The sequence below is a fragment of the Xanthomonas melonis genome (assembly GCF_020783655.1).
Lineage (GTDB): Bacteria > Pseudomonadota > Gammaproteobacteria > Xanthomonadales > Xanthomonadaceae > Xanthomonas > Xanthomonas melonis.
The window spans coordinates 57672-114821 of the sequence record NZ_JAJGQH010000013.1 but is presented as its reverse complement, the minus strand read 5'-3'; the positions used below and the strand labels follow the sequence as shown (position 1 = coordinate 114821).

49 protein-coding genes, 1 tRNA gene and 1 pseudogene (1 of these 51 cut by a window edge) are annotated in these 57150 nt (G+C 67.3%); 23 read left to right on the top strand and 28 right to left on the bottom strand.

Going from position 1 to position 57150, the window contains the following annotated elements; all coding sequences use genetic code 11:
* Window positions 1–139: 139 nt before the first annotated feature.
* Together LL964_RS14150 and LL964_RS14145 are read left to right on the top strand one after the other, a co-directional pair.
* Window positions 140–349, top strand: coding sequence for a hypothetical protein (locus tag LL964_RS14150; RefSeq protein ID WP_104585340.1), 210 nt, complete (start codon window positions 140–142; stop codon window positions 347–349).
* Window positions 346–645, top strand: coding sequence for a hypothetical protein (locus LL964_RS14145; protein ID WP_167395187.1), 300 nt, complete (start codon window positions 346–348; stop codon window positions 643–645). Before LL964_RS14150 ends, LL964_RS14145 begins: the two co-directional genes overlap by 4 nt.
* 262 nt (window positions 646–907) lie before the next feature.
* Here LL964_RS14145 and LL964_RS14140 read toward each other — a convergent pair whose 3' ends face one another.
* The 6 genes from LL964_RS14140 to dtd form a co-directional block, all read right to left on the bottom strand.
* Window positions 908–2200 (bottom strand): McrC family protein, encoded by a 1293-nt coding sequence (locus LL964_RS14140; protein WP_104585342.1) that lies wholly within the window; start codon window positions 2198–2200, stop codon window positions 908–910.
* Window positions 2197–4431, bottom strand: a complete 2235-nt coding sequence (locus LL964_RS14135; protein WP_104585344.1) for an AAA family ATPase — start codon at window positions 4429–4431, stop codon at window positions 2197–2199. Before LL964_RS14135 ends, LL964_RS14140 begins: the two co-directional genes overlap by 4 nt.
* Window positions 4432–4619: 188 nt before the next feature.
* Window positions 4620–4695 (bottom strand) — tRNA-Ile (locus tag LL964_RS14130).
* Window positions 4696–4824: 129 nt separating this feature from the next.
* The gene (locus tag LL964_RS14125) at window positions 4825–5148 is read right to left on the bottom strand and encodes a DUF6566 family protein (RefSeq protein WP_104585345.1); all 324 of its coding nucleotides are present in this window, start codon (window positions 5146–5148) and stop codon (window positions 4825–4827) included.
* Window positions 5149–5321: 173 nt separating this feature from the next.
* On the bottom strand, window positions 5322–7199 hold the full coding sequence (gene rpoD, locus LL964_RS14120) for an RNA polymerase sigma factor RpoD (protein ID WP_104585346.1): 1878 nt from the start codon (window positions 7197–7199) through the stop codon (window positions 5322–5324).
* A gap of 107 nt (window positions 7200–7306) precedes the next feature.
* The gene (dtd, locus tag LL964_RS14115) at window positions 7307–7747 is read right to left on the bottom strand and encodes a D-aminoacyl-tRNA deacylase (RefSeq protein ID WP_104585348.1); all 441 of its coding nucleotides are present in this window, start codon (window positions 7745–7747) and stop codon (window positions 7307–7309) included.
* Window positions 7748–7849: 102 nt separating this feature from the next.
* Between dtd and LL964_RS14110 the strand changes: the two genes are divergently transcribed.
* On the top strand, window positions 7850–8764 hold the full coding sequence (locus tag LL964_RS14110; RefSeq protein WP_104585349.1) for a lauroyl acyltransferase: 915 nt from the start codon (window positions 7850–7852) through the stop codon (window positions 8762–8764).
* Between the two features lie 54 nt (window positions 8765–8818).
* Here LL964_RS14110 and LL964_RS14105 read toward each other — a convergent pair whose 3' ends face one another.
* Window positions 8819–9340: a GNAT family N-acetyltransferase gene (locus tag LL964_RS14105; RefSeq protein WP_104585350.1), complete on the bottom strand. Its 522-nt coding sequence runs from the start codon at window positions 9338–9340 to the stop codon at window positions 8819–8821.
* 379 nt (window positions 9341–9719) lie between these two features.
* Here LL964_RS14105 and ribA point away from each other — a divergent pair, with 379 nt between their 5' ends.
* The 3 genes from ribA (at window position 9720) to LL964_RS14090 (ending at window position 13156) form a co-directional block, all read left to right on the top strand.
* A complete protein-coding gene (gene ribA, locus LL964_RS14100) occupies window positions 9720–10853 on the top strand; it encodes a GTP cyclohydrolase II RibA (protein ID WP_104585351.1) in 1134 nt (377 codons plus the stop codon).
* Window positions 10854–11063: 210 nt separating this feature from the next.
* Entirely contained in the window at window positions 11064–11663 is a 600-nt protein-coding gene (locus tag LL964_RS14095; RefSeq protein ID WP_104585353.1) for a PH domain-containing protein, read from the top strand.
* Complete coding sequence (locus LL964_RS14090) at window positions 11660–13156, top strand: PH domain-containing protein (protein ID WP_104585355.1); 1497 nt, start codon at window positions 11660–11662, stop codon at window positions 13154–13156. Before LL964_RS14095 ends, LL964_RS14090 begins: the two co-directional genes overlap by 4 nt.
* 88 nt (window positions 13157–13244) lie before the next feature.
* Here the strand turns inward: LL964_RS14090 and LL964_RS14085 are convergent, their stop codons facing one another.
* On the bottom strand, window positions 13245–14303 hold the full coding sequence (locus LL964_RS14085) for a CDP-glycerol glycerophosphotransferase family protein (RefSeq protein WP_104585357.1): 1059 nt from the start codon (window positions 14301–14303) through the stop codon (window positions 13245–13247).
* Between LL964_RS14085 and LL964_RS14080 the strand changes: the two genes are divergently transcribed.
* On the top strand, window positions 14304–15128 hold the full coding sequence (locus LL964_RS14080; RefSeq protein ID WP_104585359.1) for a glycosyltransferase family 2 protein: 825 nt from the start codon (window positions 14304–14306) through the stop codon (window positions 15126–15128). It begins immediately after the preceding gene.
* Between the two features lie 81 nt (window positions 15129–15209).
* On the opposite strand, the gene LL964_RS14075 is transcribed toward LL964_RS14080, so the two are convergent.
* The 5 genes from LL964_RS14075 to def all read right to left on the bottom strand — a co-directional run bounded on the left by LL964_RS14075 (window position 15210) and on the right by def (window position 21546).
* Window positions 15210–16496 carry an O-antigen ligase family protein gene (locus LL964_RS14075; RefSeq protein WP_104585628.1) on the bottom strand — a complete coding sequence of 429 codons (1287 nt, stop codon included), beginning with the start codon at window positions 16494–16496 and terminating at the stop codon, window positions 15210–15212.
* 153 nt (window positions 16497–16649) lie between these two features.
* Complete coding sequence (locus LL964_RS14070; protein ID WP_104585361.1) at window positions 16650–18371, bottom strand: ArnT family glycosyltransferase; 1722 nt, start codon at window positions 18369–18371, stop codon at window positions 16650–16652.
* Window positions 18372–18419: 48 nt separating this feature from the next.
* Complete coding sequence (gene rsmB / locus LL964_RS14065) at window positions 18420–19730, bottom strand: 16S rRNA (cytosine(967)-C(5))-methyltransferase RsmB (RefSeq protein ID WP_104585363.1); 1311 nt, start codon at window positions 19728–19730, stop codon at window positions 18420–18422.
* Window positions 19730–20653, bottom strand: coding sequence for a methionyl-tRNA formyltransferase (gene fmt / locus LL964_RS14060; RefSeq protein ID WP_104585365.1), 924 nt, complete (start codon window positions 20651–20653; stop codon window positions 19730–19732). The genes rsmB and fmt overlap by 1 nt, the downstream gene beginning before the upstream one ends.
* 380 nt (window positions 20654–21033) lie before the next feature.
* Complete coding sequence (gene def / locus LL964_RS14055; protein WP_104585367.1) at window positions 21034–21546, bottom strand: peptide deformylase; 513 nt, start codon at window positions 21544–21546, stop codon at window positions 21034–21036.
* Between the two features lie 131 nt (window positions 21547–21677).
* Between def and LL964_RS14050 the strand changes: the two genes are divergently transcribed.
* From LL964_RS14050 to LL964_RS14010, 9 genes are all read left to right on the top strand, one after another.
* A complete protein-coding gene (locus tag LL964_RS14050) occupies window positions 21678–22814 on the top strand; it encodes a LysM peptidoglycan-binding domain-containing protein (protein WP_104585369.1) in 1137 nt (378 codons plus the stop codon).
* Between the two features lie 71 nt (window positions 22815–22885).
* Complete coding sequence (dprA, locus tag LL964_RS14045; RefSeq protein ID WP_104585371.1) at window positions 22886–24022, top strand: DNA-processing protein DprA; 1137 nt, start codon at window positions 22886–22888, stop codon at window positions 24020–24022.
* Window positions 24023–24064: 42 nt separating this feature from the next.
* Window positions 24065–24538 carry a DUF494 family protein gene (locus tag LL964_RS14040; protein ID WP_003484452.1) on the top strand — a complete coding sequence of 158 codons (474 nt, stop codon included), beginning with the start codon at window positions 24065–24067 and terminating at the stop codon, window positions 24536–24538.
* Between the two features lie 38 nt (window positions 24539–24576).
* The gene (locus LL964_RS14035; RefSeq protein WP_104585373.1) at window positions 24577–25299 is read left to right on the top strand and encodes a pilin; all 723 of its coding nucleotides are present in this window, start codon (window positions 24577–24579) and stop codon (window positions 25297–25299) included.
* A gap of 54 nt (window positions 25300–25353) precedes the next feature.
* On the top strand, window positions 25354–26676 hold the full coding sequence (locus LL964_RS14030) for an RDD family protein (protein WP_104585375.1): 1323 nt from the start codon (window positions 25354–25356) through the stop codon (window positions 26674–26676).
* A 181-nt stretch (window positions 26677–26857) separates the two neighbouring features.
* Window positions 26858–29350, top strand: coding sequence for a DNA topoisomerase I (locus tag LL964_RS14025; protein ID WP_104585377.1), 2493 nt, complete (start codon window positions 26858–26860; stop codon window positions 29348–29350).
* A gap of 8 nt (window positions 29351–29358) precedes the next feature.
* A complete protein-coding gene (gene tsaC / locus LL964_RS14020) occupies window positions 29359–29922 on the top strand; it encodes an L-threonylcarbamoyladenylate synthase type 1 TsaC (RefSeq protein WP_104585379.1) in 564 nt (187 codons plus the stop codon).
* 426 nt (window positions 29923–30348) lie between these two features.
* A complete protein-coding gene (locus LL964_RS14015) occupies window positions 30349–31119 on the top strand; it encodes a hypothetical protein (RefSeq protein WP_104585381.1) in 771 nt (256 codons plus the stop codon).
* Window positions 31116–31763: a hypothetical protein gene (locus LL964_RS14010; RefSeq protein ID WP_104585383.1), complete on the top strand. Its 648-nt coding sequence runs from the start codon at window positions 31116–31118 to the stop codon at window positions 31761–31763. The genes LL964_RS14015 and LL964_RS14010 overlap by 4 nt, the downstream gene beginning before the upstream one ends.
* A gap of 262 nt (window positions 31764–32025) precedes the next feature.
* On the opposite strand, the gene LL964_RS14005 is transcribed toward LL964_RS14010, so the two are convergent.
* Entirely contained in the window at window positions 32026–32802 is a 777-nt protein-coding gene (locus tag LL964_RS14005) for an SDR family oxidoreductase (protein ID WP_104585385.1), read from the bottom strand.
* Between the two features lie 103 nt (window positions 32803–32905).
* On the opposite strand from LL964_RS14005, the gene LL964_RS14000 reads away from it, so the two are divergent.
* Window positions 32906–33121, top strand: a complete 216-nt coding sequence (locus LL964_RS14000) for a hypothetical protein (protein WP_104585387.1) — start codon at window positions 32906–32908, stop codon at window positions 33119–33121.
* Window positions 33122–33349: 228 nt separating this feature from the next.
* On the opposite strand, the gene sppA is transcribed toward LL964_RS14000, so the two are convergent.
* Both sppA and LL964_RS13990 read right to left on the bottom strand, forming a co-directional pair.
* Window positions 33350–35251 (bottom strand): signal peptide peptidase SppA, encoded by a 1902-nt coding sequence (gene sppA / locus LL964_RS13995; RefSeq protein WP_104585389.1) that lies wholly within the window; start codon window positions 35249–35251, stop codon window positions 33350–33352.
* A gap of 84 nt (window positions 35252–35335) precedes the next feature.
* Window positions 35336–36712, bottom strand: a complete 1377-nt coding sequence (locus LL964_RS13990; protein WP_104585391.1) for an MATE family efflux transporter — start codon at window positions 36710–36712, stop codon at window positions 35336–35338.
* 220 nt (window positions 36713–36932) lie between these two features.
* Between LL964_RS13990 and LL964_RS13985 the strand changes: the two genes are divergently transcribed.
* The gene (locus LL964_RS13985) at window positions 36933–38144 is read left to right on the top strand and encodes a DUF3667 domain-containing protein (RefSeq protein ID WP_425478131.1); all 1212 of its coding nucleotides are present in this window, start codon (window positions 36933–36935) and stop codon (window positions 38142–38144) included.
* A 182-nt stretch (window positions 38145–38326) separates the two neighbouring features.
* On the opposite strand, the gene LL964_RS13980 is transcribed toward LL964_RS13985, so the two are convergent.
* Together LL964_RS13980 and LL964_RS13975 are read right to left on the bottom strand one after the other, a co-directional pair.
* A complete protein-coding gene (locus LL964_RS13980) occupies window positions 38327–38914 on the bottom strand; it encodes a DUF3106 domain-containing protein (protein ID WP_104585395.1) in 588 nt (195 codons plus the stop codon).
* Window positions 38901–39926 carry a hypothetical protein gene (locus LL964_RS13975; RefSeq protein ID WP_104585397.1) on the bottom strand — a complete coding sequence of 342 codons (1026 nt, stop codon included), beginning with the start codon at window positions 39924–39926 and terminating at the stop codon, window positions 38901–38903. The genes LL964_RS13980 and LL964_RS13975 overlap by 14 nt, the downstream gene beginning before the upstream one ends.
* A 459-nt stretch (window positions 39927–40385) precedes the next feature.
* Between LL964_RS13975 and LL964_RS13970 the strand changes: the two genes are divergently transcribed.
* Window positions 40386–42608: a primosomal protein N' gene (locus LL964_RS13970; protein WP_104585399.1), complete on the top strand. Its 2223-nt coding sequence runs from the start codon at window positions 40386–40388 to the stop codon at window positions 42606–42608.
* 227 nt (window positions 42609–42835) lie between these two features.
* Here the strand turns inward: LL964_RS13970 and LL964_RS13965 are convergent, their stop codons facing one another.
* Together LL964_RS13965 and LL964_RS13960 are read right to left on the bottom strand one after the other, a co-directional pair.
* The gene (locus tag LL964_RS13965; protein ID WP_146092311.1) at window positions 42836–43663 is read right to left on the bottom strand and encodes an NYN domain-containing protein; all 828 of its coding nucleotides are present in this window, start codon (window positions 43661–43663) and stop codon (window positions 42836–42838) included.
* A complete protein-coding gene (locus LL964_RS13960) occupies window positions 43660–44232 on the bottom strand; it encodes a hypothetical protein (RefSeq protein ID WP_104585403.1) in 573 nt (190 codons plus the stop codon). Before LL964_RS13960 ends, LL964_RS13965 begins: the two co-directional genes overlap by 4 nt.
* A 117-nt stretch (window positions 44233–44349) precedes the next feature.
* Here LL964_RS13960 and LL964_RS13955 point away from each other — a divergent pair, with 117 nt between their 5' ends.
* Together LL964_RS13955 and LL964_RS13950 are read left to right on the top strand one after the other, a co-directional pair.
* Window positions 44350–45642 (top strand): NAD(P)/FAD-dependent oxidoreductase, encoded by a 1293-nt coding sequence (locus LL964_RS13955; protein WP_104585630.1) that lies wholly within the window; start codon window positions 44350–44352, stop codon window positions 45640–45642.
* Between the two features lie 52 nt (window positions 45643–45694).
* Entirely contained in the window at window positions 45695–46309 is a 615-nt protein-coding gene (locus LL964_RS13950; RefSeq protein WP_104585405.1) for a trimeric intracellular cation channel family protein, read from the top strand.
* 112 nt (window positions 46310–46421) lie between these two features.
* Here LL964_RS13950 and rpoH read toward each other — a convergent pair whose 3' ends face one another.
* The 6 genes from rpoH to rhlB form a co-directional block, all read right to left on the bottom strand.
* The gene (gene rpoH, locus LL964_RS13945) at window positions 46422–47297 is read right to left on the bottom strand and encodes an RNA polymerase sigma factor RpoH (RefSeq protein WP_104585407.1); all 876 of its coding nucleotides are present in this window, start codon (window positions 47295–47297) and stop codon (window positions 46422–46424) included.
* Window positions 47298–47493: 196 nt separating this feature from the next.
* A complete protein-coding gene (gene ung, locus LL964_RS13940) occupies window positions 47494–48219 on the bottom strand; it encodes a uracil-DNA glycosylase (RefSeq protein ID WP_104585409.1) in 726 nt (241 codons plus the stop codon).
* Window positions 48216–49058 (bottom strand): response regulator, encoded by an 843-nt coding sequence (locus LL964_RS13935; protein WP_167395189.1) that lies wholly within the window; start codon window positions 49056–49058, stop codon window positions 48216–48218. The genes ung and LL964_RS13935 overlap by 4 nt, the downstream gene beginning before the upstream one ends.
* Before the next feature lie 8 nt (window positions 49059–49066).
* Window positions 49067–50017 (bottom strand): permease-like cell division protein FtsX, encoded by a 951-nt coding sequence (gene ftsX, locus LL964_RS13930; protein ID WP_104585411.1) that lies wholly within the window; start codon window positions 50015–50017, stop codon window positions 49067–49069.
* Window positions 50014–50700: a cell division ATP-binding protein FtsE gene (gene ftsE / locus LL964_RS13925; protein ID WP_016903688.1), complete on the bottom strand. Its 687-nt coding sequence runs from the start codon at window positions 50698–50700 to the stop codon at window positions 50014–50016. The genes ftsX and ftsE overlap by 4 nt, the downstream gene beginning before the upstream one ends.
* A 75-nt stretch (window positions 50701–50775) precedes the next feature.
* Entirely contained in the window at window positions 50776–52482 is a 1707-nt protein-coding gene (rhlB, locus tag LL964_RS13920) for an ATP-dependent RNA helicase RhlB (protein ID WP_104585413.1), read from the bottom strand.
* A 197-nt stretch (window positions 52483–52679) separates the two neighbouring features.
* Here rhlB and trxA point away from each other — a divergent pair, with 197 nt between their 5' ends.
* Both trxA and rho read left to right on the top strand, forming a co-directional pair.
* Window positions 52680–53021, top strand: coding sequence for a thioredoxin TrxA (gene trxA, locus LL964_RS13915; protein ID WP_104585415.1), 342 nt, complete (start codon window positions 52680–52682; stop codon window positions 53019–53021).
* Window positions 53022–53237: 216 nt separating this feature from the next.
* Window positions 53238–55070: a transcription termination factor Rho gene (gene rho, locus LL964_RS13910; RefSeq protein WP_146092312.1), complete on the top strand. Its 1833-nt coding sequence runs from the start codon at window positions 53238–53240 to the stop codon at window positions 55068–55070.
* A gap of 217 nt (window positions 55071–55287) precedes the next feature.
* Here the strand turns inward: rho and aceK are convergent, their stop codons facing one another.
* Together aceK and LL964_RS13900 are read right to left on the bottom strand one after the other, a co-directional pair.
* Window positions 55288–57027, bottom strand: coding sequence for a bifunctional isocitrate dehydrogenase kinase/phosphatase (gene aceK, locus LL964_RS13905; protein ID WP_104585419.1), 1740 nt, complete (start codon window positions 57025–57027; stop codon window positions 55288–55290).
* Window positions 57024–57150: pseudogene (locus LL964_RS13900) on the bottom strand (LysR substrate-binding domain-containing protein) (it continues 864 nt past the right edge of the window). The gene aceK and the pseudogene LL964_RS13900 overlap by 4 nt, the downstream one beginning before the upstream one ends.

Below are 57150 nucleotides of genomic sequence, written 5' to 3'. Positions count from 1 at the left end.
TGCCGGCCAGCTTTATGGCGGGCGGTGCGCGGGGGCCGCAAGGCCCACCGGTTCCTTTTGGCCGGCACGCCAACCGCGTACCGTCCGTCACCTCGATTGGCGTCTGGGTGACGGATTCCAAATACAAAAGGAGTCCAGCATGTCCTTCGACACCCAGGAACTACTCGCGCCTGAGGCGCGTCAGATCGCCCAGTACGTCGACCTGACCCTCGAATGCAGCCAAGTCACGTGGCTGAGCCTGATTGCGCGCTTCGCAACTACAGACAAAGCCATGCGCGCCCTTGCGTTTGCCAACGGTGATGCAGCAGTCGCCGCCGTAGATGCCTTGTCTACGCAGGTGCGGCGATGAGCACGAGCAAACAGTTCCGCGTCTGCGCAGGCGTTACCCTCAGCTTCGAAATGATGCATGGCTATGTGCTTGCCATGCTGCATTCCGACGCGCAGCCCAACTTTTCGCCGGTCCTGATCGCCTGCGAAGCCACCGGCTTCGATGAAGTCTTGCCGGGCAGCGATGCACAGAGCGTCGTGTTGGGCCGGCTGCATGTCTGCATGCATGAGGATCCGGCCGCTGAAGTCCTCACTTGGCTGCGCAAGCAGGCTGCGCAAGCAAGCAAGCAAGCGCACCGTAACGGAGCGGCGCGATGATTAGCGCACATGCAATGGCTTATTCAAAAAAATGCTAACTGCGCGATCATCGAGGAGAAGACGTTTGCCGATGTTTTGCCGAAGCAACAAAAAGGCACTTGGACACGAGTGTTCCCGTAGGCATAAGTTTTCCGGGATCTAGCAGCACAATCTGTCCGCCAAGAGCGATCCATGCTCCCGCACCATGCTCCCCTGACTATCCGGCAACTGGCGGGATGCGGACATTCGGACCCTTCGGATCCGCTCGGCCCAACGATGGCGGCTATCGCAGTTCAAAACCAGATGAAGTGCTCGCCAGAAAGCCAACGATGGGGCGCTCTCGTTCCAAATCGAACGGCACGACCAGCAATTTCAGTTGTTCAGTGAAGTGGAACGGGGGCAGCAACGCACTGAAGCGTGAGGTCTTGGGATAGAACAGGTACAGAGTGCCTGTGCCAGCCAGGTATTTCTGGCCGTAGGCATACAACTGGTAGAAGTCGGCTTGTGATAAGCCGTACTTCTGTTCGCCATTGTCCAGAGCGCCGTCAAGCAGCTTCCACTTTGCATCTACGACAACACGCTGGCCATCGTACTCAATCAGGAAGTCTGGACGTAGCTGAAACCAGTGTTGACCGCGATGTTGGGCAAGATAGTGACGGGCTGCCTGCGGCGTGAGTTCTGCCCCGGCCGGTAGCCATTGGCGCAGCCCCTGTCCGACGTACTGCTCATATACCTTCTCCATCGGGAACAGTAAACTCAGACCGTTTAGGGTGCCGACCACCGCTAAGGGCATTTGCTCATGCAGAATCAGCGAGCACCAGCTCCGTACAGGCTTGTAGTGCACCATCAGGCGATCATGGTGCCATCGCTGGAAGTCGACAGCCACGTTGCTGCTTTGGGGGATCTCATGTAGATGGTGGGCAAGCTCGTGCGCTAGACGCCAGTTACTGGGCTCACGGGTATTCTTGCGCACCACCTCCAGCGCCGAGCGAATCAGTCGGTTCTCGGCGCGATCAGCGTCGAAAACGTCATGCTCTACTTGGAAAACGTGGGCCCGACCCGCAGGCTGGCGAAGTTGCCGAGCCACCAACAGGCGACCACGCAGATAGCGCAGCTCCTCCTGCACCGGGTGGTAATCGAAGCGCAAGCCACGCTTGACGAGATGATCAACGCCCAGCAGGAACTGCCGCGCCACCCATTCGGTCAGTGGGGCATCGAAGGTGCGTAGGAGCGTAGGACTGGACTGGCGTGGCGTAAGGCTCAAACAGCGCGCCAGCATCTTTTGCAGCAGACTACGTCCGAGTTCGATGCTCTCACCATTCTCCATGGCCTTCGGCAGGATCTCGACACGGGTGCCACATGGTGACTCCAGCACGCCCACATAGCTGTCCAAGCGCAGTTCGCGCCGACTTTCCAGCTCAACCAGCCGCGCTCCGCTGCCGGGGCCCTGCAGACGTGAGCTTTCTGCCAGCAACCAGTCGAACGCAGTCTGTGAAACCTGCGCCAGCATTTCCGACGAGGCTACATCGGCGGTCGTCAGGCGCGCATGCTCCCGGACGGTGATCAGCGGGGTCATTGGATCGCTTCGGTCGCCGTATAGATGCCCAAGTAGCTTTCGGGTTCTTCGAAAGCCTCAGCATTGATCTGCCAACGACTGCCGTCACCAAACCCGACTTTGCCGAACAAAGCGCGCTCGTCATGGGCCAGCTTGCTGAGGAACTGGCGCGCTTTGGCCTTGCGCGGGTCGTTCAGCACCAGCGCGATCTTCTCCCAGTCCTCGAAAAAGTACTCCTGCAACAAAGGCAAGACTTGTCTTCGAAACACAGACTTCAGCTCATCCAGCGACTGAATATCTATGAAATAGGCATGGCCAAGTAGATGATCACGGCCAAGTAGCACCTCAATGCGACTATTTATGACGGTCAGCAGTTGCCGCAGATCGATACCGGACACGGTGCCGAGCAAATCCGGCCTGGGTGGCATCTCCTCGAACACGAACCGACGACGCAATGCCACGTCCAGGCCAGCCAACGAGCGGTCGGCGGTGTTCATCGTACCCAACAGATATACATTGTCCGGCACGCTGAACTTTTCCTGTGAATACGGCAAGGTTGCTTCCAGTGCCTCTGACTTGCCGGCGCGCTTAGATTCCTCGATCAGGCTGATGAGTTCGCCGAAGACACGGGAAATGTTGCCGCGATTGATCTCGTCAATGATCAACACCCGCGGTGCGTGGTCATGCGCCTCTTCAGCGGGTGCCAGTAGCTTGGCCAGCTTGTCCAGGTTGATCGAGCCGGGACGCAACTCGTAAATAGTCATCTGGCTGAAGCGGTTCTCCATCAACTCGGCGTAAGGCAAGCCAGCGTCGTAGACCCGCAGCCAATTGACCTTGCGACCTTGCGAGTAGCTGTCGTTTTCGCGTGGGACGTGCAGATACTCGCTGGTGATCTCGCCAATAGCACGGAAGCGCAGATTGCCCTGGGTGACAACGAACAGATCGCCAATCTTGACCTGGCGGATGAATATGTTGAGCGCTGTGACCGGGTAATCGGAAGCATTCCGCTCTGGGATGGACTGCCGGTATCTTTGTGCGATGTCATCGCGAGTCCGCACACCGCTGTAATCGACATCGGCGCCGAAGCCGATCAGGGCCAGCCCCTGCCTGACGCAATCCTCATAGACGACTTCCTCGATGCCGGCCTCGCCTAGGGATATCTTCCAGATCCGACGGCCCTCCAGATCGATTGGCTTGCTGGTCGATTGCACCACGCGGCGGCGGGCGGCGTTACATAGCTGCTTGAATACGCCATCCTCGACCGCGTACTCGATTTCGTGGGTCGCTTCGTTGGTTCTGGCACGAATTCCTTCCACGAAGTCTTCGTAGCTGAAGCTTTGATGGAAGGTGACGAACTTGATCTGCTCGGCGGCAACATAGGCGTCAAATTTCCGCTTTCTCTCCTCGCGGCTACCCGTGAATCCCGGCTCAATGATGGTCAATGCTTTGTCAACGGTGGCATAGGTCTTACCAGTACCCGGCGGGCCGTAGAGGATCTGATTCAAGGGCTCGGTCATGGCGGCAACTATAGAAGGTGAGATTCGAGAAGTTTCGACGGAGTCGACACCGTCATAAGCATCGCAAGCCGCAACCATCTCGCTCGCGGAAAGGAATCGGATATTGCATGCGGGGCGCCCCGCCCATAACCGCGGCGCATTAGCCTTCAGGTTGCTATTGCGTGATCGGCCAGGGGAATAAAGCTCAATACGCTCGTTGGGAATATTTGCCGGCGGTGATTCCAACCAGAGGCGGACAGACTTGACCGCTAAATCCAACGCCAGCTGTTTGCCTAAAACGTTCTGAAAGGCGACGATCTTGTCAGTGCGCTTGATGCCCTGGGGGTAGCGTTGCTCTAGGTAGTCCAACGCGGATTGCACGGTGAATTCTTCACTTTGCAACGGACGTATCTGCGTGCCGTGCGTGCTGGTTGCTCCCTCACTAGCAAGGATTTCCCATACGCCATGTTTGACCGGGTCGTAGAACATGAAGGTGGCGTTCGCACCACTTCCCTCCATATACAGCCGGTCGTAGCGATTTCCAGAATCGGTTCGGCGCGGCTCACGACCGGCGATGTGTGAGGTGCGGGAGGGCGAATTGACCGCCAGCATCCGCAAGTTGTCATTGATGGAACCGGCGGGCAGGTCCGCGCGGAACTGCTTCAAGTATTCCCAGACCTGCTGCGATGTGGCCTTTCCGCCTAGCGCCCGTATCGCATCAAGGCACTGCTCCCATTGCGCTCTGTCCATGCTCATGCTGCCGCCGCCTTCCGCCCACGCCTTGCTACTAGATTAGCCTCACTTTGAGCGGCTTGTAGGCGACTGAGCAGCTTGTCCAGTGATTCGTTCCTACCCTACGTCTGCCTATCCCGAAACCTCAGGGTAAGGTTACTTCTGCAAGTTGCTCATCCTCAAGCGTGCACAACATCATCCATGGATGCGCGTGGTGGGCCCACCAGGATTCGAACCTGGAACCAAAGGATTATGAGTCCTCTGCTCTAACCGTTGAGCTATAGGCCCTGCTGCACAGCGCTCGCTGGTGCCGCATGCATGCATCTGGCCCATCGGAGTGGGGCAAGTTTACCTGTCTGTCTGCGGGCTTGTCTGCTGCATGCTTGTCTGCTGCATGTCAGGCACACAGACCACGCCTTACGCATCAGCAGTCTGTCGTTGCCTGTCGATCAGTTGGCGCCCTGCGCGGAAGCCGTGTGCGATGGCGTCCTGATACGTGTCCCAGGTCTGCCCCTTGCCGTCGATGCGTGGCAGGCGCGTGCTGCCGTTGTCGGCGTAGACATCGACCCACTGCGTCCACCGAGCCGTCGGTGAGGCCTGTGCGGCACGTACGCGGATCTCGTGGTCGCGGTAAGTGGTGGTCTCGAAGCGGCTTTGCCTACTCATGGGGCGGTCTCGTTTCCATTCGCCTGCCAACCTAGAAGGGATGGTTGAAACAGCGCGTGAGGTTGAAGGAAACATCCACTTAATAGTGCGTTGCGGTGCGGTTTCGTCGCCAGAACGTGAAACCGTACCGCCGAGCTGCGCTGTTCCCGGCAGCGCATACGGCAAGCATCACCGCACCGGCCCCATAACACAACAGCCCCGCGTCGGCGGGGCTGTTGTGTGACCACTGTACGTTTAGAACCGGGCGATCAATCGATATCCAGGAACGAACGCAGCTGTTCCGAACGGCTGGGGTGACGCAGTTTGCGCAACGCCTTGGCCTCTATCTGGCGGATCCGCTCGCGGGTGACGTCGAACTGCTTGCCCACTTCTTCCAGCGTGTGATCGGTGTTCATGTCGATACCGAAGCGCATCCGCAACACCTTGGCCTCCCTTGGGGTGAGGCCGGCCAACACGTCGCGCACGGTCTCGGAGAGATTGATGTTGGTGGTGTTGTCGATCGGGGACTCCACATTGGTGTCCTCGATGAAGTCGCCCAGATGCGAATCCTCGTCGTCGCCGATCGGGGTTTCCATCGAGATCGGCTCCTTGGCGATCTTCATCACCTTGCGGATCTTGTCTTCCGGCATGTCCATTTCCTTGGCCAGCTCCTCCGGCGTGGCCTCGCGGCCGAACTGCTGGAGCATCTGGCGGGAAATGCGGTTCAACTTGTTGATCGTTTCGATCATGTGCACCGGGATACGGATGGTGCGCGCCTGGTCGGCGATCGAACGGGTGATGGCCTGACGGATCCACCACGTTGCATAGGTCGAGAACTTGTAACCGCGACGGTATTCGAACTTGTCCACGGCCTTCATCAGGCCGATGTTGCCTTCCTGGATCAGGTCCAGGAACTGCAGGCCGCGGTTGGTGTACTTCTTGGCGATGGAGATCACCAGACGCAGGTTGGCCTCCACCATTTCCTTCTTGGCCTTGCGGGCTTTGGCTTCGCCATAGGCCATTGCGCGGCTGATTTCCTTGATCTCGCCCAGGGTCAGGTAATTGGCCTTCTCCATCTCGATCGAGCCCTGCTGCTCGGAGACGATCTGGTCCTTGACGTCGCGCAGTGCGGACGACCACTTCTGCTTGCGCTTGAGCGCGTCTTCCACCCACTCCAGATTGGTCTGGTTGCCTTCCCAGGAGCGGATGAAGTCCTTGCGCGGCATGCGCGCCACCGTGGTTGCCAGGTGCAGCACCTTGCGCTCATGGTCCTTGATGCCATTGACCACGCCGCGCAGCTGGGTGACCAGCGCATCGGTCAACGGCAGCGGTAGCTTGAAGGTGGTGAAAATGGCGGCGACATCTTCGCGCGCCTTGACCACCAGCTTGTGTTCGGCGCCGTTCTTGGCATACGCCTTCTTGAACTTGGCGTATTCGTTGGCCAGGTTCTCCATGCGCGTGGCCACTTCCGCCGGATCCGGACCGGTGGGGCCGGCCTCTTCCTCGGAGGCGTCTTCGTCGCCGTCGTCGTCTTCGTCGCCGTCCACGGCATCGTCGTCAGCGGCGGCGATCGGGCCGGCGGCAGCCAGCGCGGCGGCAGCGGCGTCGGCCTCTTCGATCAGGTCGTTGAAGCCGACCACGATCTCGGCCAGACGCTTCTTGCCTTCCTTGTGCGCTTCGTAATCGGCCAGCAGCATTTCGGTGGACAGCGGGAACACGCCCAGCGCCGCCTGGACCTGGCTCAGGCCTTCTTCGATGCGCTTGGCGATGGCGATTTCGCCTTCGCGGGTCAGCAGCTCCACCGTGCCCATTTCGCGCATGTACATGCGCACCGGATCGGTGGTGCGGCCGCCTTCGGTGTCGAGTGCGGTCAGCGCTGCGGCCGCTTCTTCGGCGGCGGTATCGTCAACTTCGCGGTTGCCGGTGTTGCCGTCGTTGAGCAACAGGGTTTCGGCATCGGGCGCAATTTCATGGACATCGATGCCCATGCCATTGATCATGCTGATGATGTCTTCGATCTGCTCCGGGTCGACCAGGTCGTCGGGCAGATGGTCATTGACTTCGGCGTAGGTCAGATAGCCCTGTTCCAGGCCCTTGCTGATCAGTAGCTTGATGTCGGATTGCTGGGCAGGACGTTCGTTGGCCATGAGTGCTCGCGCCACCGGCTTTGAGATTGGAAAGAGAACCTAGCATTATACCAGCGTGAATCCCGGTCTGCCGGATTCAAGACAGGACCGCTGGTGGACGTGGGTTTCTAGGGTCTGAGAAGGAAGGTCACCGGGCCGTCATTGACCAGGTCGACAACCATATGGGCGCCGAATTGCCCGGTTTCCACCCCGCCACGGTGTTTTTCGCGGCAGATCCCGACCAATTGATTGAACGCCCGTTCAGCCTCCTCAGGGGGGGCGGCGGTGCTGAAGCCCGGCCGGTTGCCCGAACGGGTGTCTGCCGCCAGGGTGAACTGGCTGACCAGCAGCAGACCGCCACCGGTATCGGCGAGCGAACGGTTCATCTTTCCGTCCTGGTCCGAGAAGACCCGGTAGCCGAGCAGGCGCTCGGCCAGCCGCCGGATCTGCGCATCGCCGTCCCCGGGCTCGACGCCGACCAGCGCCAGCAGACCGGGGCCGATCCGGCCGATGACCTGCCCATCGACGGTGACGGCGGCGCGGGAGACGCGCTGGATCAATGCGAGCATGGGCGTCTTTCAGTCATCGATACGGTGCCGGCCAGCATGCAGAGCCGCGCGCCCACTGTCACGTGCGGGCCTTCGCCGGCTGCGCTGTTTAGAATCGTGCCGATGACACCCAATGTTCGTGCCCGCCTGCTCTACGCCACCGCCGCTGCCGTGGGTCGTCTGCCATGGCCACTGCTCAAACACATGGCCGACCTGCTGGCCTGGAGCTGGCGCAAGCTCGATGCCCGCGAGAGCCGGGTGGCCCGGCGCAACCTGGAACTTGCGTATCCGGAGCTTGGCGCCGCACAACGTGCGCAGCTGCATGCGCAGATCCTGCGATCGACCGCGCGGCAGACGCTGGAAGTGCTGCGCACCTGGACCCGCCCGCCGCAGGAGAATCTGGCGCGCCTGCAGCGCAACGGCCAGGAGCTCTACGACGCCGCGCTGGCGTCCGGGCGCGGGGTGATCGTGGCGGCGCCGCATTTCGGCAACTGGGAGCTGCTCAACCAGTGGCTGTCCGAACGCGGCCCGATCGCCATCGTCTACCGCCCGCCGGAATCGGAGGCGATGGACGGCTTCCTGCAACTGGCCCGCGGCGGCGACAACGTCCGCCAGGTTCGCGCCGAGGGGCCGGCGGTACGGCAGTTGTTCAAGGTCCTCAAGGACGGCGGTGCGGTCGGCATCCTGCCCGACCAGCAACCCAAGATGGGCGACGGCGTGTTTGCGCCGTTCTTCGGCATGCAGGCGCTGACCATGACCCTGGTCAACCGGTTGGCCGAACGCACCGGCGCCGTCGTGCTGTATGGGTGGTGCGAGCGCGCAGGCGAGGACCTGCAATTCGCGCTGCACGTACGACCGACCGACCCGGCCGTCGCCGATCCGGACCCGGTGCGCGCGGCCAGCGCACTCAATGCCGGTATCGAACAGATCGCCCGCCGCGATCCTGCCCAGTATCAGTGGACCTACAAGCGCTACACGCTGCGCCCGCCGGGCAGCGGCGAGGCCAACCCGTACGCGACCGAGCGGCACCCGCACTAGACCGATCGGCCGGGCCGTGGCGCGCTCCGGACGCGCCGTGCAACCGGGCGGGCCTCAGTCGTCGTGCGGGTCGGCGGGCGTGGCCAGGATGCGCTGGTAGAACGCCAGATCCAGCCAGCGGCCGAACTTGAAGCCCGCCTCGCGCACGGTACCGGCATGGGTGAAGCCGAACTGTTCGTGCAAGGCGATGCTGGCCTGGTTGCTGGCGTCGATGCCGCCGACCAGCACATGCACGCCGCGTTGCTGCGCGACCTCGATCAAGGCCTGCAACAGCGTGCGCCCCAGCCCCTTGCCGCGATGGTCGCGATGGACGTAGATCGAATGCTCGACGCTGTACTTGAACGCCGGCCAGGCCCGAAAGGTGCCATAGCTGGCAAAACCCATCAGGGTGCCGTCGGCGTCCTCCACCCCGATGACCGGGAAACCGCCGGCCTGCTTGGTGGCGAACCAGCCGACCATGCTTTCCGGCGGGCGCGGCCGATAGTCGTACAACGCGGTCGAATGCGCGATGGCTTCGTTGAAGATGTCCAGGATGGCCGTGGCATGACGCGCCTGGCTGCAGTCGACGATACGCATGGGGTCCGCGGCGGTGGAAGGTCGTGGAATTAGAAAGCATTGCCGGGCGCTGAACAACGCGAGCGGCACGCAACCAATCGGCGCTGGCGGTGCCACTCAGACGGCAACGGCTGGATGCAGCGTTCCACCCGTCCGTACCACTGCCGGCGGCGAACCGCGCCACAATGGCGCCGCACGATCGCCTGGCGCCGGGTGATCGGCCGCGGCGCACGGTCGCCGGCTGGACAGAGCGGTTGCCGCGCCGTCGCGCTGGCTGGTCGGTGCCGGCGCTGCGCTCGGCGGCCACCGCCACCGGCACGCAACTGCGACATGGCTGCACCGGGCGCTGCTCGAATGGGCGTCTTGAAGCGGCCGTGGCAATCCCCATCTGGAGTCGTGCATGAGCAGCCCCGTTCCCACCCCCAGCGCACAGGCCTTCGGCGATCCGGCAGCGATCCGCTGCGAGCGCGCCGCCTCCGAACTGCGGGCCGGCCGGCCGGTGCTGCTGACCGCTGCCGATGGGCAGGCGCGCGCGGTGCTGGCGCTGGACAGCAGCACCGCGTCGTCGTATGCGGCATTCGCGCGCGCCGCACAGGAGCGCCACTACCTGTTCGTGACACCCACCCGCGCGCAGGTGCTGGGGCTGAGCGCGCCGCAGGGCGCACGCGTGGCGCTGCGCAGCCTCGACTACGATCAGCTGGCCGCGCTGGCCTACCTGCGCGACACCCCGGTGCCGACACAGTGGACCGCCGGCGATGCGCTGGATGCCGGCGGGGTGGATATCGTGCGGCTGGGATTGCTGCTGCCGGCCCTGCTGGCGGTGGAGCTGCGCGACGTGCACGCCCACGCCGCCTTCGCCGGCTGTCAGTCGCTGGCGCTGGAAGATCTGGACAGCGGCTGCGCCAAATCCGCGGCCGCCGGCTACGAACTGGTCACCCGCACGCCGGTGCCGCTGCGCGGCCTGGGCATGAGCGAGTTCGTGGTGTTCCGCGGCGGGGTGGCCCAGCGCGATCAGGTCGCCATCGTGGTCGGCGCGCCCGATCTGTCGAAGGCGGTGCCGGTGCGCGTGCATTCCTCCTGCCTGACCGGGGACCTGTTCGGTTCGCTCAAGTGCGATTGTGGCGACCAGCTGCGGCATGGGCTGGCCAAGCTGAAGGAGCTTGGCGGCGGCGTGCTGCTGTATCTGGATCAGGAAGGCCGCGGTACCGGCATCGCCGCCAAGATGCGCGCCTATGGCTATCAGCATGCCGGTCTGGACACCATCGATGCCGATGCGCAGCTGGGCTTCGGTCCGGACGAACGCCGATATGGCGGCGCAGTGGCGATGCTGCGCGGCCTGGGCATCGGCCGCATCCGGCTGCTCACCAACAACCCGGCCAAGGCCGAGCGGTTGCGCGCGGCCGGCATCGCGGTGGAAGACCGGATTCCGGTCACCGGCGACATCACCCCGGAAAACGAACAGTACCTGCGGACCAAGGCCACGCGGGCCGGCCATGCGCTGGACGTGGATGCTCTGATCCTGGCTGCACAGTAGCGCGCTCGGCAACACCGATCCGGCGCAGCGCTTGCGGCCGCCCTGTCGCGCAGATGCGCTGCCTTGGACGGGTGCTGCGGCCATCCCTGCCGCTCCCGGAGCGCCGCGCCCGGGGCCCCCACCCGGTTCGGGCCCGGCAGCGCCCGTTCACGGCGGCCGAGATCGCCGCCCGACCCGATCGTTTGCGATCGCAAGCCAGCACCGCGCCGGATGCAGATCGGCCGGGTGCCCGGCTATGCTGGCGAACCGCTTTCGCAGACCCGCCTCGTGCACGACGCCCCGCCACCGCATCCCGACATCCTGGTTCGCGCAGACCCGGTGCAGCCGCCGGCCCTGGACCACGCACGGTGGCAGCAGCTGCCGCGGCGCGGCGCGTATGTGGCGGCGGTCAATGGCGCACTGGGAGGCGGCTGCGCGGCGCTGATCGCCGCAGCAGTCATCGCGACCATGATGCATATCTGGCGATATTGGCCCGTCGTCCTGGGCGTCATGCTGGCAGCGGCGCTGCTGGGTGCCTGGCTGGCGGTCAAGCGTCACCGACTCACGCTCTGGAAGCTCGACCAGCATGGCTTGGCGCTACAGCGCGGCCATCTGTGGCAGAGCGATACCCGGGTTCCGATCTCGCGCGTGCAGCACGTGGACCTGCGCCGCGGCCCGATCGAACGCGCCACACGCCTGACCACGCTGGTGGTGCACACCGCCGGGAGCCGGCTCAACGCCGTGGCGCTGTCCGGGCTGGATCAGGCCGACGCCGAACGCCTGCGCGACCGGCTCGCGCGTCAGCTCGATCACCACGACGACGCGCTGTGAGTGCGATCGGCCACGCCGGCGACGACGAGCAGCGCCTGCACCCGCTGTCGTGGGTGTTCGTGCTGCTGCAGCAGATCCGCCAGTTCCTGATCCCGCTGGTGGCGCTGATCGTGTTCGGCAGCCGCGACGGCAACCGCGACTCGGCCGACCACATCGCCACCGGGGTGGTGATCGCAGTGCTGGTGGCGATCTCGGTGCTGCGCTATTTCACCTACCGCTACCGCATCGGCCAGGACAGCGTGGCCATTCGCAGCGGGCTGTTCGAGCGCAGCCGGCGCGATATTCCGTTCGCCCGCATCCACAATGTGGTGGTGCATCAATCGCTGCTGCACCGGCTGACCGGCGTGGCCGAGGTACGGCTGGAATCGGCTGGCGGGCATAAGCCGGAAGCGCAGATGCGCGTGCTGCGGCTGGACCAGGCGCTGGCGCTGGAAGACCTGATTCGCCGCCGCGTGCACCACGCCGCGCCGGTTGCCGCGCCCACCGAGGACCACGGCACGCTGCTGCGCCTGCCGATGGCCGAAGTGATCCGCCTGGGCCTGATTTCCAACCGCGGCATGGTGGTGGTGGCTGCCGCGTTCGGCGTGATCTACCAGATGATCCCGCGCCGCGTTGCCTCCAATTTCATCGAGACCAATGGCGAGCTGGCTTACCGCTATGTCAGCCAGGTGCATCCGGGCGCCGCGGTCACCGCCACGCTGGTGACGATCGCCTGCCTGGCTGTCCTGGTGGCGATGCGTGCCTTGTCGGTGGCCCTGGCGGTGACCCAATACCACGGGTTCCGCCTGAGCGAATCGGAACGCCGCCTCACCGTGGAACGCGGCCTGCTGACCCGGATCCGCAGCAGCGTGGCGCTGCGGCGCATCCAGGCATGGACCGTATACGAAAGCTGGCTGCATCGCCTGTTCGGCCGCCGTCAGTTGCGCGTGGACACCGCCGTGGCCGGCGCCGGCGACAACCAGGACAGCGCGTTGAAGGAACTGGCGCCGATCGTCGACCCGCAGCGCTGCGATGCCCTGCTGCAGCGTTTGCTGCCCGGCATCGCCTGGCCGCCGGCGCAGTGGCAGGGCATCGCCACGCACTGCTGGTGGCGCCTGAGTCTGCCGACCCTGGTGTTGCTGATGCCGCTGCTGGCGGCGCTGTGGTGGCAGTTCGGCGAACAGGCGGGGTGGTTGCTGCTGTGGCTGCCGTGGAGCGCGTTCAAGGCGCACCGGCAGGTGCAGCGCATGGGCTACACGGTGGATGCGCGCTACGTCGCGGTGCGCGGCGGCTGGTGGAAGCGCTGGTGGCGGCTGGCCGAACTGGACAAGCTGCAGGCACTGCAGCTGCAGCGCTCGCCGCTGGACCGTCTCACCGGTACCGCCACGCTATGGCTGGACACCGCCGGCGCCACCGGGCCGGCGTTGCGGCTGCGCTTCGTCCCGTTGGCGCAGGCCCAGGCACTGCAGGCGCAGCTCGGTGCGGCATTGGCGCAGCGCAGGCTGCGCTGGTGAGTTGGGATCGGGAATCGGGATTGAGGATTGGCGATCGGATCGACCGCTGATCGACGGCGGCATCGCTTCGATGAGCAACTGGCAGCGATCAGCGCTGCGCCGGCCCCCAGTAGCCGAGCTCGCGGCGGATCTGCAGGCCGCGCCAGAGCGCACCCAGCGGCTTGGGCCGCAAGGTGCCGAGCCGGCCGGCGATGAAGTCCTCGGTAGCGGCGATCACCCGTTCGGACGATTGCCCATCGCGATACGGATGGATCGCATCGGCATACGCGGCCAGTGCGCTGCGTAGCGCCGCATCCGGTGCCAGCGCGCGCGCCAGCTGCTGCGGCAAGTGCTCGGGCTGCTCGAAGTTCAGCATGTGCGGTTGCGGCACCCGGTTGCGGAAGGTCACCACCGGTTTGTGCTGCACCACGAACTCGGACACGATCGACGAGGTGTCCGACACCAGCACATCGGCCGCCCGCTGCGCAGCCATCACGTCTTCCGGCTCGACGAAGCGCGCGTGGGCACCCGCCAGTGCGCGATACCGATCGAACAGCTCCGACGCGCACTTGGGATGCAGGGTGAGCAGCCAGTAATGCGTTCCGCGCGCGATGTCGGCGGCGATTGCGTCGAACAGCACCGGGGCCGCGCTCAGCCGTTCGGTGAAGGTGGAACCGAACAGGAGCACCGGGCGGCCATTGGCCGGCGCGCGCAATGCAGCGCCGTGGCCGCCATCGTCACGGAACACCGGGTCGAGCTTGGGCCAGCCGGTTTCGGCCACCGCGAAATGCCCTTCGCGCGCGGCCAGCGCACGAAACGGCGCGGTGGTGGCCGGGCCCTGCGTGCAATACAGATCGAACAGACCCCGCACGCGGAAATGACCGCGGTTGTCCTCGCGCTTTTGCACGTTGAACCCATGGAACAGCTGGACCTTGGCCCCGGAGAGGAAGGGCGGCACCCAGTTGGCCGCGCTGAACACCGCGCGCGGACGCAGGGCCAGCGCCTCGCGCAGGCCCACTTCGCGCACGCCCGGCAGCAGCAGACCGCGCGCGCCGCCTTCGTACCAGGCGGCCACCGTGTCGCCGCGGGCCTGTAACGCCTGCGCCAATGGCGCCAGAATAGGCAAGGCGTAACGCTCCGTTGCGAACAGCAGGTAATCGGCCATCACATGTCCTCTTCGACCGCACCCGACCCACGGCCGCGCATCAGCGCCTGCATTATCGCGTTCAACGAGGCCGATCGCCTACGCGACTGCCTGACCTCGCTGACGTTCTGCGATGAGATCGTGGTGGTGGACTCCGGCTCCACCGACGCCACCGCGAGCATCGCCGCCGCGCATGGCGCACGCGTGCTGCAGCGCGCCTTCGACGGCTACCGCAGCCAGAAGGCGTACTGTGTCGAACAGGCCAGCCATGACTGGGTGTTGTGCCTGGATGCGGACGAACGCGTCGGCGAGACCCTGCGCGCTGCCATCCTCGCCGCACGCGACGCCGGGTTCTCCGGAGCGGCCGGTTACCGGTTCGCCCGGCTGTCGGATTATTTCGGTCGGTTCCTGCGCCACGGCAATGCCTATCCGGACCGCGTGCTGCGGCTGTTCGATCGACGCCGCGGCGGCTGGCGCGGCAAGCGCGAGATCCACGAAGCGGCCAGCGTCGATGGCGCGGTCCTCACCCTGGCGGGCGATCTGATCCACTACCCGTACCGCTCGCTGGCACAGCAGTTGGCCAAGACCCAGCGCTATGCGCAGATGATGGCCGAACACGATCACGCACGCGGCAAGCGCGCCACCTGGAGCAAACTGGTACTGGCGCCGGCATGGCGGTTCTGGCGCGGCTACCTGTTGCGCGGCGGATTCCGCGACGGCTGGCACGGGCTGATCTACGCCTATGTGCGCGCCAACTACGTGCGCCAGAAGACCATCATGTTGTGGCTGCTGCAGCACGACCTGCCGGTGCAGGATCCGCCGCGCGCACCGGATCGGCATCTCGACTGAACGCACCCATCGAGCCGGCGAACGGCTCGGCCATCAGCACGACAGCGCAGAGTTCCGATCCCTCAGAACGCCGCGCAGCGCCTAGCCGGCGCCGGTCGCCAGCCTGGCCTGCTCTACCTGCTCCACCTGACGCATCGCAAGGCCGGTCAGCACGCCGACCATGGCCGTGTAGAAACTGGCCGAGATCTGATGCGCGAACATCGATTGGGTCAAGCCGCACAGGACGTAGCTGATCACCAGCATCACCCCGGCTGCGGCCGGGCCACGAAACTGCGCCTGCCTGCTGCGCCGATGCAGGCGCACGAACACCAGCAACGGAATGCCGTAGACCGCCATCAGCAGCAACAGGCCCGGCACGCCCTGGGTGGCGCCCCACTCGGCCAGATCGTTGTGCGCATGGCCCAGGTGACACCGCAGCAGCCAGGTGTCGCCGGCGCAGATCGGCAGTTCGCGCATCGCATCGTCGAAACGGCCGACGCCCACACCGGTCAGCGGATGCGCAAGCAGCGTATCCCAGGCCACATGCAGGCGCTCGATGCGCGCTCCGGCCGACGAATCGGCATCGCCCACCTCGTAGCGCTGCAGATCGCTCTGCAATTCGCCCAGGCGCATCTGCTCGGTCAGCGCCGGCACGCTGACGAGTACGCCCACGGCCACCGCCGCACTGCCCACGAAACTCAACAGCCGCAGCCGCCTGTTCTGCCAGGGCGCGCCCCAGATCAGCACGCCCAGCGTCAACAACAACGCCAGCCAGACCCCGCGGCTGCCGCTGAGCACGATCACCGCCACCGCCGCGATGGCGGCGCCGGCCAGCCAGCGCAGGCCGCCGACCGGGCGGCAGAACGCCACCACCACCAGCAGCAGCATGGCGATATCGGCGAACACGATCGCATTGGTCCACCCCTCGGCACGGTCGGCGCCATTGCTCACCTGCACCACCGCGATCAGCATCGCCGCGAACACGCCGGCCAGGGCTCCGCGCCAGAGCCAGACCTGGCGTGGCTGCAAGGCATACGCCCACAGCGCCGCCCAGGGCAGCACCAGAAAGCGCGAGCGGTTGTCGACATCGCGCAGGGCGGGTTCGAACAGCGCGACCGACAGCAGCGACATCGCGATCACCGCCAACGTCAACCAGCCCAACGTCCGCAACGGCCAGCGGCGCGCGGCGATGCCGGCGCGCAGCTGGCGCCACCCGACCAGCGAGCCGAATAACAGGCACAGGCCGAACGGCAGCAGGCCGCTCGGCATGCTGACCACCAACGCGGTCAGACTGAACACACCCAGCTCCGCAATGCCCATCCCCAAGCGCGACGATGTCGTGGCACCGGGCTTCTCGAGCGAAGCGGGCGGGGAACTCAAATAGGTCATCTGTACGTCGGGGGCAAGGAAGAAGGTGAACCGGCGCCGGGCAAGCGCGCGCGCCAAGCTAACGCTGCGCCGCATGAATCGTTGCTAGACGGCGGCAGATAGCGGCGGCGGCATGGCGTCGAGTGGAGAGGCGCAGCCCGCAGCGCAACAGGCTCACTCGGCATCCAGATTGCCCTGCTCCCTGGCTTCCACGGCCTTCTGCGTGGCGCTGGCCACGCACGCGCCCTGGATGGCGTCGGCCGGCACCAGCCACCAGCGGCGCCGGTTCGCCACCCCCACCAGCTGGCTACGACGACGGTCGACGCAGTCCAGCAGCGCGGTCTCCTGCACCATCAGCCAGCGCCGCTTCGGGTCTGCGGCCTGCCACGCCACACCATCCCGCAGCTGGAGGTCCCAGGGCACCTTGAAACCGAAGGTCTGCGCCGGGCGGTCGGCCATCAGCAGGTTCTGCTCCTTCCAGGCCACCAGGCCGAGCTGCGCCTCCGGGCCGATGCGACGCCCGGCCTCGCGCATCACCGCGCCGGCCGAGCTGGAGTCGTTGAAGATGGGATAACAGACCAGGCCGAAGCTCACCCACCACGCGCCCAGCAACGCCGCCACCGCCAGCACGGAGCGTCGAACGCGCAGCACCAGCAGGCAGACCGCTCCCCAACCGCCTACCGCCAGCAGCAGCCAACCCAGCGGATCGGTGGCTTCGCTGCCCACTCCGCGGCTGTCCATGATCTTCTGTTCGAAACCCGGGTGCCCGATCAGCATCGCCGCCCCGCCGGCCACGAAGGCAACGCTCAGCAGCAGCGCGAAGCCGAACAGCAAGCGCTGCACACCGGCCCGGCGCAGCAGGCCTGCGGCCAGCGGCGCCAGGGCCAGGCAGAACATCGGCAGGGCCGGCAGGATGTACACATCGCGCTTGCCGCTGGGGATGGTGAAGAACACCAGCACCAGCAGCCACCACGCCAGCGGCAGCAGATAGCGCGCATCGCGTCGGCGCAGCCGCCGGCGCCAGGCCGGGATCGCCCACGGCAGCAGCAGGATGGGCGGCAGCCACATCGTGGCCATGCTCTGCAGGTGATACCAGACCGGCTGCGCGTGATCCCAGGAGCTGGCATAACGCTTGGCGGTCTGGCGCAACAGGATGTCGTTGAGATACACGCGGTATTCGGGCTGGCCGGCGGTCAGCGCGGTGACCACCATCGGCACGAACCACAGTGCGATCGCCACGAAGAAGAACAGCGGCCCGAGCCAGAAGCGGCGGTCGCGCACATGCACGCGCACACCCGGCCAGCCGCGTACAGCGGCGATCCCGGCCGGGATCAGCATCAGCAACGCGATGATGCCCACGCCCTTGGTGATCACCCCCAACCCGGCGGCGAACCAGCCCAGCGTCCACCATCGCCAGGCCGGCCCCAGCAGCAGGTGACGCAGCAGCCCGTAATTGGCCAGGGTGATCCAGAACACCACCAGCGGGTCGATCTGCGCCTTCTTGGCCTGGAAGGTGAAGTGCAGCGTGAACAACAGCATCCACGCCGCATACGCGCCCACCCGCCGGGTCCACAGCCGCCGGCCCAGGTCGTACACGCAGGCCAGCGTGCCCAGCGCCGCCAGCAGCGACGGCAGCAGGAAGGCCACCCGCCAGTTGCCCAGCAACGTATAGAACAGCGCCTGCAGCCACATCAGCATCGGCGGTTTGTCCGAGTACAACTCGTTGCCGCGATGCGGGAACAGCCAATCTCCGCTCAGCACCATCTGCTTGGCGACCAGGGCGAAGCGTGGCTCGTCCGAGGGCCAGGGGTCGCGCAAGCCCAGCCCGGCACCGATCACCAGTACCGCTGTCACGGCCAACAGCCAGAAATCCTTTGAGGCACGGGTCTTGAGCATGGCAGGCGGCAGCGGGGACGGGGAAAGGGAGTGCCGGAACCGGCGCGATCAGGAGGCTTTTAGCAAAAGCGCGTAGAAGAAACCGTCGCAGTGCTGCTCACCCGGGAAGCGTTGCCGCCCTGGACCGGCCGCATGTCCGAACGGCGTCTCCAGCGGCTGCGCTCGCGCATCGGGCGTGCGCTGCAGGAATGCGGCGATCTGCGCCTGGTTTTCGCGTGCCAGCAGCGAGCAGGTGGTGTAGAGCAGCCGCCCGCCCGGACGCAGGGTGCGCCAGCTCGCATCCAGCAGGCGCGCCTGCAACGCACACAGCGCATCGATATCGTCGGCCCGGCGATGCAGCAGCACGTCCGGTTGCCGGCGCACGACTCCGGTGGCCGAACACGGCGCGTCCAGCAGCACCGCATCGAAGGGTTGGCCATCCCACCATGCGGCCAGGTCGGCGGCATCGGCGGCGTGCAGATGCACCTTCGCAGTCGGCACGGTGCGCTGCAGGGTGTGCTGCACGCGCTCCAGGCGGCGCGCATCCACGTCCAGCGCGGTGAGCTGCAGGCCGGGGTGGCGTTCCAGCAGATGCGCCGCCTTGCCGCCGGGCGCGGCGCAGGCATCGAGCACGCGTGCCGACGGGTCCAGCGCCAGCGCATCGGCTACCTGCTGCGCCGAGCCGTCCTGCACCGAAACCATGCCCTCGGCAAACCCAGGCAACTGGCTCACCGGCATCGCGCTCTCCAGCCGCACCGCGTCCGGGAGCAGCGCATCGACCTGCGCGGCAATGCCGGCTTCCGCCAACTGCGCGACATAGGCGGCCGGGTCGGTGTGCCCGCGGTGCACGCGCAGCCACATCGGCGCCATCTGCGCGCTCGCCACGAAGATGGCTTCGGCGCGCGCGCCCCAGTCGGCCCGCAACTGCTTGCGCAGCCATGACGGCCAGCTGGCGTCGTCGGCCACCGCCGGAAAGCCTTCGCGCTGCGCGCGTCGCAGGAGCGCGTTGACCATGCCGGCCTGGCGCGGCCGGCCCAACGCACGGCAGGCATCCACGCTGGCCGACAAGGCCGCGTGCGCGGGCAACTGCAGCACGTCGAGTTGGGCGAAGCCGGCCATCAGCAAGGCCTTGAGCTCGGCATCGCGCGGGGGCAACGGACGCTCCAGCCATTGCCGCAGCGCGACGTCGTATGCCGGGCGGCGGCGAACGACCGCAAAGCAGATCGCCTCCACCAGCGCGCGGTCGCGCGGGTCGGCCAGGCCGGGCAGCGCCGTGGCCAGTTCGGCCTTCAGCGAGCGCCCCTGATCGAACACGGCCGTCAGTACCCGCGTCGCCACCAGGCGCGAGGCGACGCCTGCAGCCACCGCATCGGCCGCCATCAGCGCAGCGCCGGTAGGTCGCGGCGCGCGTTGAGGTAATCGGCGGCGGTGATCGCCTTGCCGCCCTCGCGCTGCAATACGCGCACCCGCAGCGCGCCTTGCCCGCAGGCGATATCGATGCCCTGCTTGCTGGCCGCCAGCAGGGTGCCCGGCGGCTGCTGGTGGGCCAGTTCCAGCGCGACCGCACCATGCACGCGCACGCGCTCGCCGGCCAATTGCGCTTCGGCCACCGGCCAGGGATTGAACGCGCGTACGCGCCGCGCCAGGTCCGGTGCCGGCTGCGCCCAGTCCAGTCGTGCCTGTGCCTTGTCCAGCTTGTGCGCGTAGGTCACGCCGTGTTCCGGCTGCGGTTGCGCCACCGGGCGGATGCCGGCGCGCAACAGCCCCAGGCCGTCGGACAGAACCTGCGCACCCAGCGCCGCGAGGCGGTCGTGCAACTGGCCGCCGGTCTCCTGCTCGCCGATCTCGATGCGCTGGGACAGCAGCACCGGACCGGTGTCCAGCCCGGCCTCCATCTGCATCAGGCACACCCCGGTCTCGGTATCGCCGGCCTCGATCGCGCGCTGGATCGGCGCGGCGCCGCGCCAGCGCGGCAGCAGCGAGGCATGCACGTTCCAGCAGCCATGGGTTGGCGCAGCCAGCACCGCCTTGGGCAGGATCAGCCCGTAGGCCACCACCACCATCAGGTCGGCCTCGAGCCCGCGCAGCGTGGCCAGCGCCTCGGGCGAGCGCAGGGTCTGCGGCTGGTGCACCGGAATGCCACGCGCGACCGCCTCCAGCTTGACCGGCGACGGGGTCAGCCCGCGGCCACGGCCGGCCGGACGATCGGGCTGGGTATACACCGCCACCACTTCATGCCGCTGCGCGGCGGCGCGCAACGAGGCGACGGCGAACTCCGGCGTACCGGCGAAGACAATTCTCATAAGGCGGGGATTCGGGATTCGGGATTGGGGATTGGCAACAGCGGGGCTGGCCAGGGCGGAAACGACGTGGAGCTGACAGGGGAGAACGGGAGTGCGCGCGCAGATGCGAGTGGCGGCGTTATCGGACACCTACCGAGCGTCGGGAATCGGCATCCGCAACTGGAATGGGCTGCCTGCTACGGGCAACGGGGCCATCCACTGCCACATCCGGGTTTTCAGGGCCATCCGCACGCCGACCGGATGAAACCGCGTCGGCTCACGCACACGACAGATCGCATCACGATGCGCACCGAATGATTGAAACCAGCGGACTCACAGACCTGCAGACATCCGCTCTTGCCAATCCCCAATCCCCAATCCCGACTCCCCAATCCCAGCCCTCAAGCCACATGCTTGCGCATCTTGGCCAGCTTCTTGCGCACCATTTCGCGCTTGAGCGGCGACAGGTAATCCACGAACAGCTTGCCGTCCAGGTGATCCATTTCATGCTGGATGCACACCGCCAGCAGACCATCGGTGCTCAGCTCCTGGGCCTGCCCCTGACGATCGAGATAGCGCACGGTGATCGCATCGGCGCGGGTGACATCGGCAAAGATGCCCGGCACCGACAGACAGCCTTCCTGATACACCTGCTCGCCCTGCTTGCCGACGATCTCGGGATTGACGAACACCTGCGGGGCATTCTTCTCCTCGCTCACGTCGATGACCATGAAACGCTTGTGCACGTCCACCTGGCTGGCGGCCAGGCCGATGCCGGGCGCCTCGTACATGGTCTGAAACATGTCGTCGAGCAGGGTCTGGAACGCCGGGCTGACCACCTCGGCGGCATCGACCGGCACGGCCTTGGTGCGCAGCCGCGGGTCGGGAAATTCGAGAATAGGGAGCAGAGCCATGCGATTACCCGTCTGGGAACACCGGCCCGGCGCCGGCAAGACGGGGGCATTCTAGCGCACTGCTTGCGTGGCGCCCCGGTTTCTGGACTATAGTGCGCGGACCTGTTGGGGAATCAGGCAAGAAGGCACTCATGTTGAACCGACTTCGTACGGTCGTCGCTGCGGCGATGCTGACCGTCGCGACCTACGCTGCCGCGCAAGCGGTGGGCGAGCATCCAGACACCTATGTGGTCCGCAAGGGCGATACCTTGTGGGACATCGCCGGGCGTTTCCTGCAAAAACCATGGCTGTGGCCGGAGATCTGGCAGGCCAACCCGCAGATCCAGAATCCGCATCTGATCTATCCGGGCGACGTGATCAGCCTGGCCTACCTGGACCGCGTCGGCAAGGGCACGGTCCAGCCCGGCCCGCGCCAGGAAGCGCCGATCAATGCCATCCCGCTGTCGGACGTCGAGCCGTTCCTGAAGAACCTGCGCGTGGTCGAGGACTTCGACGAGCTGCCGTATGTGGTCGGCCTGGAAGGCGGCCGCACGCGTGCCACCACCGGGCAGGTCGCCTATGTGGTCGGCCTGGAAGACGCCCAGCCGGGTCAGCGCTACGCCGTGGTACGGCCGACCGTGAAGTTCAGCCTGCCCAAGCACAACGAAGACCTGGATGCGGCCGGCAACACCACGGCCGGCGCCGGCAACATCTGGAAGAACTACATCGCCCCGAGCACGCGCCGCGAATCGCTGGGCTACGAGCTGGCTCAGGTCAACGTCGGCACCATCACCCGCAGCGCGGCAGGCGGCAATTCCAAGGCGGCGACGCTGCTGCTGCAGGACAGCGGCCGCGAAGTGCGCGCCGGCGACCGCATCGTGGCCGTGGAAGCACAGCCGTACGACCTGCAGTTCATCCCGCACCCGCCGTCCGAACAGGCGCTGCAGACCGAACTGCGCGTGCTGGCGATCTCCGATGCCTTCATCGTCGGCGGTACCCGCGATGTGATCGCCATATCCGGCGGCGCCCGCGAAGGCATCAACAACGGCACGGTGTTCTCGATCTGGCGCAAGGGCCGCACGGTCAGCGACCGCGTCAAGCACTCGCGTTTTTCGCGCACCGACGACGACTTCAGCGGCCCGGCCGGCTCCACCGTCGGCCTGCCGGACGAGTACGCCTCGCACGCGATGGTGTTCCGCACCTACGACAAGGTCAGCTATGCGTTGGTGATGGAAAGCGTCAAGCCGACCGGCCTGGGCTACTTCGTCAAACATCCCGACGCGCAGTAAGCGAAACCCCCGATACACCAACGCGACGGCGCCCTAGGGCGCCGTCGTCGTTCGCGCGGCAGGCTGAGCGCATGACCCAGACCGCCGCCAACCTCCGCGACTTGCTGGTAGTGCTGCTGGCCGGCGGCCGCAGCCCACCGCGCCGCGCCTTGCTGGAAAGCTTCTCCACGGCCACCGCGCTGCTGGCGGCCGGGCCGCAGGCCTGGCGCGCCGCCGGCTGCGACGACCTGCAGACCGCCCGGCTGCAGGCCCCCGACGCGCAGCCCCTGGACGACGCCCTGCATTGGTGCACGCAGCCCGGGCATCATCTGATCGGCTGGCAGGATCCGGATTACCCCGCCCTGCTGCGTCACATCGCCAATCCGCCCCTGGCCTTGTTCGTGGATGGCGATCCGACTGCGCTCTGGCATCCCGGCGTGGCCGTGGTCGGCAGCCGCTCGGCCACCGCAGGCGGGCGCGACCACACCCGCGCGTTCGCTTCCAGCCTGGCCGGCGCCGGGCTGGGCATCATCAGCGGCATGGCGGCCGGCGTGGACGCCGTCGCGCACGAAGCCGCGCTGGCCCAGGCCGGCGGCATCACCGTAGCGGTAGTCGGTACCGGGCCCGATCTGAGCTACCCCGCCCATCACCAGGGGCTGCGCGACCGTATCGCAGCACGTGGCGCGGTGGTCAGCGAATACCTGCCCGGCACCCGCGCAGTGGCGGCGCATTTTCCGGCCCGCAACCGGATCATCGCCGGGCTGGCACTGGGCACCCTGGTGGTCGAGGCCGCGATGCGTTCGGGCGCGCTGATCACGGCGCGTCTGGCCGCCGAGGCGGGGCGCGAGGTGTTTGCCCTGCCCGGCTCGCTGCACAACCCGCTCGCGCGCGGCTGCCATCACCTGATCCGGCAGGGCGCCACGCTGACCGAGGAGCCCGCCCAGGTCATCGACGGGCTGCAACTGCTCTCGGGCGAGTTGGCCGCGGCCTTGCGCCAACGCCTGGCCGCCCCCATCACCACCGTTGACACGCCTCCTGGTACCACCACCGCACGCCCGGATCCCGACTACCAGCGCTTGTGGCACGCCCTGGGCCACGACCCAACCCCTATGGATTCACTGATCCAGCGCACCGGATTGACGGCTGCCGCGCTGTCCTCCATGCTGCTCATCATGGAACTGGAGGGAGACGTGGTTGCCGAGCACGGTCGCTATACCCGCAATCCCTAGTTTCTTCACCTCCACAGCGTCGCGCGACGCAGGCCGAGGGCAATGAAAGAGAGCATTCTCGATGTACTGCTGTACCTGTTCGAACATTACTTCAGCGAAGATGCGGACCTCGTCCGCGACCGTGACTCGCTACAGAACGGCCTGATCCAGGCCGGCTTCAGCCCCGCAGAAATCAGCAAGGCCTTCGATTGGCTGGACGCGCTTTCCGAGCAGCGGCCAAGCGTCGCGCGCCCGCATGTCGACGGACCGGTACGCATCTATCACGGCCCGGAGCTGGACAAGCTCGATGTGGATTGCCGTGGATTTCTGCTGTTCCTCGAGCAACACCGCATCCTCGACGCCGACCAGCGCGAGCTGGTGCTGGACCGCGCCATGGCCCTGGACCAGGACGAACTGGACCTGGACGATCTCAAATGGGTGGTCCTGATGGTGCTGTTCAACCAGCCTGGCGCGGAAGCGGCTTACGCCTGGATGGAAACCCAAATGTTCCTGGACGAGCCTGAACCCGTACACTGAGGGTCGACGGCGCCACGGACGCGCGCGAGGGAATGGGGATGAGCAGTTGGTATTACGCCGAGGGCAACCGCCAGCGGCGTGGTCCGGTGGACAGTGGGGTCCTGCTGGGCCTGTATCGCGAACGCCAGATCGCCCTGGACACGCTGATCTGGCGTGAGGGGCTGGACCAGTGGCGGCCGCTCTCCGCCTGCGCCGACATGCTCGGCCCGCCCGTCTCCACCGATCTGCACGCCGTCCCGGCACCACCACCGCTGCCGATGGCGGCACCGGGCGCCTGGCACCCCCATCCTGCTGCCACGCCGCCCTACCCGTCGGCCAGAGGCGCGGGCTGGCCGCTGGTATTGACCCTGATCGCGATCATCGGCGGCTTTTTCCTCATGGCCGTGCTCGGCATGCTTGCCGCCATCGCCGCGCGGTCCTACCAGGACTACCTGGCCCGTGCCAGGGTCACCCAGGCAGTGGCCGACCTGGCGCCGCTGAAACCGCAGATCGCCACCTTTCTCGCCAGCCAAGGCCGTTGCCCGGTCAACGGCGACGCCGGCTTCCCGGCACCGGAACACTATGCCTCCAATGCGTTCGCCAGCGTCCACATCGGCCGTTTCCAGACCACCGAGTGCGGCATCGAAGCGATCCTGCGAGCGCCGGATTCGCCGAGAATCGACGGCAAGACGGTATGGCTGGACCTGGATGCCGACGCCGACGTCTGGACCTGCAGCTCCGATATCGACGACCGCCAGCTTCCACCGAATTGCCGCGGCTGATCGGCCACGGCACGCATACCGCACCACCCACATCGCATCGCCAAGGGGACATCCATGACGCAGTGGTACTACGCCGACGCACAGCGGCAACGCCAGGGTCCGGTCGACACGGACACGCTTCGCACGCGCCTGTCGCAGGGCATCGTCGACCATTCCAGCCTGGTCTGGCGGGAAGGCCTGCCGCAGTGGGTCAGCCTGGGCGAGATCGTTGCCGAACTGCACCTCGACGCGCCGGGAGCGGCAGCGCCCCCACCGCCAGCCGATGCGCCGGTGCCAGCCCACGCAGTGGACGAGCACGCCGTGCACGAGACGGCCGCGGCCGCCGATCCGGCACGGCCGGCTGTCGCGTCGCTGGAGAGCACCCCGGCCGGGGAAGCCAGGCTGCAGACCTGGACGGGATCGGCCGAGCTCGCCGGGGCCGGTCCGCATGGGCCATCCGCCCCCGAGGCCGATGCCCCTGCCACGGCGGCAGATACCTCGCCCGCCGCTGCCCTGGATGCAGCGGACGAGCGACTGCGAACCGCGCCGCAGACGCCAGGCGGGCAGCCGTGGTCTTCCTCCGCAGCGCCCGAGGCGGACGCCCCGGCATGGCCCACCGCGTCGGTGGGTGCAGCCGATGCGGTCCTGCCGACGACGGCGACAGCGACGGGCGCGGCGGTCTCTCAGGCGGCCCCGGCGCCGGCAGGCAGGCCATTGCCCAGCGCCTGGGACAGCCCGACCGTCGCGTCCCCCGTTTCCGCTGCCGCGCACGATGCTCCGGTGGTCTATGCCGGCCTGTGGCGGCGGGTGGCCGCCAGCATCCTGGACAGCCTGGTGACCACCTTCGCGGTGTACCTGATCGTGATCCCGCTGGTGTTCGTGATTGCGATCGGGGCCGGCATGAGCGACGCCAGCTCGGCACTGGAGGATGGCAACGCACTCGGCATCGCACTGCTGGTGCTGTCCTACGGCATCGGCCTGGCCATTCCGACGGTGTACTTCGCCTGGATGCAGTCCAGCCGGCTACAGGCCAGCCTGGGCAAGCTCGCCTGCGGCATCAAGGTGGTCCGCGCCCACAGCGGCGGCGCGCGGGCCGGCTTCTGGCGCAATCTGCTGCGTTACGTGGCCTATATGCTGATCAGCGTACTCACCCTGGGCATCGGCCTGATCGTGACGGCCTTCATGGCCGGGATGAGTCAGCGCAAGCAGGCGCCGCACGACAAGGTCTGCGATACCCTGGTGGTGGACCGCTGGGCCTTCACCGATCACCCGGAGCGTCAGTCCAAGGGCCTGGATACGGTCTCGATCGTGGTGCTGATCATCTACGGGCTGTTGCTGCTGTTCTCGCTCGTGGTGCTGTCGTTCATGCTGGCAGCGATCGGAATGGGCAACAGCTGACAATCGCGGCCCCGGCCGCTTGACACGGCGGCGTCCGCCGTGATCTTTCTAGGAACAGACCTGAACGCCCGGGAGTCCTCCCCGGGCGTCACCATGTGGGAAACGGCCGATCTGCTTCCCTCGACCGGCCAATTAGGCCACGCTACCTGCCCCCCGGGCCTTGCCCCAAGAATTTGCCATCATGCCCAAGCACCTGCTCATCGTCGAATCGCCCGCCAAGGCCAAGACGATCAATAAATACCTCGGCAAGGACTTCACCGTCCTGGCCTCGTATGGGCACGTGCGCGATCTCGTTCCCAAGGAGGGCGCAGTCGATCCGGAGAACGGCTTTGCGATGCGCTACGACCTGATCGAGAAGAACGAGAAGCATGTCGAAGCCATCGCGCGTGCGGCCAAGGGCGCCGAAGACATCTTCCTGGCGACCGACCCGGACCGCGAGGGCGAGGCGATCAGCTGGCACATCGCCGAGATCCTGAAAGAACGCGGCCTGCTCAAGGACAAGCCGATGCAGCGGGTGGTGTTCACCGAAATCACCCCGCGCGCGATCAAGGAAGCCATGGCCAAGCCACGCGCGATCGCCGGCGACCTGGTGGACGCGCAACAGGCGCGCCGCGCGCTGGATTATCTGGTCGGCTTCAACCTGTCGCCGGTGCTGTGGCGCAAGGTGCAGCGCGGATTGTCGGCCGGGCGGGTGCAGTCGCCGGCGCTGCGCATGATCGTCGAGCGCGAGGAAGAGATCGAAGCCTTCATCCCGCGCGAATACTGGTCCATCGATGCGCATTGCCGGCATCCTTCGCAGGCCTTCAACGCGCGCCTGATCAAGCTGGATGGTCAGAAATTCGAGCAGTTCACCGTCACCGACGGCGACACCGCCGAGGCGGCGCGGCTGCGTATCCAGCAGGCCGCGCAGGGCATGCTGCATGTCACCGATGTGGCCAGCAAGGAGCGCAAGCGTCGCCCCGCCCCGCCGTTCACCACCTCCACGCTGCAGCAGGAAGCCTCGCGCAAGCTCGGCTTCACCACCCGCAAGACCATGCAGGTGGCGCAGAAGCTGTACGAAGGCGTGGCGCTGGGCGATGAAGGCTCGGTCGGCCTGATCAGCTACATGCGTACCGACTCGGTGAACCTGTCGCAGGACGCCCTGGCCGAAATCCGCGACGTGATCGCGCGCGATTACGGCACGGCCTCGTTGCCCGACCAGCCCAACGTCTACACCACCAAATCCAAGAACGCGCAGGAAGCCCACGAAGCGGTGCGTCCGACCTCCGCGCTGCGTACGCCGGCACAGGTGGCGCGCTTCCTGTCCGAGGACGAACGCCGCCTGTACGAATTGATCTGGCGCCGTGCAGTGGCCTGCCAGATGATTCCGGCCACGCTCAATACCGTCAGCGTGGACCTGTCGGCGGGCAGCGAGCACGTCTTCCGCGCCAGCGGCACCACCGTGGTGGTGCCCGGCTTCCTGGCCGTCTACGAAGAAGGCAAGGACACCAAGAGCAGCGAGGACGAGGACGAAGGACGCAAGCTGCCGCCGATGAAGGCCGGCGACAACGTTCCGCTGGACCGCATCGTCACCGACCAGCACTTCACCCAACCGCCGCCGCGCTATACCGAAGCGGCGCTGGTCAAGGCGCTGGAGGAATACGGCATCGGCCGTCCGTCCACCTACGCCTCGATCATCCAGACCCTGCAGTTCCGCAAGTACGTCGAGATGGAGGGCCGCAGCTTCCGCCCCACCGACGTCGGCCGCGCCGTGTCCAAGTTCCTGGCCGGGCATTTCACCCGCTACGTGGATTACGACTTCACCGCCAAGCTCGAAGACGACCTGGATGCGGTCTCGCGCGGCGAGGAGGAATGGATCCCGTTGATGGAAAAGTTCTGGGGCCCGTTCAAGGAACTGGTCGAGGACAAGAAGGATTCGCTGGACAAGACCGATGCCGGCAGCGTGCGTGTGCTCGGCACCGATCCGGCCAGCGGCAAGGAAGTGAGCGCGCGCATCGGTCGCTTCGGCCCGATGGTGCAGATCGGCACCGTGGAGGACGAAGAGAAGCCCACCTTCGCCTCGTTGCGGCCGGGCCAGAGCATCTATTCGATCTCCATCGAGGATGCGCTGGAACTGTTCAAGATGCCGCGCCTGCTCGGCCAGGACAAGGAGCAGAACGTCAGCGTCGGGATCGGCCGGTTCGGCCCGTTCGCGCGCCGCGGCAGCGTATATGCCTCGCTCAAGAAGGAAGACGACCCGTACACCATCGATCTGGCACGCGCGGTGTTCCTGATCGAAGAGAAGGAAGAGATCGCGCGCAACCGCGTCATCAAGGAATTCGACGGCAGCGACATACAGGTGCTCAACGGCCGCTTCGGCCCGTACATCAGCGATGGCAAGCTCAATGGCAAGATCCCGAAGGATCGCGAGCCGGCGTCGTTGAGCCTTGCGGAAGTGCAGCAGCTGCTGGCCGATACCGGCAAGCCGGTGCGCAAGGGCTTCGGCGCCAAGAAGGCCGCGCTCAAGAAGACCGTGGTCAAGGATTCGGCGCCGAAGAAGACGGCCGCCAAGAAGACCGCGACCAAGACCGCTGCCACCAGGACGGTGGCGAAAAAAGCGCCGGCCAAGAAGGCCGCGGCGAAGACCGTGGCCAAGAAGGCGGCCAAGCGCGTGGTCAAGAAGAGCGCAGGCTGAGCGACCGCATGGAGCGTACGCTGAGCCCGGACAGCGCTGCCGTCGTCGTGCGGCAGGGCGGCGTGATCGCCTACCCCACCGAAGCGGTCTGGGGGCTGGGCTGCGACCCGGCTCAGGAAGCGGCGGTGTTGCGCCTGCTGGAGATCAAGCGGCGTCCGGTGGACAAGGGCGTGATCGTGGTGGCCTCCGACGTGGCGCAGCTGCGCGACTGGGTCGACCTGGACGCGCTGGAGCCGGCACGCAGACAGGCCGTGCTGGCCAGCTGGCCCGGCCCGAACACCTGGATCCTGCCGATCACCGCCCGCGCACCGCGCTGGGTGACCGGTACCCACGACGGGCTGGCGGTGCGCATCAGCGCCCACCCGATCGTGGCCGCGCTGTGTGCGGCCTGGGGGGCGCCGCTGGTGTCCACCAGCGCCAATCTCGCCGGGCAGCCGCCGGCACGCAGCCGCGATGCCCTGGACCCGGCCCTGCTGGCCACCATCGACGGCGTGGTCGCCGGCGATGTCGGCGGCCTGGCCCAGCCCACCACGATCCGCGACGCGTGCAGCGGCCAGATCCTGCGCGACTGACGCCGCTCCAGCCCCATCCAGCGCCCGGCCAGGCCCGGGCAGCGCTCGTCTCGAGAGGGCCCCGCCAGGCCACCTCATGCCCGCGCTGGCGCCGCGATCCTGACCACCGCCCCTGTTCCCCGCGCTCGCCCATGCGCAGGCGCCACTGCCCCCAGGCCGGCGAGAGACTGGCGAACACGCCCGCCGCGGCACCTGGCCCGCGTCTGCGAGCGCGCGCGGCGCGGCTCCCTGCGACCTTTTGAACGGAACGTTGCCCGGGCCGAACCGCCGTGGCGCCCGGCCACATCGTGCGGTCGCTCCCAGGCAACCGTCGGCATTGTCCAGGCCGGGCCAGCGTTGCCGACGACGCGGCCACACCGCATCCACTGCGCGGCAACTGCGCCTGCACACTTTGCGGCGCGCCCGCCAAGCGCGCACACTCCGGCCATGCGCACTTCCCTGACTCTTCTGTTGCTGGCCTGTGCTTTGCCCGCTTCGGCAGCGAACACCGCCGCCAGGCCGGACCCGAACGTGCGGGTCTACCGCTGCGTGGGCAGCACCGGTGCGGTTGCCCTGCAGGACGCGCCGTGCAGCAGTGGCCGCCAGCAGGTGCTGGACCTGCAGCGGCCGCAGGATCCGCCGCCACGTCCGCAACGTCTCCAGGCACCGGCTCCGGTCGCCGCGCCCCCCACGCGCGAGGTCCGCATCGTCACCGTGCAACCGCCGCAGCCGATGTACGAGTGCACCACCGAAGACGGCCAGCGCTACACCAGCGACAGCCCGGAAGGAAACCCGCGCTGGGTTCCGACCTGGGGCCCTGCCTATGTGGGCCATGGCATCGCCGCGCGTCCGCCGGCCGGCATCCAGCGACCGCCGCTACCGGTCAGTCCGCGCCCGGCGGGCTCGCTGCAGGGCGGCTCCGGCCGCGGCGGCGGCCTGCGCGGCAGCGTCAGCTTCGGCACGGACGCGTCTGTGGGTGGCTATCAAGGCAGTTACCAGGGCGGTTATGGCGGCACGGTCATCGTTCCCTACGGCAATGTGCAGATCCGCGACGAGTGCCATGCACTTCCCGAGCAGGAAGTGTGCGCGCGCCTGGCCGATCGTCGCTGGGAGCTGATCCGTCGCTACAACAGCGCCCTGCAGAGCGAGCGGGTGGAACTCAGCCGCGAACAGCGCGGCATCGAGGCGCGCCAGCAACGCGATTGCGGCGGCGTATGAGGCGCGTACGGCTGTTCGGCCTGCTGGTCGTGGCCTGGGTAGCGGGCAGCGCGGCGCAGGAGGTGGCCATCTATCGCTGCACCGATCCCGGCGGCGCGCTCACGGTACAGAACATGCCGTGCCCGAAGGGCATGCAGCAGCAGAAGAAACTGATGACCGCTCCGGCGGCGGTGCCGTTTGCGCCGGGCGGATCGCCGGCCCCGGCGCCGGCGCGTCCCGCAGCTGCGGCCCCCACGCCGCCTGTCGCTCCTGCTGCGGCACCCGCCACGCCGGTGGCAGCCCCGGCGCCGCCCCCCACCAGCACCCTGCCACCGCCACCGCTGTTCGAATGCACGGCGCACGACAACGGCCGCTACTTCACCGAAGACCGCGAACCGGCCACGCGCTGCTTGCCGATGCAGACCACCAACCTGGCCGGCGGGCCGGCAACCGGCGGCGGGACCGCCTGCGAGGTGGTCACCGACCGCTGCGCACCGGTGCCGGACCAGAGCCTGTGCGAGGCCTGGCGCAAACGCGCCGAGCAGGCCGAGTCGACCTGGCGCTTCTCCGACCAGGCCCAAGCGGCCGAGCGCAAACAGCGCTACGACCAGATGCGGCGGGTCCTGGACGAAAGCCGCTGCGCCAATCCCTCGGCCGCGCCCTGACTGACTCTGCAGGGCTGCGTGCAGGAAGGCGATCGATAGCAAGTGCGTCATGCCTGCGCGTCACCGATACCCCCATCCGCCCTTCGGGCACCTTCCCCCGCGATGCGGGGGAAGGGATGCATCCCGCGCCGACCCGGGGATCCTCCGGTTGCGCGCGTTGCGGATCAAGCGCCCTTCTGTGTTGAAGCGTCTTTTCGTTTACACACCGTTGCAACATCGGCCGCAGCCGCCTGACAGCGGCCGCAGTCGTGTGCCGATGAGGCTAAAACCCGTACCGCAGGAATCCGCCATCCACCGCGATGCATTCGCCGGTGATGTAGCTGGCCGCGGGCAGACACAGGAAACCGACCGCGGCGGCGACTTCTTCGGGTTCGCCGATCCGGCGCATCGGCGTGCGCTCGATCACCTGCTCGTAGTACTCCGGATCCGACAACGGCACGGAGGTGCGCCGCGTACGGATGTACCACGGCGCCACCGCATTGACCCGGATGCCGTCCTGCGCCCATTCCACCGCCAGGTTGCGCGTCATCTGCTGCAGCGCGGCCTTGGTCATGCCGTAGGGCGTACCGCTGCGCACGTGCGTCACGCCCGAGACGCTGCCGACATTGACGATCGCCGAGGCCGCGTGTTGCGCCAGCAACGGATGCGCATAGCGTGAGAGTTCGAAGGCGGAGAACACATTGGTTTCGAAGATGCCGCGCCACTCGTCCTCGGTGTAGTCGATGGCGGCGCGGGTGATGTTGCCACCGGCATTGTTGATCAGCAGATGCAGGCCGTCGGCGTGATCTTCCACCCAGTCCAGGATCGCGCGGCGTTCCTCGTCGTCGGAGACATCGGCCGCCAGACCGTGCAACTCGCGCTCGGGAAACTCGTCGGCCAGCTCGTCGCGCGCCTGGGTCAATGCATCGGCGTCGCGTGCCACCATCAACAGATCCGCGCCGAAGCCGAGCAGTTCGCGCGCGATGGCCAGGCCGATACCGGCACTGGCACCGGTGATGAGCGCGGTCTGTCCATCCAGCCGCCAGCGGTGCGTCGTCACGTAGGTGATCCTCTCAAGACACGGAAATCGGCCGGCACCACGCATTGACGCAGCGCTGCAGCAGCGGCGTTAGGATACCGCCACACCGAGCGAGATCATGACGATGAAACTGCCCTGGATGCTTGCTGCGATCGCTGCCTTGCTGCTCGCTGGGTGCCAGCGCCCGCAGCCCGCGCCAACCGATCAGAAGCCCGATCCGCAGGCCACGGCCTTGCGTGACCACATCCAGCAGCCGCTGGACAAGGCGCGCGCCGTGCAGGCCGCCAGCGACCAGGCAGCCGACGCGCAGCGCAACGCCATCGACGCCGCCACGCAGTAGCACCAAGCGTCTTCGACGTAGCGGTCCCAGCAGCTCGCAAAGCACCCAGCGTGTGTCGCGCGCGCACCCGGCTACGCGTGCAGCCAGTGACGATTCCCGGCCGAGGACGCCCGCGTCGGCGTTGCGTAGCTGGCGGCCGCGTGTAACGCCCCCCTTGCAGCCCCCGAGAACGACAACGCCGGCATGGCGCCGGCGTCGTCGTCGCAGCCCATTCCGGCTTCTGCCGGGTCAGAACCCGCAGAAGCAGTACGCCAGCGCCTTCACCGGCGTGCCGCCGGCCTTGCTGTCGTGGACCGCGTCTTCGACGAAGCGCAACTGGGTGTCCACTTCCGGCAGCGAGCGCGCCAGCAGTGCGCGCGCCATGCCCGAATCGCCCAGCATCCACGCGCCCATGCGGCTGCCGGCGAATCCACTCATGAACTGCGAGAATGGGGTGGCCGGCTTTTCCACGTAGCGCACCCGGAACTTGCCCTTGCCCAACTTGGCGCGGTCGGCCGCATCGGCCACCGCCTCCTGCATGCCACCGAATGCATCCACCAGGCCATGCTGCCTGGCCTGCGCACCGCTCCACACGCGACCGCGCGCAACCTTGTCGATCGCCTCCACCGACTGCTGCCGCGCCTGCGCCACCTTGCCGGTGAAATCGGCATAGCCCTTGTTGATCACCGCCTGGATCACCTGACCGGCGGCCGGGTCCAGCGGACGCGAGATGTCGAACGCGCCGGCGAAACGGGTGGTACCCACGCCGTCGGTGTGCACGCCGATCTTGTCCAGCGCGCGGGTCAGGTTCGGCACCATGCCGAAGATGCCGATCGACCCACTGATGGTCGACGGATCGGCGTAGATGCGATCGGCATTCATGCTGATCCAGTAGCCGCCAGAGGCAGCCAGATCGCCCATCGACACCACCACCGGCTTGCCGGCCTGCTTGAGCGCGACCACTTCGCGGCGGATCTGTTCGGAGGCGAACACTTCGCCGCCCGGCGAATCCACCCGCAGCACCACCGCCTTGACCTGGTCGTCGTCGTGCGCCTGACGCAGCAGTGCAGCGGTGGACTCGCCACCGATGCGGCCAGCCGGCTGTTCGCCGCCGCTGATTTCACCGGACGCCACCACCACGGCCACCTGCGGGCGGCTGTCCATCGGCGAGCGCTGGGCCTGCAGCAGGCCCAGATAATCGTCGAAGCCGATATTGCGGAAGCCGCTGTCGGCATCGTTATCGGCCACTCCGCGCTTGGTCAGCAAGGCATCGACCTCGCTGCGCGTCTTGAGTCCGTCGACCAGCTTCTGCTGCAGCGCGAACCGGGCCAGGTCGCCGCCGGCCGCCACCACGCCTTCGGGCAGCGTATCGATACCGGCGCTCAGCTGCGCAGGCGTGAGCTTGCGCGCGCTGCCCACATCGGCCAGATAGCGCTGCCACACATCGTTCATCCAGAACAGGTCCGCCTCCTTGGCATCGGCCGAGGCCGCATCGAGGATGTAGGGTTCTGCCGCGGACTTGTATTCGCCCACGCGGAACAGGTGCACGTCCACGCCGAGCTTGTCCTGCAGGCCTTCGCGGAAGTACTGGCGGTAGCGGCCGAGCCCTTCCAGCAGCACGCTGCCCATCGGATCCAGGTACACCTCGTTGGCCTGCGCAGCCAGCAGGTACTGGCCCTGGCTCATGCTCTCGCTGAAGGCCACGATCTGCTTGCCGGAGGCGCGCAGCTTCTGCAATGCAGAGGCGACTTCGCGCTGCGAGGCGAACCCGGCCGGCTGCAGCTTGTCCAGGTTCAACAGCACCCGCTCGATCTTGCGATCCTTGCCGGCTGCCTCGATCACCCGCACCAGGTCGCGTAGCTGCACCTCTTCGGCGCTCTTGTCGCCCACCGCCTTGGCCAGCGAGCGACTCACCGGATCGGCGCTGAACTGCTCGACCAGGGTGCCCTCGGGATTGATGACCAGCGTGGTGCGCTCGGCCAGCGGCTTGGTCCCGTCGCCGCGCGCGATCGCCACCACGAACAGCAGCAGCAACAGGAACAGGAAACCGAAGAACACCAGGTTGAAGATCAGGCGCCGGGTGAAGTTCATCACATCCCACAGGCCGACGAAGAAGCTGGCGATGGGATTGCGACGCACGGGGTGATTCATGGAAAACTCCGTCGAAAAGACGTTGCGGATCGTGAGTGGAGCCCAGCATACCGGCTGCGCGGCACGCGCGGCATGCGCTGGAAGTCAGGGTGCCGGGCCGGCGGTCAGCTGTCGGCTGGTGTGCCGGAACCGCAGGCCCATCAGGATCGATGCCACGGTCAGCCCCAGGATCAGTCCGATCCACATGCCGCGCGGCCCCCAGCCCAGGCCCAGGCCGAGCCCGGCACCGACCGGCATGCCCACGCCCCAATACGAAATCATGGCCAGGAACATCGGCACGCGGGTGTCCTTGAGCCCACGCAGCGCACCGGCCGACAGCACCTGGATGCCATCGGGAAACTGGAAGGTGGCCGCGAACAGCAACAGCGCCGAGGCCAGCCCGGCCACCGCCACATCGTCGGTGTACACGCCCACGATGGCGTCGTGCCCGAACAACAGCGTCGCGGCCGACAGCGCCTGCGTTCCCAGCACGATCGCGTAACCGGCCCAGGTGGCGCGCCGCACGCCCAGCGGATCGCCGCGGCCGACCGCGTGGCCGACGCGCACGGTGGTGGCCTCGGCCACGCCCATCGGGATCATGAAGCACAGCTGCGCCACGTTGATGGCGATCTGGTGCGCCGCCGCCTGGGTCGCACCCAAGCGGCCGATCAGCAACGCGGTGACGATGAACAGGCCGCCTTCCATCAGCACGGTGATGCCGATCGGCAGGCCGGTGCGCAGCAGATCGCCGATCGCCCGCCAGCGCGGCCCTTCCAGATGCGCGAACACGGCCAGATGCGCGAACCGCCGCGCGCGCCACAGATACAGCGCGAACACGCTGGCCTGCACCCACATGGTGATCGCCGACGCCATGCCCAGCCCTTCGGCACCGTGCTCGGCGAAGCCGAACCTGCCGTAGGTGAGCGCATATCCCAGCGGCGCCAGCACCAGCAGCCCGCCAAACCCCAGCAGCATGGTCGGCAGCGTCCAGTGCATGCCTTCGCACAGATACCGCATGCAGAAGTAGAACGTCAGTGCCGGCACGCCCCAGCGCACGGCGTGCAGGAAGTCGGTCGCGCCGGGCACGATGTCGGCCGCGATGCCGAAGGTGGGCAGCCATGGCGGCACCACGCTCAGGAACGCGAACATCAGCGCGCTGAGCGCCAGCGACAGCCACAAGGCCTGGCGGAACAACGGCCCGATCTCGCGTTCGCGCCCGGCGCCCAGCAGTTGCGAAACCGAGGCCGTCAACGAGATCAACGTGCCGATCGGCACCAGCATCGGCAGCCACAGCAGCGAGGTGCCGATGGTGACCGCCGCCAGCGTGGCGGTGCCGTGATGGCCGGCGATGACGTTGTCGACGAAACCGATCAAGCCGGTGGAGACGTGGCCGAGCACCAAGGGCAAGGCCAGCAGGCCGGTGGTACGCACTTCCGAGCCGAAGCGTGGCGTCGCGGAGGCAGACGCGGGGGGGATAGACATGGGCAACCGATCGCCGCGCGGACTACGGCCGTGCCGGGAGGCGCTGGCACCGGGTCGCACGGGGCCGCTATCTTACGCGGACTTTCCGATTGCGACCTGCCGTGCGCCCGGGTGGAAACGGCGCAGGGCCGTGCGTGTGCGGGACGAGCGCAAGCAGCGGTCGGTGCCATGCCGCCGCTGGGTCCTACCGCTGTACCGTCCGCCGGCGGGATCCTTCGGGATGCCGTGCCGGCGTGCGTTCCCCATCACCGCCAACCGGATCCGATCGATGTCACTGCACCCGAACGCACCGCACCCGTCGGCTTGCGAAAACTGTTCTGCCCCGTTGCAGGGCACCTTCTGTCATGCCTGCGGGCAGAGCGCACATAACCCGGTACGCAGCCTGGCGCATGCGATCGAAGAACTGTTCGAGTCGCTTTGGCATCTGGACGGCCGGATCTTCCGCACCCTGCGCGATCTGCTGGTGCCCGGCCGCGTGGCCGCGCGCTTCCTGGCCGGCCAGCGCGTGCGCTACGTCGCGCCGATGCGGCTGTTCCTGGTGCTCAGCCTGTTGACCTTCTTCATCGCGCGCATCGCGGTGCACGCCTCCGACAACGCCCCCGGTGTCGCGGCGGCAGATACCGCGCGCACTGCCGTGCCCACCGACTTCGCGCAGGCGCGCACCCCGGCGCAGGTGGAAGCGGTACGCGCGCAGGTGGTCGCGGCGCTCACGCAGACCCGCAAGGTGATGCCGGCAGGACCGGCGCGCGATGGCGTGGATGCCGGCATCGCGCGTGCCGAGCGCCAGGCACACACGCGCCTGGCGCAACTGCATCAAGGCGCACGCGTGGACAGCGCCGCCCCACCGGTGGACGCGCCCGACGATGCCACCTTCTTCTCGGTAGCAGGCAGACCGTGGGACCCGGTGAGCAATCCGCTGCTCCTGGCGGCATTGCCCTCGTTCGCCAACCGCTGGCTCAACGTGCAGCTCGATCACATCCGCACCAACCTGCCGCGCCTGCGCAGTGATCCGCAGCTGCTCTACACCGCGTTCTTCGCCGCGGTGCCATCGGCCCTGCTGGTACTGGTGCCGCTGTTCGCACTGCTGCTGCGCGGGTGCTACCTGCGCAGCGGCCGCGTCTACCTGGAACACCTGGTGGTGGCGCTCTACAGTCACGCCTTCCTGTGCCTGAACCTGCTGGCGATGCTGCTGTTGTCGCTGCTCGCCGATGCGCTGGCGCAGATCGCCCCGCCGGTGGCGTGGAGCATCGGGCTGCTGCAGTTCGCGCTTGCACTGTGGATGCCGCTGTATCTGCTGTGGATGCAACGCCGCGTCTACGGGCAATCGTGGCCGCTTACCGTGCTGAAGTATCTCTGCCTGGGCGGGGTGTATTTCGCCATCGTGGCAGTAGCCGCCGTGGTGCTGGTGGTGGCCAGCCTGGCGCGTCTGTGATCGCGGCAGGCATGGCGCGGCTGCATTGCGCGGCGCGTGCGTGCGTGCGGCGACGGGAAGGCGAAGGCGACCGGCTGCAGCTGCCAGTCACCGCAGTCACCGCGCACGGCACAGCGCGATGAGCGCTGCAGGACCGCCGCGACGCGATGCGCCGAGCTTGGTGGCGGCCTGCCGCCAGCCGATCAGCGCGCCAGCTGGCGCTTCAGCCAGGCGCTGCGCGTGGCCGGCGTCTGCGCCAGCAGGGCCTGTCGCAGGCCATCGCGCTGCGGCGGCGGGGTGCGCTGCGCCAGCACCGCCAGCTGCGCCAGTTGCGCGGCATCCAGGCTACGCAGCAGCGCCAGCAGGCGCTCGCGCTCGTCGGCCGGCACATAGCCCACCAGCGGCTGCAGCTGCGCATAAAACGCCCCCAGCTGCGAACCGAGCCGCCAACCGTCGCGATGCAGGCGGTCCATGGCGGTGAACTGGGTGCGCAATGCGCGCTGCTGATCCTCGGGCAGGCCGTGCAGACGTTCGCGCGCCTGCCGCAGCACCACCCGGTCGGTCGCGGTCAGATCCTTCCACGCGGCATAACGGGCGCGCAGATCGGCCTGCTGGGCGGGCGTGAAGGCAGCCCAGCGCGCGCGTTGCTGCGCCGCGCTGGGGGTTGCCGGTATGGCCGCGACGGCTGCGACCGAGGTGCCGCCTTCGTCCAGCGCGGCCGGCAGAGCCTGCGCGCCGGCAGTGCCGATCGCGGCACACAGCAACAGCCCAACCCACTCAGTTCTCGTCATCGATCGTCTCCAACGGGGCCGACGGCTGCTCGGCGGCGCTGGCGTGCGCACCGGATTCGTCCGCCGGGACCGGATGCCCGGCCGCATACCAGGCGTAGAAGTCGGCCGCGCGCGCCAGTTCCAGATCCGGGTCGGCCAGCATGGCCTGATCGCGCACGTCCATTGCGGGCGCGGCGACCGGATCAGGCAGGTCGGCCGCCGGCAGTTCCTCCACCAGCACCGGCGCGGCGTCGGTCACGTGCAGCACGCCGGCAGGCGCCTGCGACACCGGCTCCGGGGGCAGCGCAGGGCGACGATGGGTCCACCACCAGCCCAGCGTCGTCAGCAGCAGCGCCATCGCCAGCACGCCCAGGGCGATGCCGGCGTCGCGGCGCCCAAGCTGCGGCCAGTGCCATTGTCGCCGACTGCGCACGCGTGCCGGACGCGCCGGGGTGGGCGCCGGCTGCGCTGGCGCGGCCGGCTGCAACGCCATCCCGGCCAGTGCCGCGTCGCGCAGCTGGCTCAAGCGCGACAACCGGGCGGCGCCCAGATCGCGCAATTCCGCCTGCGCCGCTTCGGCCAGCGCGCGCCACGCCTGTGGATCGGGATTTCCCGCCGCATCGCGCGGGCAGGCGCTGGCCAGCGACTGGCGATACGTCGCCGGGGCGACGCCCTGCACCTCGCTGGCGACCTCTTCCTCCAGCCCCGCCACGATCCGCAACAACAGCGCCAACCGGTCGGTGCTCTGCATCCGGCTCAGCGCGGTGAAGGGTGGCAACCAGGTCCCTGGCATGGGCTCGCGCCGCAGCGGCGGAGCAGTGGCCAGCAGGCTCCAGAAGCGCATCGGCCATCCTGCCATGGGCCGCCCCGCCGCCTGGCTGCTGAAGGCGCGCAATGCCGCCGCCAGGGCCCGTTCGGCCGCCTCCGCATCGCCACATTGCAGCTGCGCCAGCACCAGCCCCCGGCGTTCGACACCGCGCAGGAAGGCTGACAGCGCGGCGGGGGTCACGGAGAGATCGGGGGCAACGGTCATGGAAACTCCAGCATCGGCCGGCATGATACCGACGCGTATGGGCTCCGCGACGGCTTGACAGATCGTACGGCGATCGTTCCGCTCGCGACCGCTGTCGCTGCACGTTGTGCACAGCGGCAGACATGCCGATACGCCGCCGTCTGTCAACTGTTGATTTTTCTTTGTTGCATTCGTGTTTCACGCATAACTTATTGATCAAAATAGGATTTACCCAGATGGCGAAAAAATGTCCAAGGGGTTGGGAAGGCAAGTGAATCCGCCTTCACGGCGTGGAGCACGCGACTAATTCACAGCTTTATCCACAGGCAGTGTGGATAAAGCCGTTTCCTCAGTCCTCACATAGGTTTACGTCGTATTTATCACTTCGGTCACAGAAAGCCCTCGCAACTGATTACAGCGCGCTCACGCGCCGGATCCGGCTCAGACGGACGTACTGGACAGGATCGGTAGACTGGGCGGATGCCTTCGAACGTCCCCACCTTGCGTGTCGCCCTGCCGGTACCGCTGCCGCAACTGTTCGACTATCTGCCCCCTGCCGATGCCCCATCGACCGACCCGGCGCGGATCGGCTGCCGGGTGCGGGTGCCGTTCGGCCCGCGCGAACTGATCGGCGTGGTAGTGGAGATCGGCCAGCTGCCATCGGCCGCAGGCCTGCGCCCGGCGCTGGAATGGTGCGATGCACACCCGCTGCTGGTGGACGAACTCGCCCACTCCCTGCAGTGGCTGGCCCGCTACACCCATGCGCCCCTGGGCGAGGCCCAGGCCAGCGCCCTGCCCGGTCCGCTGCGCCGCGGCGAGCCGCTGGCCGACACCCATGCCTGGGCCTGGCAGCTGACCGAGGCCGGGCACACCGGCGCGCGCAACCTGCGGGCAGGCAGCCGGCCGGCCCTGCTGGGCACCCTGCTGCAAGCGGGCGCCGTGAGCGAAGACCAGTTGGAGCTGCTGCTGCCGCAGTGGCGGCAGGCTGCGCGCAGCCTGGCCAAGCGTGGCCACACCGAACGCGTGGCCGTCGCTGCCGATGCCCTGCCGCCGCTTCCCTGCACCGGTCCGGCGCTCAACGACGAGCAGCAGGCCGCCGCTGCCGCGATTCGCGCGCGCAGCGGATTCGCCACCTATCTGCTCGATGGCGTCACCGGCAGCGGCAAGACCGAGGTCTATCTGCAGGCGATCGCCGATTGCCTGGCCGCCGGCCGCCAGGCGCTGGTGCTGGTGCCGGAGATCGGTCTGACCCCCCAGACCCTGGGCCGCTTCCGCGCACGCCTGGGCGTACCCGTGCACGCGCTGCACTCGGGCCTGTCCGACGGCGAACGCGCCCGCGTCTGGGCGGCGGCGTGGCGTGGCGAAGCCCGGTTGATCGTCGGCACCCGTTCGGCCGTCTTCACGCCACTGCCCAAGGCCGGGCTGATCGTGATCGACGAGGAACACGACGGCAGTTACAAGCAGCAGGACGGCATCCGCTACCACGCCCGCGATTTCGCCCTGGTGCGCGGCAAGGCGCTGGACGTACCGGTGATCCTGGGCAGCGCCACGCCCTCACTGGAAAGCCTGCACAACGCCTACGCCGGCCGTTACCGCCACCTGCGCCTGTCGCGCCGGGCCGGCGAAGCGCGCCCGCCGCGCGTGCGCGTGCTGGACGTGCGCAAGCGCCCGCTCAAGGACGGACTCTCGCCCGAGGTGCTGGCCGGCATCGGTGCCACCCTGGCGCGCGGCGAACAGGTGCTGGTGTTCAAGAACCGCCGCGGTTACGCGCCGGTGCTGCTGTGCCACGACTGCGGCTGGACCGCCGCCTGCCAGCGCTGCAGCACGCCGTTGCACCAGACCCCGATGACCGTGCATGCCGGCGGCCGCCGCCTGCAGTGCCATCACTGTGGTGCCCGCCAGTCCGCGCCGCTGGCCTGCCCGGCCTGCGCCAGCCTGGCGCTGCAGCCGCAAGGCATCGGCACCGAGCGCCTGGAAGAACGCTTGACCGAAGCCTTTCCGGATTGTCCGGTGGTGCGCATCGACCGCAGCACCACCCAGCGCCGCGACGCACTCGAAACCCAGCTCGCCCGGCTCGGCAGCGAGGCCGGCATCCTGGTCGGCACCCAGATCCTGGCCAAGGGCCACGACCTGCCGCGGCTGACCATGGTGGTGGTGGTCGGCATCGACGAAGGCCTGTTCTCGGCGGATTTCCGCGCCGCCGAAAAGCTCTCCCAGCAACTGATCCAGGTGGCAGGACGCGCCGGGCGCGCCGACCGCCCGGGCGAGGTCTGGCTGCAGACGCACCATCCCGAGCACCCGTTGTTGCAGACCCTGGTCAACGGCGGGTATCACGCCTTTGCCGACGCCGAACTGCAACAACGCGAGGCGGCCGGTTTTCCGCCGTTCGCGCACCTGGCACTGTTCCGCGCCGAGGCCAAGGACGTGGCGGCGGCCAATCAGTTCCTGCAGGCGGTGCGCGAGTTGACCACGGCAGCCACCGGCGCGCAGCCGCCGGCCGTGGCGGCAGTCGAGTGCTATGGCCCGATGCCGGCACCGATGCCGCGCCGCGCTGGCTTCCAGCGCACCCAGTTGCTGCTGTCGGCGCAACAGCGCCCGGCCCTGCATCGCCTGCTGGATCTGCAGCTGCCGGCCATCTACGCGCTACCGCAGGCGCGCCGCGTGCGTTGGTCGCTGGATGTGGATCCGATCGATCTGTATTAGCCAGGGGCGTATCACACACTCAGCCGCTGCCATTGCGTGTGGTGTTCCCGGCCGTGCAGGAGCGTCCCCGGGCGCGACGAGGCGTTGCCGCCAAAGCCTGGTCGCGTTCCTGCGGACAACGCGAACCGTCAAGCCGCGCGGCGTGCGCGGTGCCTGCAAGGAGCCACGCTCGCCTCAGCGCAGGCTCGAGCATCAGGTCGGCGCAGTCATGACTGCATGCGTCATCGTCATTTTCCTGGTGCAGGCTCGGCGGGCGGGCGCGCCGCGCGCTTGCTGGCCGATGGCGGCACCGCGGCCTCTGCTGTGGTCTTCGCGCGGCTGCCGCTGCCCTTGGGCGTATCGCGCACCCATAGCGCCTGCTCGTCCTGCTTGATCTCGAATAGACCGATCGCACGCACCAGATCGCTGAGTTTGCGATAGCCGTAATTGCGTGGGTCGAACGAGGCCTGGTTGGCCACCTGCTTGCCCACCGCGCTCAACAGCGCCCAGCCATCGTCTTCGCAGGCGCTGACGATGGCGTTGCGCAGCATCTGCACCAGTCGCGTGTCGCTACGCAGCGCGGTTGCGCCCTTGCGTCCGGCAGCCGTGTCGCTGGCTGCGGCGGCCTGCTCGCCCAGGGCTTCCACGTAGGTGAATTTGGAACAGGCATTGACGAACGGCGCTGGCGTCTTCTTCTCGCCGAAGCCGTACACCTTCATGCCGTCGGTGAGCAGGCGCATCACCAGTGGGGTGAAGTCCGCATCGCTGGAGACGATGGCAAAGCCGTCCAGATTGCGCGCGTACAACAGATCCATCGCATCGATCACCATCGCCATGTCCGAGGCGTTCTTGCCCGAGCTGTAGGCAAACTGCTGGATCGGCCGGATCGCATAATCGTGCAGCGCCGCTTCCCAGCCTTTCAGGTGCGGGCTCTTCCAGTTGCCATAGGCGCGGCGCACGTTGGCCACGCCGTAGCGCGCCACTTCCGCCAGTACCACATCGATCTTGCCGGCAGGTGCGTTGTCAGCGTCGATCAGCAAGGCGATCCGCTTGTCGGGATTGTCGGTCATGCTCAAGGCTCCACTGCAGCGTCGTTGACGGTTTCGGTTGCGGTCTCGGTGTCCATTTCCGGTTCTGGCTCGGCATCGGCATCGGCATCGGGCGTGGCCTCTTCTGCCGTCTCTGCAGCCGGCAAGGTGTACTCGGTGCCATCGTGCAGGGTCAGCACCCCATCGCTCAGGATCTCCTGGTCGGCGCCGGCACTGACCCAGGTTGCCTTGACGCGCCCGGCGCCGCGGTCGCCTTCCACATCGAACACGAACTCCTCGCCCCCCGGCGCCAGCCCGGTACGCACCAGGTCCACCCGCATGCTGCGGATCTGGCCGATATGTTCCTGCACCACCGCATCCTCCTGCAGCGCAGCGCGTGCCTGCTCGGCGAACATCGACCAGCCCGTATTGACCAGCCACAGGGCCGCGGCCAGCACCACCACCCCGAACACGCTCGCGCAGGCCAGGATGCCGATCAGGCCGATGGCCACGCCGCTGAGCGGCTTCTTGCCCGCGGGCGTCGCTGGGGCGATCGGTGCTGCAGTGTTGGCTGCCGCGCTCGGCGGCGGGGGCAGCGGCGGCGGGAGCGAGGACATGCGAAGACCGTCGAGAGGGATGCAACATGATGCCGTAGACGTGCTGCGCCCACGCGTCATGTTCATTGGCGATTTGGCATGCTGCCTGGCCCGCGTCGCGTTCCAATGGATTCCACGATGACCTCTTCCCCCTCCTCCGCTCCGCTGCATCTGGTCGTGGTCGGTGGCGGTTTTGCCGGCCTGTGGGCGACGCGCGCGCTTCACGACCCCGGCATCCGCATCACCCTGATCGACCGCCAGAATCACCATCTGTTCCAGCCGCTGCTGTATCAGGTGGCCACCGCCGGCCTGTCGGCACCGGACATCGCCGCACCGTTGCGGCATATCCTGCGCAGCCAGCCCAATGTCGAGGTGCTGCTGGGCGATGTCGCCGAAGTCGTGCCTGCGCGCCGCGAGGTCGTACTGGCCGATGGCAAGACGCTCGGCTACGACCTGCTGCTGCTCGCCACCGGCGCCACACACGCCTATTTCGGCAACGACCAGTGGGCCGAACACGCACCTGGCCTGAAGACGCTGTACGACGCCCTGGTACTGCGCCGCAAGCTGCTGCTCGCCTTCGAGCGCGCCGAGGCCGAGACCGACCCCGCCGCACGCGCGGCCTGGCTGAGCTTTGCCGTGGTCGGCGGCGGCCCCACGGGCGTGGAACTGGCCGGCACCCTGGCCGAAATCGCCCGCCATACCTTGAAGAACGAGTTCCGCCATATCGATCCGCAACTGGCACGCGTGCGCCTGGTCGAAGCGGGCCCACGGGTGCTGTCCTCGTTCCCGGAAGACCTCACCGACAAGGCGCGCAAGCAGCTGGAACGGCTGGGCGTTGAAGTACACACCGGCATCCCGGTGACGCATATCGATGCGCTGGGCTACCAGCTCGGCGAGCGCTTCATTCCGGCCCGCACGGTGGTGTGGGCGGCGGGCGTAGCGGCCTCTCCGCTGGCGCGCACGCTCGGCGTACCGCTGGATCGTGCCGGCCGGGTGCTGGTGGAGCCCGACCTGAGCGTGCCCGGCCATCCGGAGATCTTCGTCGGCGGCGATCTGGCGTCGTTGCAACAGGACGGTCGCCCGGTGCCGGGCGTGGCGCCGGCCGCCAAGCAGATGGGCAGGCACATCGCCAAGGCGATCCGGGCCCGCCAGCGCGGCCAGGCCGCGCCGGCCTTCCGTTACCAGGACTACGGCAATCTGGCCACGATCGGCCGCATGGCCGCCATCGTGCACGTGGGCAAGCTCAAGCTATCGGGCATCGTGGCCTGGTGGTTCTGGCTGGCCGCGCACGTGTATTTCCTGATCGGCTTCCGCAACCGCTTCGTGGTGCTGGTGAACTGGGCGATGGCGTACTGGAGCTACCAGCGCGCCGCCCGCATCATCTTTGGCGGCGCCACCGACGACCCGCCGCCCAGCAGCAAGGACGGATGACAGCGAGGCGCGCCGTACGCGATGCTGTGCGGCCTGATTCGACGGCCTGATCGTGGCGACTGTCCTGTTCCTGCTGGATCTGCTTGGCACCTTCGTGTTCGCCCTGAGCGGCGCCACCGTGGCAGTGCGCAATCGCCTGGACCTGTTCGGGGTGCTGGTGCTGTCGTGCGCGGCGGCGGTGTCCGGCGGCATCGTGCGCGATGTGCTGATCGGCGCCACGCCGCCGGCCGCCCTGGTGCAGCCGCAATACCTGCTCATCGCCTGCCTGGCCGGCGTTGCCGGTTTCTACTGGCACGCGGCCGTCGAGCGCCTGCGCAATCCGGTGCAGATCTTCGATGCGGCGGGATTGGCGCTGTTCGCGGTCTACGGCACCAGCAAGGCCCTGGATTACCACCTCAGTCCGCTCAGCGCGACCTTGCTGGGCATGCTCAGCGGCATCGGCGGCGGCATCGCGCGCGATCTGCTGGTGGCGCGCACGCCGGTGGTACTGCAGGCCGAGCTGTATGCGGTCGCCGCACTGGCCGGTGGCGGGCTGGTGGCGATCGGGCACATGCTTGCGGTGCCACAGGCCTGGTCGCTGGCCACCGGCGCCGGCGTCTGCTTCGGCCTGCGTTTCATGGCGATCCGCTATGGCTGGCATCTGCCGGTGGCGCGCCTGCCCGAGTGAGACGCCGGCCAACGCCGCAAGGCCTGCAGCACCCTACGTGCGAAGCATCCCAATGCAGAACGGCCCGGATCGCCCGGGCCGCTTGTGCAAGGTTCACCGCATGTCGATGGAATCAGGCGACGAACAACGCCTTCATCTTCTTCAGCGCGTTCGCCTCGATCTGGCGGATACGCTCGGCCGACACGCCATACTCGTCGGCCAATTCCTGCAGCGTCACCTTGGAATCGGAATCCAGCCAGCGGCGCTTGACGATATCGCGCGAGCGCGTATCCAGACCGGCCATGCCTTCGCGCAGCAACTGCAGCTGATTGTCTTCGCTGTCGTGACGCTCGTAGGCCTGCGAGGGATCTTCCTCGTTGGCGACCAGGTAGCTCACCGGCGACGGCGGGCCGTGATCGTCATCCTCGTCGGACGACGCATCGAAGCCGATATCGCGACCGGACAGGCGCGACTCCATCTCCATCACTTCACGCTCGGAGACGTTCAAGTCCTTGGCCACCGCGCTCACTTCCGACGCATTGAGCCAGCCCAGGCGGGTCTTGGACTTGCGCAGGTTGAAGAACAGCTTGCGCTGCGCCTTGGTCGTGGCGACCTTGACGATGCGCCAGTTCTTCAGGATGAACTCGTGCATTTCGGCACGGATCCAGTGCACCGCGAAGCTGACCAGGCGTACGCCCATGTCCGGGTCGAAGCGCTTGACCGCCTTCATCAGGCCGATATTGCCTTCCTGGATCAGGTCGCCCAGCGGCAGGCCGTAGCCGTTGTAGCCGCGGGCCACATGTACCACGAAGCGCAGGTGGGAATGGACCAGTTCGCGCGCGGCGTCCAGATCCAGCTCGTCGCGGAAGCGGCGGGCCAGATCCTGTTCCTCATCGACCGACAGCACCGGGATCTGGTGCACGGCACCGATGTAGGCGTCCAGCGAACCGAGCGCACTGGGAATCGGGAGATTGTTTGCCACAAGGGCAGTCGAGGTAGTCTGGTTCATAGGCACCATCTTAGCAGTCGAACTATTGGACTGCCGGGTACAGAAAGAGTTCCCAGCGTTCCATTTATGGGATGTTCGGACTTTGACTCCTGGCTGCGTTCCACCCAGGGACGCTCGAATCTGGTCCTACCGTACCACCGCCACCCTTTGCAGGCCGTGACAATTGCGCGATGCATCGCGCCTGCGCGCCTGTCGTTCAGCCGGTGGCCGACCTTGTGTCCAGGGCGTCGCGCGGCGGCAACGACCAGTCGATCGGGCCTAGCCCGCGGCGCTGCAGGTGTTCGTTGGCCCTGGAGAAATGCTTGCACCCCAGAAAGCCGCGATGCGCCGACAGTGGCGACGGGTGCGGCGCCTTGAACACCCGATGCCGTGCCTGATCGATGACCTTGCCCTTGGACTGCGCGTAGCTGCCCCAGAGCAGGAACACCAGCCCCTCGCGCTCGCGGTTGAGGGTCTCCACCACGTGGTCGGTGAAGCCTTCCCAGCCCTTGTTCTGGTGCGCGCCCGCCCGGCCCTGCTCGACCGTCAGCACCGCATTGAGCAACAGCACGCCCTGGCGCGCCCATGGCATCAGGTAGCCGTGATCCGGCCGCGCGATGCCCAGGTCGTCCTGGATCTCTTTATAGATGTTCAGCAGCGACGGCGGCACCGGCACGCCGGGCAGCACCGAGAAGCACAGCCCATGCGCCTGGCCTTCGCCGTGATACGGATCCTGGCCCAGGATCACCACCTTGACCTGCTCGAACGGGGTGGCGTCGAAGGCCGCAAAGATCTGCGGACCGGGCGGGAATACCCGCGCGCCGGCGGCCTTGCGCTGGCGCAGGAAGGCCGACAGCTCCTGCATGTCCGGACGCAGCAGCCAGTCGCCCACCCTGGCCTTCCACGACGGTTCGAGCTGGATGCGCCCCTCCCCTTCGGTCATAGCATGACAGCCTGGTCTTCCAGGCGCGCCAGCCGCAGCTGGAACAGCACCTTGGTCACCAGCAGGCGCTCTTCGATGGGTTTCTGCACCAGATCGTTGGCACCGGCGCGCAGCAGTTCGGATTGGTTGCGCGGGTTGGTGTCGCCGGTCATCACCAGCACCGGCAGGCGGCGCTTGCCGTAGGCGAAGTCGATGCGGATGCGTTCGACCACATCGCGCCCGTTGAGCTCGCCTTTCAGGGTCACGTCGGTCAGCACCACGTCGATGCGGCGCTCGGTGCGGCCCAGCGATTCGGCGGTGAGCAGCGCGAACGCATCCTCGGCGGTGAGCACGTGCACCACCTTGAGGCTCTGGCGTTCGAGCATGCGTTTGGTCGCCTCGGCCACCACGCGGCTGTCTTCGATGTACAGCACGGTGGCGCCGACCACCGGTTCGGGCTGGACGTAGCCGCGGATGAAGGTGGCCAGGGCTTCGTGGCCCAGCGCCTTGTCGAAATAGTCGGTGACGTATTCGGTGAAACGCCGTTCGACCAGATGCTGCTGCGCATCGCCGGAGACCACGATCACCGGCACGTAGGCCTGGCCAGCCGCCTCGCGCACGCTGCGCGCCAGCGCCAGGCCATCGCCATCGGGCAGGGACAGCGAGGTGGTGACCAGATCCATGGCGCCGGCTTCCAGCGCCTGGCGCGCCTCGGCGATGCTGGCGCAGCCGACCACCTGCACGTTCGGCAGGTCGCGGGTGAGGACGTCGGCGATCAACTTGCGCACCAGCTTCGAGCCATCGACCACCATCACGCGCGGTGCGTCGCTGATCAGGTGTTTGAGATCTGGTGGATGCATGGCAGGCCTCAGGTCTCGGTAGGACGGGTCTGGCGAAGGAAATGGCCGGTGACGAGCCAGGCGCCCAGCCAACCCAGCACCAGGGTGCCGACCAGCACCATCGCAGAATGCAACAGATCCAGCCCGTGCAGGGTAAAGGAACTGCCGTAGCTATCGGCCAATGCCGCCAACGGCGTCCGCAAGGCCAGGCCCGATACCGTAATCAGAGCGAGCGCGACCGCCCCGGCTCCCAGCCCATACCACGCGCCCAGATACAGGAACGGGCGCCGGATGAAGCCGTCGCTGGCACCCAGCAGTTGCAGCACGCCGATCTCTTCCCGCCGCGACTGGATGTCCAGCCGCACGGTATTGCCGACCACCAGCACTGCGCCGATGCCGAGCAGGGCCGACAGCACCTGCACCAGGCGCTCGCCGAAGTGCAGCCAGCCATCCAGGCGTTTGCGCCACAGCGCATCGTGCTGCACCTGATCGGCCTGCGGCAGCGCCTGCAGTGCGACGGCCAGCTGCGCATCGTCGGCGGCATCGGCCGGGGTGACGATCAGCAAGGTGGGCAGCGGATTGTCGCCCAGCGCATCGGCCGCTTCATCGAGCCTGGCGCTCTCGCGCAACGCGGCCAGCCCCTGCTCGGGCGTGCGCAAGGCGACCTTGGCGATGTCGGGGCGGGCACGCAGCTGGCCGGCCAGCGTCTGCGCCGCATCGGCGGCCACATCGACCTTGAGGAACAGATTGATCTCGCGCGACTGCTGCACGCTGCCGGCCAGCAGCTTGACGTTGTCCAGCGCGATCGACAGCCCCAGCGGCAACGCCAGCGCCAGCGCCATCACCACGATGGTCAGCAAGGTGGCCCATGGCTTGCGCATTGCGCGGCCCAGGCTGAAGGCGACGCTGTGCAGGTGGTGGTCGATCCACACGCCCAGCCGAGACGGTGCGACGGTTTCGGTATTGGCGGGCTTGCTCATTCGGCCAGGTCCTGCGGCGAGATGTCGTCGACCAGGCGGCCGTGATCCAGGATCAGCACGCGCTTGCGCATCTGCTTGAGCAACGCCAGGTCGTGGCTGACCACCAGCACGCTGGTGCCGCGCGCAGGCAGTTCGGCGAACAGCTGCATGATCTCCGCGGCCAGGGCCGGATCCAGATTGCCGGTGGGTTCATCGGCCACCAGCAGGCGCGGTTCGCCAACGATGGCGCGGGCGATGCCCACACGCTGTTGCTCGCCTGCAGACAGCTGCGACGGCAGGGCCCTTTCGCGATGCGCCAGGCCGATGCGTTCCAAGGCCGAGCGCACGCGCTTGCCGATCTCGGCGCGGCGCGTCCCGCGCAGGATCAGCGGCAGCGCCACGTTCTCGGCGATGCTGCGGTCGTTGAGCAGGCGATGGTCCTGGTAGACCGCCCCCACCTGCCGCCGATGCAGCGGAATCTGCCGGCCCCGCACCTTGAGCAGGTTGCGCTCGCCCAGCAGCACCGCACCCTGGCTCGGGCGCTCGCTGAGATGGATCAGCTTGAGCAACGTGCTCTTGCCGGCGCCGGAATGGCCGGTCACGAACAACATCTCGCCATCGGCCACTTCGAAGCTGACGTCGGTCAGCGCCTGGTGGCCACCGGCGTAGTGCTTGCTGACGTTGTCGAAACGCAGAACGGTCATTCAGCGATTATGCCGGAGCGCCAGCGCTTGCGTCGCATCGCCGCACACCGGCGATGCGATCGCCTGGCCCGAACGTCAGTTGCCCGAGACCAGCGAGCGCAGACGGCGCCCGATCCGGCTCAACAACGACGGGCTGCCGGCCGACTTGGCCGCCGCGCGCACCGGAGTGGCGACCACCTGGGTCGGCTTGCGCGGTGCGGCAGGTGCGGGCACCGGCGTGGAGGCGACCGGCTCGGCGCCTTCCACCGGCCGGCCGTTGCGGCGACGGCGGCGCTTGCGCGGCGCGCGCTCGCTGTCGGCGACGACCGTCGATGGTGCCTGTTCCGCCGCTGCGGCAACCGCAGGCGCCACCGTGGCGGCAGGCGATACGGCCGCCTGACCTTCCACGCGCGGCTTGCGCCGCGGACGCGGCTTGCCATCGGCGCTACCACCGTCGCGACGACCGCCGCCGCTGCGCGAACCACCACCCGGCCCACTGCGGCCGCCACCACGGCGGGCCTCGTCGGCGGCACGCTGCTCGCGCGCCTCGCGGAAGATCGTGCCCACGCTTTCGCCTTCGCTGTCGGCGTCTTCGCCTTCCACCGGCGTGCGCGGCGCGCGCGGCAGCGGCGTCAGCAACTCGGAGGTCACCGGCTCGACCGGAATCTTCTGCTCGATGTAGGCCTCGATGTCCGGCAGGCTCATCGCGTAGCGCTCGCAGGCCAAGCTGATCGCGTCGCCCTCCTCGCCCAGCCGCGCGGTACGGCCGATGCGATGCACATAGTCCTCTGCGTCGAACGGCAGGTCGTAGTTGTAGACGTACTTGACCCCGTCGATATGCAGGCCGCGCGCGGCCACGTCGGTGGCGACCAGGATTTCGAGCTGGCCCTTCTGGAAGCGGTTGAGCAGCGACTCGCGCTTTTTCTGCGGCACATCGCCCGACAACACGCCGACCCGGTAGCCGTTGCGCTCCAGCGTCCGCGCCACCCGCTCGACGAACGCCTTGGTATTGACGAACACCATGGTGCGTGCGCCTTCGCTGCGCGACAGCAGGCCCAGCAGCAGCGTCTGCTTCTCTTCGTCGGACGGAAAATAGATGCGCTGGCGCACCCGCGCGGCGGTGATGGACTCGGTTTCCACGACGAGCTTTTCCGGCTCGTTCATGTGCTCGTAGGCGAGCTCGAGCACGCGATGGCTGAGCGTGGCCGAGAACAGCAGGGTCTGCCGCGTGCCGCGCTCGGGCATGCGCCGCAGCAGGAAGCGGATGTCCTTGATGAAGCCCAGGTCGAACATGCGGTCGGCTTCGTCCAGCACGCAGATCTCGCAGGCGTGCAGCGAGACCACTTTGTGCTGCTTGACGTAGTCGATCAGGCGGCCCGGGGTGGCGATGATCACGTCCACGCCCTGCTGCAGCAGTTCGCGCTGCTTGTCGTAGTCCACCCCGCCGTAGACCAGCGCGAAGCGCAGGCCCAGGTCGGCGCCGAACTTGACCGCGTCCTTGTGGATCTGGATGGCCAGCTCGCGGGTGGGCGCCAGGATCAGCGCGCGCGGGTCTTCGGGCTTGCGGTCGGCCAGGGCCGGCCGGCTCAGCAGGCGGTTCATCACCGCGACCAGGAACGCCAGCGTCTTGCCGGTGCCGGTCTGGGCCTGGCCGGCGACATCGCCGCCTGGCAGGGCGACCGGCAGGGTCAGCGCCTGGATCGGGGTACAGCGGGTGAACCCGGCGCCTTCCAGCCCGGCGATCAGCGCCGGATGCAGGTCGAACGAGGAAAAAGTCAAATCGGTCAGCGGTTTGTCGCTCATTATTCCGTCTTCGTGAGGCGCCCTGGGCAGCCCGGGCGCGGCTTGCATCGATGCCGACAGCGTCGCAAACTGCGGCCCTTGTGGCGGACAGCGCGGCTTCAGGACTGACACTTGATTCAGTCGCGCAATGCCACAGTTTAACGCAATGTGGCGGCCTGCCCGATCGGGTGGGCCGTTTGGTTTCCAGGAGACCCAACGTGAGCGACAAGGTTCAACATGTCGGCGACGCCGACTTCGAGACAGCGGTACTGCAATCGGGCGAACCGGTTCTGGTGGATTTCTGGGCCGAATGGTGCGGCCCGTGCAAGATGATCGCGCCGGTCCTGGACGATCTGGCCGAGGCCTACCAGGGCAGGCTCAAGGTGGCCAAGGTCAATGTGGACCAGAACCGCGCCCTGGCGATCAAGTACCACGTGCGTTCGATCCCGATGCTGCTGCTGTTCAAGGACGGCCAGGTGCAGGCCAGCCAGATCGGAGCGGTGGGCAAGGGCCAGCTCGTGCAGATGATCGACAAGAGCCTGGGCGGCGCGGCCGCTTGAACGGAGGGGCGTCCAGCGATGGACGCCCTGCATGGTTTGCCGGCAGTTAACTCCGGCCGGGGCAGACGCTTGCGCGGTGACGCGCGGCGGTGATAGTGTCAGTTGGTCCGGCACACGTTCGTGCGCCGCCGTACCCCTCTAGAAACCTCTTCTAGACTCCCATCTACCAATAGTTCGCCCAGCCGGGCGCTCGCACCTTAGCGAGGAATCACGCACTTGTCCGATCATCCTTCCTCCGATACCGGGAGCAGCGTCGACGCTCCCGTCGAGAAGCGCGCGCGCAAACCGCGCGTAAGCAAGACCGCCGTCGCCCACGACGATGCCGGCACGCAGCAACCCAACCTGCCTTTGCCCGCCACCCCAGCCCCCGAAGCACCTCAAGCCCCGCAGGCACCGTCGCGCACCGCCGAAATGGCCCCCGCGCAGACGTCCGGCGATGGCGCAGCCACTGGCAGCGCTGCTGGCGCCAGCCAGGGCGGGGACGCCCAGGGCGAGTCGCGCGAGGGCACCCAGCCGCAGCAGCAGCGCGGCCAGCACCCGCAGCAACAGCAGAACCAGAACCAGAACCAGAACCAGGGACAAGGCCAGCACCAGGGCCAGAACGGCGGCCACAATTCGCAAGGCCAGGGCCAGAACCAGCAGGGCAACCGCCGCGACCGGTTCCGCAACCGCCGCGACCGCGGCCCTCGCGACCGTTTCGGCAACGACGGCGGCATGGCCTCTTCCGACGGCAGCAACGAGCCGTTCGTGCCGCGTCCGCATCCGGCCGTGCCGGAAGGCTTCCCGGTCTATTCGCTGAGCGATCTGAAGCGCATGCCGGCACAGAAGCTGCTGGATATCGCCGAGCAGCTCAATATCCAGGAAGGCGTGGCCCGCGCGCGCAAGCAGGACGTCATCTTCGCCCTGCTCAAGGTGCTGACCCGCCACGGCGAAGGCGTCGCCGCCGATGGCGTGCTGGAAATCCTGCCCGACGGCTTCGGTTTCCTGCGCGCGGCCGAGGCCAGTTATCTGGCCGGCCCGGACGATACCTATATCTCGCCCAGCCAGATCCGCCGCTTCAACCTGCGTACCGGCGATCATCTGTCCGGCCGCATCCGCTTCCCCAAGGACGGCGAACGCTACTTCGCGTTGTCGATCGTGGACACCATCAACGGTGAGCCGCTGGAAGCCAGCAAGAACAAGGTGCTGTTCGAGAACCTGACCCCGCTGTTCCCGCGCCGCCGCTTCCGTCTGGAGCGTGGCGATGGGTCCACCGAGGACATCACCGGCCGCATCCTCGATCTGATGGCACCGCAGGGCAAGGGTCAGCGTGCGCTGATCGTCTCCCCGCCCAAGGCCGGCAAGACGATGATGATGCAGCAGGTGGCCACGGCCATCACCACCAATCATCCCGAAGTGCACATGATCGTGCTGCTCATCGACGAGCGCCCGGAAGAAGTGACCGAAATGCAGCGCACCGTGCGCGGCGAGGTCATCTCCTCCACGTTCGACGAGCCGGCCGCGCGCCACGTGCAGGTCGCCGAGATGGTGATCGAGCGCGCCAAGCGCCTGGTCGAGCACAAGAAGGACGTGGTGATCCTGCTGGACTCCATCACCCGCCTGGCGCGTGCCTACAACAACGTGGTGCCCAGCTCCGGCAAGGTGCTCACCGGCGGCGTGGACGCCAATGCCCTGCATCGCCCGAAGCGCTTCTTCGGCGCGGCGCGCAACGTGGAAGAAGGCGGCTCGCTGACCATCATCGCCACGGCGCTGGTGGAAACCGGCAGCAAGATGGACGAGGTGATCTACGAAGAGTTCAAGGGCACCGGCAACAGCGAAGTGCATCTGAACCGTCGCATCACCGAAAAGCGTGTCTACCCGGCGATCGACATCAATCGTTCGGGCACGCGCCGCGAAGATCTGCTGATCGAGCCGGAGCTGCTGCAGAAGATCTGGATCCTGCGCAAGCTGCTGCACCCGATGGACGAGATCGCGGCGATGGAATTCCTGCTGGACAAGATGAAGACCACCAAGTCCAACGACGAGTTCTTCAGTTCGATGAAGCGCTGATCGCGGTCTGCGTCATCGAAACGAAAACCCCCGCGGTGCGGGGGTTTTTTGTGGGTGTCGCTCACACCGGGCGTCGCCTGACAGCGAGCCGCATCGCCGCGTCGATACGGGCTGCTCGGGCGTAGTGCCACACCGAGCCGGCGCCACGTACGCAGGGTAGATGCGACGGGCGTCGTCGCATTGCCTGGCGGCGGCACTGCCGCCGCTTCCAGCATGCTCACGCCAGCCGCCGCGATTCCGCATATGGCGGCGTGTCGGGGTAGTCGTCCTCGCGCAGGCGGGTTTGCAGGTCGCGCCACCACTGTGGGTCGAATAGTTCCGGATGCAGGTGCTTGACCGCTTCCAGCTGCGAGGGTGGCAATCCCATGAACAGCGCGAAGCGCTCGGGAAAGACATCGCGTGGGCCGACATGGAACCAGGGCTCGGCCGCCATCTGTTCCTCGTAGGTCGTCGGCGTCGGCCAGTCGCGGAAATTGCATTCGGTGATCAGGCACAGCTCGTCGTAGTCGTAGAACACCGCCCGCTGGTGACGGGTGATGCCGAAGTTCTTCAGCAGCATGTCGCCGGGGAAGATGTTGTTGCGTGCCATATCCTTGATGGCCTGGCCGTAGTCCAGTGCCGCCGCATGCGCGGCCTCGGGCAATTGCTCGCGCAGGTACAGGTTGAGCGGGCGTAGACGCCGTTGCACGTAGCACAGCGCGATCAGCACATCGTCGCCATCCTCGCTCAGGCTCATCGCGCAACTGCGCTGCAGCTCCTCCAGCAGCGCCGGTGCGAACCGCGCCCTGGGAAAACGCAGGAAACGATAGGGCTGAGCGTCGAGCAGGCGGCCGATGCGATCGAGCTGGAACACCAGTTCGTACTTGCCCTCCACCTGCGCGCGGCTCATGGTCTTGGGATAGGCGAAGCGGTCGCGGATGAGTTTGAACACCAGCGGATAACTGGGCAGGGTGAAGACCACCATGACCATGCCCGGGGTGCCATCGGCATGCACCAGCTGCTCGGACGGATGGGCCTGGAAATGGCTGAAGAACGTGCGATAGCGTTCGGTCTTGCCCTGCTTGGCCCGGCCCAGCATGGTGTAGAGCTCGTCCACCGGCTTGTGCGTCAACAGGCTGCGCAGGAACACCACTGCATCGCCCACGGTGGACAGATCGGCCTGGAAATAACTGCGTGAGTTACTGAACAGCTGCGCCACATCGCTGCGCCGGGTCAGTACCGCTTCGGCACGCAGGCCCGCGTCGTCGTTGACCAGGGCGATGACGCATGGCGAGAACCGGTGCTCGCCGAACACGCGCCCGACCAGGTAGGCGCGACGTTCGCGATAGAACACGGTTTCCAGCAGTTCCACGCTGCGCACCGGGTGTTCGCCCCAGTGGGCGAGATCGTCGAGCAGGCGAACTGCGATGGCCGCTGCACACCGCGTGCGATGCGCGTATGGCATCGCGAAGGCGTAGTCGCCCAGCACCCGCACCAGCATGTCGGTCAGCCGGCCCGGCGACACCGCATAGGTGTGCCGCGCAACCGGCACAGTGATGGCATCGGTCGGCTCGATATCCAGCGCGATGAATTCGATGCCGGCATCGACCCCGTGGGTACCGAAGTAACGCCGGGTCAGGGTGTTGTAGAAGGTCTTGTACAACTCCTGATCGATCAGCCCTTCCAGGAGCGTGGCATAGCAATTGCGCGCCCGCATCCACAGCGCGCGGTCGTGCGCCTGGCCCAGCAGCACCGCACGCAGGCGCAGCATGCATTCGGCGATGTAGTGGTCGTAGAGCGCGATACGCGCCACGGCGTCATCGCGGGCGCCGCTCCAGTCGCGCGTCTCGAAGCGTTGCCTGGCGCGGGCAGTGATCTCGGAGAACCGCGCGTGGTAATCCTCGAAGGCATCGTAGACGGCCTGGGCGATCGCCAGTGCGCGGCGCTCGGACTGCGGCGGCAAGGGTGGCAGGTTCATGCCGGCAGTGTCCTCGAGCGCGTGCGGCGGCGCGTGGCAGGCGCCGCCGCAGTCGGTGCGGCAGTCGGTGCAGCAGATGGCGCGGTCGGCGCGATTGCGCTCTGCTGCGCATGCGCAACATGT

What these genes read in the sequence shown, in the direction of transcription:
- LL964_RS14150 (WP_104585340.1), top strand. Translation starts at nt 140, where the DNA reads ATGTCCTTCGACACCCAGGAACTACTCGCGCCTGAGGCGCGTCAGATC.
- LL964_RS14145 (WP_167395187.1), top strand. Translation starts at nt 346, where the DNA reads ATGAGCACGAGCAAACAGTTCCGCGTCTGCGCAGGCGTTACCCTCAGC.
- LL964_RS14140 (WP_104585342.1), bottom strand. Translation starts at nt 2,200, where the DNA reads ATGACCCCGCTGATCACCGTCCGGGAGCATGCGCGCCTGACGACCGCC.
- LL964_RS14135 (WP_104585344.1), bottom strand. Translation starts at nt 4,431, where the DNA reads ATGAGCATGGACAGAGCGCAATGGGAGCAGTGCCTTGATGCGATACGG.
- LL964_RS14125 (WP_104585345.1), bottom strand. Translation starts at nt 5,148, where the DNA reads ATGTTTCCTTCAACCTCACGCGCTGTTTCAACCATCCCTTCTAGGTTG.
- rpoD (WP_104585346.1), bottom strand. Translation starts at nt 7,199, where the DNA reads ATGGCCAACGAACGTCCTGCCCAGCAATCCGACATCAAGCTACTGATC.
- dtd (WP_104585348.1), bottom strand. Translation starts at nt 7,747, where the DNA reads ATGCTCGCATTGATCCAGCGCGTCTCCCGCGCCGCCGTCACCGTCGAT.
- LL964_RS14110 (WP_104585349.1), top strand. Translation starts at nt 7,850, where the DNA reads ATGACACCCAATGTTCGTGCCCGCCTGCTCTACGCCACCGCCGCTGCC.
- LL964_RS14105 (WP_104585350.1), bottom strand. Translation starts at nt 9,340, where the DNA reads ATGCGTATCGTCGACTGCAGCCAGGCGCGTCATGCCACGGCCATCCTG.
- ribA (WP_104585351.1), top strand. Translation starts at nt 9,720, where the DNA reads ATGAGCAGCCCCGTTCCCACCCCCAGCGCACAGGCCTTCGGCGATCCG.
- LL964_RS14095 (WP_104585353.1), top strand. Translation starts at nt 11,064, where the DNA reads ATGCAGATCGGCCGGGTGCCCGGCTATGCTGGCGAACCGCTTTCGCAG.
- LL964_RS14080 (WP_104585359.1), top strand. Translation starts at nt 14,304, where the DNA reads ATGTCCTCTTCGACCGCACCCGACCCACGGCCGCGCATCAGCGCCTGC.
- LL964_RS14075 (WP_104585628.1), bottom strand. Translation starts at nt 16,496, where the DNA reads ATGACCTATTTGAGTTCCCCGCCCGCTTCGCTCGAGAAGCCCGGTGCC.
- LL964_RS14070 (WP_104585361.1), bottom strand. Translation starts at nt 18,371, where the DNA reads ATGCTCAAGACCCGTGCCTCAAAGGATTTCTGGCTGTTGGCCGTGACA.
- rsmB (WP_104585363.1), bottom strand. Translation starts at nt 19,730, where the DNA reads ATGGCGGCCGATGCGGTGGCTGCAGGCGTCGCCTCGCGCCTGGTGGCG.
- fmt (WP_104585365.1), bottom strand. Translation starts at nt 20,653, where the DNA reads ATGAGAATTGTCTTCGCCGGTACGCCGGAGTTCGCCGTCGCCTCGTTG.
- def (WP_104585367.1), bottom strand. Translation starts at nt 21,546, where the DNA reads ATGGCTCTGCTCCCTATTCTCGAATTTCCCGACCCGCGGCTGCGCACC.
- LL964_RS14050 (WP_104585369.1), top strand. Translation starts at nt 21,678, where the DNA reads ATGTTGAACCGACTTCGTACGGTCGTCGCTGCGGCGATGCTGACCGTC.
- dprA (WP_104585371.1), top strand. Translation starts at nt 22,886, where the DNA reads ATGACCCAGACCGCCGCCAACCTCCGCGACTTGCTGGTAGTGCTGCTG.
- LL964_RS14040 (WP_003484452.1), top strand. Translation starts at nt 24,065, where the DNA reads ATGAAAGAGAGCATTCTCGATGTACTGCTGTACCTGTTCGAACATTAC.
- LL964_RS14035 (WP_104585373.1), top strand. Translation starts at nt 24,577, where the DNA reads ATGAGCAGTTGGTATTACGCCGAGGGCAACCGCCAGCGGCGTGGTCCG.
- LL964_RS14030 (WP_104585375.1), top strand. Translation starts at nt 25,354, where the DNA reads ATGACGCAGTGGTACTACGCCGACGCACAGCGGCAACGCCAGGGTCCG.
- LL964_RS14025 (WP_104585377.1), top strand. Translation starts at nt 26,858, where the DNA reads ATGCCCAAGCACCTGCTCATCGTCGAATCGCCCGCCAAGGCCAAGACG.
- tsaC (WP_104585379.1), top strand. Translation starts at nt 29,359, where the DNA reads ATGGAGCGTACGCTGAGCCCGGACAGCGCTGCCGTCGTCGTGCGGCAG.
- LL964_RS14015 (WP_104585381.1), top strand. Translation starts at nt 30,349, where the DNA reads ATGCGCACTTCCCTGACTCTTCTGTTGCTGGCCTGTGCTTTGCCCGCT.
- LL964_RS14010 (WP_104585383.1), top strand. Translation starts at nt 31,116, where the DNA reads ATGAGGCGCGTACGGCTGTTCGGCCTGCTGGTCGTGGCCTGGGTAGCG.
- LL964_RS14000 (WP_104585387.1), top strand. Translation starts at nt 32,906, where the DNA reads ATGAAACTGCCCTGGATGCTTGCTGCGATCGCTGCCTTGCTGCTCGCT.
- sppA (WP_104585389.1), bottom strand. Translation starts at nt 35,251, where the DNA reads ATGAATCACCCCGTGCGTCGCAATCCCATCGCCAGCTTCTTCGTCGGC.
- LL964_RS13990 (WP_104585391.1), bottom strand. Translation starts at nt 36,712, where the DNA reads ATGTCTATCCCCCCCGCGTCTGCCTCCGCGACGCCACGCTTCGGCTCG.
- LL964_RS13985 (WP_425478131.1), top strand. Translation starts at nt 36,933, where the DNA reads ATGCCGTGCCGGCGTGCGTTCCCCATCACCGCCAACCGGATCCGATCG.
- LL964_RS13980 (WP_104585395.1), bottom strand. Translation starts at nt 38,914, where the DNA reads ATGACGAGAACTGAGTGGGTTGGGCTGTTGCTGTGTGCCGCGATCGGC.
- LL964_RS13975 (WP_104585397.1), bottom strand. Translation starts at nt 39,926, where the DNA reads ATGACCGTTGCCCCCGATCTCTCCGTGACCCCCGCCGCGCTGTCAGCC.
- LL964_RS13970 (WP_104585399.1), top strand. Translation starts at nt 40,386, where the DNA reads ATGCCTTCGAACGTCCCCACCTTGCGTGTCGCCCTGCCGGTACCGCTG.
- LL964_RS13960 (WP_104585403.1), bottom strand. Translation starts at nt 44,232, where the DNA reads ATGTCCTCGCTCCCGCCGCCGCTGCCCCCGCCGCCGAGCGCGGCAGCC.
- LL964_RS13955 (WP_104585630.1), top strand. Translation starts at nt 44,350, where the DNA reads ATGACCTCTTCCCCCTCCTCCGCTCCGCTGCATCTGGTCGTGGTCGGT.
- rpoH (WP_104585407.1), bottom strand. Translation starts at nt 47,297, where the DNA reads ATGAACCAGACTACCTCGACTGCCCTTGTGGCAAACAATCTCCCGATT.
- ung (WP_104585409.1), bottom strand. Translation starts at nt 48,219, where the DNA reads ATGACCGAAGGGGAGGGGCGCATCCAGCTCGAACCGTCGTGGAAGGCC.
- LL964_RS13935 (WP_167395189.1), bottom strand. Translation starts at nt 49,058, where the DNA reads ATGCATCCACCAGATCTCAAACACCTGATCAGCGACGCACCGCGCGTG.
- ftsX (WP_104585411.1), bottom strand. Translation starts at nt 50,017, where the DNA reads ATGAGCAAGCCCGCCAATACCGAAACCGTCGCACCGTCTCGGCTGGGC.
- ftsE (WP_016903688.1), bottom strand. Translation starts at nt 50,700, where the DNA reads ATGACCGTTCTGCGTTTCGACAACGTCAGCAAGCACTACGCCGGTGGC.
- rhlB (WP_104585413.1), bottom strand. Translation starts at nt 52,482, where the DNA reads ATGAGCGACAAACCGCTGACCGATTTGACTTTTTCCTCGTTCGACCTG.
- aceK (WP_104585419.1), bottom strand. Translation starts at nt 57,027, where the DNA reads ATGAACCTGCCACCCTTGCCGCCGCAGTCCGAGCGCCGCGCACTGGCG.